This is a genomic window from Nocardia sp. 852002-51101_SCH5132738, from assembly GCF_001665695.1.
GTDB classification, from domain to species: Bacteria; Actinomycetota; Actinomycetes; order Mycobacteriales; family Mycobacteriaceae; genus Nocardia; species Nocardia nova.
Genome location: NZ_LZML01000013.1, coordinates 1 through 45,099, shown reverse-complemented (window position 1 = coordinate 45,099; position 45,099 = coordinate 1). Strand labels below are relative to the sequence as shown.

At 67.3% G+C, this 45,099-nt stretch carries 44 protein-coding genes, 1 tRNA gene and 1 pseudogene; 27 read left to right on the top strand and 19 right to left on the bottom strand.

Annotated features, from left to right (window positions below; all coding sequences use genetic code 11):
- The first annotated feature begins 128 nt into the window (after nt 1-128).
- The 4 genes from A5789_RS01670 (at nt 129) to pknB (ending at nt 6,562) form a co-directional block, all read left to right on the top strand.
- The gene (locus A5789_RS01670; protein ID WP_036525362.1) at nt 129-1,613 is read left to right on the top strand and encodes an FtsW/RodA/SpoVE family cell cycle protein; all 1,485 of its coding nucleotides are present in this window, start codon (nt 129-131) and stop codon (nt 1,611-1,613) included.
- Nucleotides 1,610-3,076 (top strand): penicillin-binding protein 2, encoded by a 1,467-nt coding sequence (locus A5789_RS01665; RefSeq protein ID WP_063015289.1) that lies wholly within the window; start codon nt 1,610-1,612, stop codon nt 3,074-3,076. Before A5789_RS01670 ends, A5789_RS01665 begins: the two co-directional genes overlap by 4 nt.
- A gap of 82 nt (nt 3,077-3,158) precedes the next feature.
- Entirely contained in the window at nt 3,159-4,664 is a 1,506-nt protein-coding gene (locus A5789_RS01660; RefSeq protein ID WP_064901818.1) for a protein kinase, read from the top strand.
- On the top strand, nt 4,661-6,562 hold the full coding sequence (gene pknB, locus A5789_RS01655) for a Stk1 family PASTA domain-containing Ser/Thr kinase (RefSeq protein WP_064901819.1): 1,902 nt from the start codon (nt 4,661-4,663) through the stop codon (nt 6,560-6,562). The genes A5789_RS01660 and pknB overlap by 4 nt, the downstream gene beginning before the upstream one ends.
- Before the next feature lie 13 nt (nt 6,563-6,575).
- Here the strand turns inward: pknB and A5789_RS01650 are convergent, their stop codons facing one another.
- The 3 genes from A5789_RS01650 to A5789_RS01640 all read right to left on the bottom strand — a co-directional run bounded on the left by A5789_RS01650 (nt 6,576) and on the right by A5789_RS01640 (nt 8,523).
- Complete coding sequence (locus A5789_RS01650; protein ID WP_227462911.1) at nt 6,576-7,082, bottom strand: deaminase; 507 nt, start codon at nt 7,080-7,082, stop codon at nt 6,576-6,578.
- Nucleotides 7,079-7,792 (bottom strand): dihydrofolate reductase family protein, encoded by a 714-nt coding sequence (locus A5789_RS01645; RefSeq protein ID WP_063015286.1) that lies wholly within the window; start codon nt 7,790-7,792, stop codon nt 7,079-7,081. Before A5789_RS01645 ends, A5789_RS01650 begins: the two co-directional genes overlap by 4 nt.
- Nucleotides 7,793-7,884: 92 nt before the next feature.
- Complete coding sequence (locus A5789_RS01640; protein ID WP_063015285.1) at nt 7,885-8,523, bottom strand: aminodeoxychorismate/anthranilate synthase component II; 639 nt, start codon at nt 8,521-8,523, stop codon at nt 7,885-7,887.
- A gap of 82 nt (nt 8,524-8,605) precedes the next feature.
- Here A5789_RS01640 and crgA point away from each other — a divergent pair, with 82 nt between their 5' ends.
- Both crgA and A5789_RS01630 read left to right on the top strand, forming a co-directional pair.
- Nucleotides 8,606-8,869 carry a cell division protein CrgA gene (gene crgA / locus A5789_RS01635; protein WP_030516702.1) on the top strand — a complete coding sequence of 88 codons (264 nt, stop codon included), beginning with the start codon at nt 8,606-8,608 and terminating at the stop codon, nt 8,867-8,869.
- A 149-nt stretch (nt 8,870-9,018) separates the two neighbouring features.
- Nucleotides 9,019-9,537 (top strand): PH domain-containing protein, encoded by a 519-nt coding sequence (locus A5789_RS01630; RefSeq protein ID WP_081879641.1) that lies wholly within the window; start codon nt 9,019-9,021, stop codon nt 9,535-9,537.
- A 39-nt stretch (nt 9,538-9,576) separates the two neighbouring features.
- Here A5789_RS01630 and A5789_RS01625 read toward each other — a convergent pair whose 3' ends face one another.
- The 7 genes from A5789_RS01625 to A5789_RS01595 all read right to left on the bottom strand — a co-directional run bounded on the left by A5789_RS01625 (nt 9,577) and on the right by A5789_RS01595 (nt 15,368).
- Nucleotides 9,577-10,446 (bottom strand): rhomboid family intramembrane serine protease, encoded by an 870-nt coding sequence (locus tag A5789_RS01625; protein WP_082940399.1) that lies wholly within the window; start codon nt 10,444-10,446, stop codon nt 9,577-9,579.
- Nucleotides 10,447-10,460: 14 nt separating this feature from the next.
- Nucleotides 10,461-10,988: a peptidylprolyl isomerase gene (locus tag A5789_RS01620; RefSeq protein WP_064901821.1), complete on the bottom strand. Its 528-nt coding sequence runs from the start codon at nt 10,986-10,988 to the stop codon at nt 10,461-10,463.
- Nucleotides 10,989-11,033: 45 nt separating this feature from the next.
- Complete coding sequence (locus tag A5789_RS01615) at nt 11,034-11,249, bottom strand: hypothetical protein (RefSeq protein WP_064901822.1); 216 nt, start codon at nt 11,247-11,249, stop codon at nt 11,034-11,036.
- 53 nt (nt 11,250-11,302) lie between these two features.
- Nucleotides 11,303-12,145 (bottom strand): ABC transporter permease, encoded by an 843-nt coding sequence (locus A5789_RS01610; protein ID WP_081879640.1) that lies wholly within the window; start codon nt 12,143-12,145, stop codon nt 11,303-11,305.
- Nucleotides 12,142-13,146: an ATP-binding cassette domain-containing protein gene (locus tag A5789_RS01605; protein WP_063015282.1), complete on the bottom strand. Its 1,005-nt coding sequence runs from the start codon at nt 13,144-13,146 to the stop codon at nt 12,142-12,144. The genes A5789_RS01610 and A5789_RS01605 overlap by 4 nt, the downstream gene beginning before the upstream one ends.
- Before the next feature lie 714 nt (nt 13,147-13,860).
- Nucleotides 13,861-14,868, bottom strand: a complete 1,008-nt coding sequence (locus tag A5789_RS01600) for an adenylate/guanylate cyclase domain-containing protein (protein ID WP_063015281.1) — start codon at nt 14,866-14,868, stop codon at nt 13,861-13,863.
- 86 nt (nt 14,869-14,954) lie between these two features.
- Nucleotides 14,955-15,368 carry a hypothetical protein gene (locus A5789_RS01595; RefSeq protein WP_030516695.1) on the bottom strand — a complete coding sequence of 138 codons (414 nt, stop codon included), beginning with the start codon at nt 15,366-15,368 and terminating at the stop codon, nt 14,955-14,957.
- A gap of 206 nt (nt 15,369-15,574) precedes the next feature.
- On the opposite strand from A5789_RS01595, the gene A5789_RS01590 reads away from it, so the two are divergent.
- Nucleotides 15,575-15,805, top strand: a complete 231-nt coding sequence (locus A5789_RS01590) for a hypothetical protein (RefSeq protein ID WP_030516694.1) — start codon at nt 15,575-15,577, stop codon at nt 15,803-15,805.
- A gap of 49 nt (nt 15,806-15,854) precedes the next feature.
- On the opposite strand, the gene A5789_RS01585 is transcribed toward A5789_RS01590, so the two are convergent.
- A complete protein-coding gene (locus A5789_RS01585; RefSeq protein ID WP_063015279.1) occupies nt 15,855-16,967 on the bottom strand; it encodes an AI-2E family transporter in 1,113 nt (370 codons plus the stop codon).
- A gap of 316 nt (nt 16,968-17,283) precedes the next feature.
- Here A5789_RS01585 and A5789_RS01580 point away from each other — a divergent pair, with 316 nt between their 5' ends.
- Complete coding sequence (locus A5789_RS01580) at nt 17,284-19,845, top strand: LuxR C-terminal-related transcriptional regulator (RefSeq protein WP_064901823.1); 2,562 nt, start codon at nt 17,284-17,286, stop codon at nt 19,843-19,845.
- On the opposite strand, the gene A5789_RS01575 is transcribed toward A5789_RS01580, so the two are convergent.
- The 5 genes from A5789_RS01575 to A5789_RS01555 all read right to left on the bottom strand — a co-directional run bounded on the left by A5789_RS01575 (nt 19,779) and on the right by A5789_RS01555 (nt 26,110).
- On the bottom strand, nt 19,779-20,204 hold the full coding sequence (locus A5789_RS01575) for a hypothetical protein (RefSeq protein WP_181065136.1): 426 nt from the start codon (nt 20,202-20,204) through the stop codon (nt 19,779-19,781). The genes A5789_RS01580 and A5789_RS01575 overlap by 67 nt on opposite strands.
- A 182-nt stretch (nt 20,205-20,386) precedes the next feature.
- Complete coding sequence (locus A5789_RS01570; protein ID WP_155525710.1) at nt 20,387-21,943, bottom strand: FAD-dependent monooxygenase; 1,557 nt, start codon at nt 21,941-21,943, stop codon at nt 20,387-20,389.
- A gap of 66 nt (nt 21,944-22,009) precedes the next feature.
- Nucleotides 22,010-23,074, bottom strand: coding sequence for a lipocalin-like domain-containing protein (locus tag A5789_RS01565; protein ID WP_064901824.1), 1,065 nt, complete (start codon nt 23,072-23,074; stop codon nt 22,010-22,012).
- Complete coding sequence (locus A5789_RS01560) at nt 23,071-24,327, bottom strand: oxygenase MpaB family protein (protein ID WP_063025967.1); 1,257 nt, start codon at nt 24,325-24,327, stop codon at nt 23,071-23,073. Before A5789_RS01560 ends, A5789_RS01565 begins: the two co-directional genes overlap by 4 nt.
- A gap of 1 nt (nt 24,328) precedes the next feature.
- Nucleotides 24,329-26,110 carry a multicopper oxidase family protein gene (locus tag A5789_RS01555; protein ID WP_064901825.1) on the bottom strand — a complete coding sequence of 594 codons (1,782 nt, stop codon included), beginning with the start codon at nt 26,108-26,110 and terminating at the stop codon, nt 24,329-24,331.
- A gap of 178 nt (nt 26,111-26,288) precedes the next feature.
- On the opposite strand from A5789_RS01555, the gene A5789_RS01550 reads away from it, so the two are divergent.
- Nucleotides 26,289-26,927, top strand: a complete 639-nt coding sequence (locus A5789_RS01550; RefSeq protein ID WP_064901826.1) for a TetR/AcrR family transcriptional regulator — start codon at nt 26,289-26,291, stop codon at nt 26,925-26,927.
- A 56-nt stretch (nt 26,928-26,983) separates the two neighbouring features.
- On the opposite strand, the gene A5789_RS01545 is transcribed toward A5789_RS01550, so the two are convergent.
- Nucleotides 26,984-27,056, bottom strand: a tRNA-Ala gene (locus tag A5789_RS01545).
- A gap of 15 nt (nt 27,057-27,071) precedes the next feature.
- Nucleotides 27,072-27,179, bottom strand: coding sequence for a DLW-39 family protein (locus A5789_RS37580; RefSeq protein ID WP_218018595.1), 108 nt, complete (start codon nt 27,177-27,179; stop codon nt 27,072-27,074).
- Between the two features lie 654 nt (nt 27,180-27,833).
- Between A5789_RS37580 and A5789_RS36220 the strand changes: the two genes are divergently transcribed.
- Complete coding sequence (locus tag A5789_RS36220) at nt 27,834-28,445, top strand: hypothetical protein (protein ID WP_155525711.1); 612 nt, start codon at nt 27,834-27,836, stop codon at nt 28,443-28,445.
- 106 nt (nt 28,446-28,551) lie between these two features.
- On the opposite strand, the gene A5789_RS36215 is transcribed toward A5789_RS36220, so the two are convergent.
- A complete protein-coding gene (locus A5789_RS36215) occupies nt 28,552-29,100 on the bottom strand; it encodes a hypothetical protein (RefSeq protein WP_155525712.1) in 549 nt (182 codons plus the stop codon).
- A 127-nt stretch (nt 29,101-29,227) separates the two neighbouring features.
- Here A5789_RS36215 and A5789_RS01540 point away from each other — a divergent pair, with 127 nt between their 5' ends.
- The 17 genes and pseudogenes from A5789_RS01540 to A5789_RS01460 all read left to right on the top strand — a co-directional run.
- Entirely contained in the window at nt 29,228-29,803 is a 576-nt protein-coding gene (locus A5789_RS01540; protein ID WP_064901828.1) for a hypothetical protein, read from the top strand.
- Between the two features lie 654 nt (nt 29,804-30,457).
- Nucleotides 30,458-31,126, top strand: a complete 669-nt coding sequence (locus A5789_RS01535) for a hypothetical protein (RefSeq protein WP_228794905.1) — start codon at nt 30,458-30,460, stop codon at nt 31,124-31,126.
- Nucleotides 31,114-31,869 (top strand): class II glutamine amidotransferase, encoded by a 756-nt coding sequence (locus tag A5789_RS01530; RefSeq protein ID WP_064923037.1) that lies wholly within the window; start codon nt 31,114-31,116, stop codon nt 31,867-31,869. The genes A5789_RS01535 and A5789_RS01530 overlap by 13 nt, the downstream gene beginning before the upstream one ends.
- 135 nt (nt 31,870-32,004) lie before the next feature.
- Nucleotides 32,005-33,222 (top strand): hypothetical protein, encoded by a 1,218-nt coding sequence (locus A5789_RS01525; protein WP_064901830.1) that lies wholly within the window; start codon nt 32,005-32,007, stop codon nt 33,220-33,222.
- Nucleotides 33,210-33,968 (top strand): class II glutamine amidotransferase, encoded by a 759-nt coding sequence (locus A5789_RS01520; RefSeq protein WP_064901831.1) that lies wholly within the window; start codon nt 33,210-33,212, stop codon nt 33,966-33,968. The genes A5789_RS01525 and A5789_RS01520 overlap by 13 nt, the downstream gene beginning before the upstream one ends.
- A gap of 51 nt (nt 33,969-34,019) precedes the next feature.
- Nucleotides 34,020-34,280: a hypothetical protein gene (locus A5789_RS01515; RefSeq protein ID WP_064901832.1), complete on the top strand. Its 261-nt coding sequence runs from the start codon at nt 34,020-34,022 to the stop codon at nt 34,278-34,280.
- A 171-nt stretch (nt 34,281-34,451) separates the two neighbouring features.
- Nucleotides 34,452-35,132 carry a hypothetical protein gene (locus A5789_RS01510; protein WP_064923039.1) on the top strand — a complete coding sequence of 227 codons (681 nt, stop codon included), beginning with the start codon at nt 34,452-34,454 and terminating at the stop codon, nt 35,130-35,132.
- Nucleotides 35,129-35,896 carry a DUF2786 domain-containing protein gene (locus tag A5789_RS01505; RefSeq protein WP_369817468.1) on the top strand — a complete coding sequence of 256 codons (768 nt, stop codon included), beginning with the start codon at nt 35,129-35,131 and terminating at the stop codon, nt 35,894-35,896. The genes A5789_RS01510 and A5789_RS01505 overlap by 4 nt, the downstream gene beginning before the upstream one ends.
- Nucleotides 35,893-36,390 carry a TIGR04338 family metallohydrolase gene (locus A5789_RS01500; protein ID WP_064901835.1) on the top strand — a complete coding sequence of 166 codons (498 nt, stop codon included), beginning with the start codon at nt 35,893-35,895 and terminating at the stop codon, nt 36,388-36,390. Before A5789_RS01505 ends, A5789_RS01500 begins: the two co-directional genes overlap by 4 nt.
- Before the next feature lie 466 nt (nt 36,391-36,856).
- Nucleotides 36,857-37,786, top strand: coding sequence for a DNA-processing protein DprA (gene dprA, locus A5789_RS01495; RefSeq protein WP_064927107.1), 930 nt, complete (start codon nt 36,857-36,859; stop codon nt 37,784-37,786).
- Complete coding sequence (locus A5789_RS01490; protein ID WP_064901837.1) at nt 37,783-38,622, top strand: DNA-processing protein DprA; 840 nt, start codon at nt 37,783-37,785, stop codon at nt 38,620-38,622. Before dprA ends, A5789_RS01490 begins: the two co-directional genes overlap by 4 nt.
- A gap of 89 nt (nt 38,623-38,711) precedes the next feature.
- Nucleotides 38,712-39,752, top strand: a complete 1,041-nt coding sequence (locus tag A5789_RS01485) for a DUF4192 domain-containing protein (RefSeq protein WP_082940397.1) — start codon at nt 38,712-38,714, stop codon at nt 39,750-39,752.
- Nucleotides 39,753-39,810: 58 nt separating this feature from the next.
- Nucleotides 39,811-40,050 (top strand): hypothetical protein, encoded by a 240-nt coding sequence (locus A5789_RS01480; RefSeq protein ID WP_064901839.1) that lies wholly within the window; start codon nt 39,811-39,813, stop codon nt 40,048-40,050.
- Between the two features lie 94 nt (nt 40,051-40,144).
- Complete coding sequence (locus tag A5789_RS01475) at nt 40,145-41,839, top strand: ParB/RepB/Spo0J family partition protein (RefSeq protein ID WP_064901840.1); 1,695 nt, start codon at nt 40,145-40,147, stop codon at nt 41,837-41,839.
- An 85-nt stretch (nt 41,840-41,924) separates the two neighbouring features.
- Complete coding sequence (locus A5789_RS01470; protein WP_064901841.1) at nt 41,925-42,485, top strand: single-stranded DNA-binding protein; 561 nt, start codon at nt 41,925-41,927, stop codon at nt 42,483-42,485.
- Between the two features lie 426 nt (nt 42,486-42,911).
- Nucleotides 42,912-44,354 (top strand): hypothetical protein, encoded by a 1,443-nt coding sequence (locus A5789_RS01465; protein WP_064923041.1) that lies wholly within the window; start codon nt 42,912-42,914, stop codon nt 44,352-44,354.
- A 375-nt stretch (nt 44,355-44,729) separates the two neighbouring features.
- A pseudogene (locus A5789_RS01460) lies at nt 44,730-45,099 on the top strand (IS3 family transposase); the annotation flags it as partial.

Here is a 45,099-nt window from a genome sequence, read left to right as displayed (position 1 = left end):
GCGCCCAACACCCCGGGTACGGCCGCGCCGAACCCGACCAATGCCCCCGCCCATTCCGAGCAGCCGGCACCCACCACCGCGGCGCCGGCCCCTCAGACTCCGGGGGAGAACTGCAGGAAGGCGGACTGATGTCCGCACCGGCACCGCCGTCCGCTGGAGCGTTCCCCAGTCCACCGGGCGGGTTCGCTCCCGCGCCGCCACCCTCGACCCGCCGCAACGTCGAACTGTTGCTGCTGGGTTTCGCGGTGGTCATCACCACGGTTGCGCTGGTGCTGGTGGAGGCCAGTCAGGATCAGGAAATCACCTGGGATCTGGCCAAATTGGGTTTCGCCTATCTGGCGCTGTTCGGTGTCGCCCATCTGGCGGTGCGGCGGTTCGCCCCGTTCGCCGATCCGCTGCTGTTGCCGATCGCGGCACTGCTCAACGGACTCGGGCTGGTGTTGATCCATCGCCTGGATCTCGCCGACGAGCAGACCGCGATCCACAATTCGTGGTCGATCCCCTCCCCCGACGCCAATCAACAGGTGCTGTGGACAGCGCTGGGGATCACCCTGTTCATCGCGGTGCTGGTGCTGCTGCGCGACTACCGCACCCTGGCCCGCTACGGCTATACGCTCGGTCTGCTCGGCCTGGTGGCGCTGATGATCCCGGCGCTGCTGCCCGGGAGGTTCTCCGAAACCAACGGCGCCAAGATCTGGATCCGGTTACCGGGTTTCAGTGTGCAGCCGGGTGAGTTCGCGAAGATCCTGCTGATCATCTTCTTCGCCTCGGTACTGGTCGCCAAGCGCGATCTGTTCACCGCGGCCGGACGCCACGTCCTGGGAATGGAGTTGCCGCGACCGCGCGACCTCGGCCCGATTCTGCTGGTGTGGGCGGCCTGCCTGGTCGTGTTGTTCTTCGAGAAGGACCTCGGCACCTCGCTGCTGATCTTCGCGACCGTGCTGGCCATGCTCTACATCGCGACCGAACGGGTGGGCTGGCTGATCGTCGGCGCCGGACTGCTCGCGCTCGGATTCTTCCTCGCCTACAACGCCTTCGGCCACGTGCGGGTGCGGGTGTCGACGTGGTTGCACCCGTTCGACGACTACAACAACACCGGTTACCAGATCTCGCAATCGCTGTTCGGGCTCGCGACCGGCGGCCTGGCCGGAACCGGACTCGGCAGCGGACGGCCCTCGCAGGTGCCGTTCGCCAAGACCGACTTCATCGTCGCCACCATCGGTGAGGAGCTGGGCCTGATCGGGCTCACCGCGATGCTGATGCTGTTCGCCGTCTTCGTGGTGCGCGGCCTGCGCACGGCACTGGCGGTCCGCGACAGTTTCGGCAAGCTGCTCGCCGCCGGATTGGCGTTCACGATCGCCATTCAGGTATTCGTGGTGGTGGGTGGCGTCACCAAACTGATTCCCCTGACCGGACTCACCACCCCCTTCGTGTCCTACGGCGGCTCCTCGCTGCTCGCGAACTACGCCCTGCTGGCGTTGCTGGTCAAGATCTCCGACGCCGCTCGTGCGCCGGCGCCGGCTCGCCGCCGGGAAGCCGCGCCGATCGCCGAAGCGCAGACCGAGATGATCCGCGCCGAGACGCCCCGACCCGAGAAGGGAGAGCCGGCATGAACACCCCGCTCCGCCGGGTCGCGATGGCCGTCATGGTGATGATCGTCGCGCTGCTGGTCAACGCGACCTACGTCCAGGTGATCAAGGCCGACAGCCTGCGCAACGACCCGCGCAACTCCCGGGTCCTGCTCGACGAGTACAGCCGCCAGCGCGGTCAGATCTCGGCGGGCGGCACGGTGCTGGCCAGTTCGGTGGCCACCGACGACCGCTACAAGTATCTGCGCACCTATCCCACCGACCCCTCCGCCTACGCCCCGGTGACCGGCTTCTATTCGATGCAGTACGGCAGCACCGGTCTGGAGCGTTCCGAGGATTCCGTGCTCAACGGGTCCGACAGCGCGCTGTTCGGCCGCCGCCTGATCGATATGATCTCCGGACGCGATCCGCGCGGCGGCAATGTGGTGACCACCATCAATCCGATGATGCAGAAGGTCGCCTACGACCAGCTCACCAGCAAGGGTTACACCGGTTCGGTGGTGGCCATCGAACCGAGTACCGGCCGCATCCTGACCATGGTGTCGACACCGAGCTACGACCCGAACCAGCTGTCCACGCACGACGGCGCGCGTGCCACCCAGGCCTGGGAATCGCTGAGCGCGGACCCCGGTCAGCCGATGTTGAATCGTGCGGTGTCGCAGACATATCCGCCCGGTTCGACGTTCAAGGTCGTCGTCGCCGCGGCCGCGCTGTCGATGGGGATCAAGCCGGAGGACGCGTTCACCGCGGCGCCGAACATCACCCTGCCCGGTACGAACACCACGCTGGAGAACTACAACGGCACCCCGTGTGGCGGCGGTGCGACCGCGACCATGCACGACGCGTTCCGGCTCTCGTGCAACACCGCCTTCGCCGAGATCGGCATGAAGGTGGGTGCGGCCAAACTCAAGGACGAGGCCGCGGCCTTCGGCATCGGCCCGCATTCGGGCATTCCGATTCCGGTGGCCGACAGCACGGTCGGGCCGATTCCGGACAACGCGGCGCTCGCGCAGACCAGCATCGGACAACGAGACGTGGCTCTCACCCCGCTCGACGATGCGGTGATCGCGGCTACCGTAGCCAATGGCGGTGTGCGGATGGAACCGCATCTGGTCGACCGGACCCAGGGTCCCGACCTGCGCGATCTGTCCACCACCAAACCGGTGTCGGTCGGGCAGGCGATCAGCGCCCCGGTGGCCAGCCAGCTGACCGGGCTGATGATCGATTCGGAGAAGTCCACGGCCGGGGGCACCCAGCCGCGGCCGTACCAGATCGCTTCCAAGACGGGCACCGCCGAACACGGCAGCGACCCGCGCAACACCCCGCCGCACGCCTGGTACATAGCGTTCGCGCCGGCCCAGAACCCGAAGATCGCGATCGCTGTCATCGTGGAGAACGGCGGCGACCGTGCCCTGGCGGCGACCGGTGGATCGGTGGCGGCGCCGGTGGCACGGGCGGTGCTGGATGCCGGATTGCAGGGGGGCTGAGAACAATGAGTAAGCGAGGACCAGGACCCCAGGTGGATATGCAACAACGTCGTGATCGGCGAACCTACCGACGGGGGCGGCCATGCTGAACAACGGTGCCCTGATCGCCGATCGGTATCGGCTGCAACGTCTGATCGCCACGGGCGGTATGGGCCAGGTGTGGGAGGCATTGGACACCCGCCTGGACCGCCGGGTCGCGGTGAAGGTCCTCAAGGCCGAATTCTCCGCGGATCCGACGTTCCGGCATCGGTTCAAGACCGAGGCCAAGACCACCGCCCAGCTCAACCACCCCGGCATCGCAGGCGTCTACGACTACGGCGAGACCTACGATCCACAGGGTGGTGAAACCGCCTACCTCGTGATGGAGCTGGTCCAGGGCGAACCGCTGAACGCGGTGCTGAACCGGCTCGGCCGGCTCTCGGTCGGCCAGGGTCTGGACATGCTGGAACAGACCAGCCGCGCCCTCGAGGTCGCCCATGCCGCGGGCGTCGTCCACCGCGACGTGAAGCCCGGCAATATCCTGGTCACCCCCACGGGTCAGGTGAAGATCACCGACTTCGGCATCGCGAAGGCGGTCGACGCCTCACCGGTGACCAAGACCGGCATGGTGATGGGCACCGCCCAGTACATCGCCCCCGAGCAGGCCACCGGCGAGGACGCCACCTCGGCCAGCGATGTGTACTCGCTCGGCGTCGTCGGCTACGAGGCGCTGTCGGGCCATCGGCCGTTCACCGGCGACGGTGCCCTGACGGTGGCGATGAAGCATGTGCGCGAGGCGCCCCCGCCGATGCCGGCCGATCTGCCGCCGAACGTGCGCGAGCTGATCGACATCACGATGACCAAGGATCCGACGCGGCGCTATCACAGCGGCGGCGAATTCGCCGATGCCGTGGCCGCGGTCCGGGCCGGTCGACGCCCACCGCCGCCGCGCGGAGGTGCGGTGCCGCAGACCGGTGCGACTCGCGTACTCCCGCCCGGTCCGACCGCGGTGATCCCGCGCAACGACTACGACGGCGCGACCGTCCGCTACCCGACCGCCGAACCGGCCCGGGTGGGCGCGGCGGCAGGTTCGACGGCCATGATGCCGGGTCCCGGCGGCCCGGACGAGGACGGCGAGAAGCCGGGATTCACCACCGGTCAGAAGGTGATGGCCGGGCTCGGCGCCGGCGCGGTGCTGCTCGGCGGCCTGGCCGCGTGGGTGCTGCTCAGCGGTAAGGCGCCGGATTCGACGGTGTCGCCGGTGAAGTCGACCACCTCCGTCGTCGCGCCCCCGCCGCCGACCACGGTGTGGACGACGACCGAGGAACCGACCACCACCACCCAACCGGCCCCGCCGCCGGTGGTGACGACGACTCCCGAGCCGACCACGACGACGACACCGCCGCCGACCACGACCACCACGGCACCGCCGACGACCACCACCACCCGGGAGCGGCCGACCCGCACCACACGCCCCACAACACGCCCGTCCTACCCCTCGCTCGACCTACCATTGCCGGGGGCCGGCGATTCACTGCCGGGGGTCGGCGGTACGCACGAAGCCGACAGCAGCAGATACCCCGAAACCTCCTCACAAGGAATGCCATGACGACCCCGAAGAATCTGTCTTCTCGCTACGAACTGGGCGAGATCATCGGATTCGGCGGTATGTCGGAGGTGCACAAGGCTCGTGACCTGCGGCTGGGTCGCGACGTGGCGATCAAGGTGCTGCGCGCCGACCTCGCTCGCGACCCCACGTTCTATCTGCGGTTCAAGCGCGAGGCACAGAATGCAGCGGCGTTGAACCATCCGGCGATCGTCGCGGTGTACGACACCGGCGAGGCCGAGGTGGACGGCGGCCCGCTGCCCTACATCGTGATGGAGTACGTCGACGGCGAGACGCTGCGCGATATCGTGCGCGGCAAGGGTCCGCTGCCGCCGCGGCGGGCGATGGAGATCATCGCCGATGTCTGTGCCGCACTGGATTTCAGCCACAAGAACGGCATCGTGCATCGCGACATGAAGCCGGCCAACATCATGATCAACCGCCAGGGTGCGGTGAAGGTGATGGACTTCGGCATCGCGCGCGCCATCGCGGACAGTTCGAATCCGATGACCCAGACCGCCGCGGTGATCGGCACCGCGCAGTATCTGTCCCCGGAACAAGCCCGCGGCGAGCAGGTCGACGCCCGGTCCGATGTGTACTCCGTCGGCTGTGTGCTGTACGAAATCCTCACGGGGCAGCCACCTTTCACCGGCGACTCGCCGGTCGCCGTCGCCTACCAGCATGTCCGCGAGGATCCGAAGCTGCCGTCGCTGGTTCATCCCGGCGTACCGCGCGAACTCGATTCGGTCATCCTCAAGGCGATGAGCAAGAATCCGGCCAACCGGTATCAGTCCGCGGCCGAGATGCGCGCCGATCTGATCCGGGTGCTGGGCGGCCAGAAGCCGCAGGCCCCGATGGTGATGACCGAGGAGGACCGCACCACCTTCCTCGGCAGTATGGATCCCGAACCGCGTAGTTACCGCACGGTCGAACGCAACGACGGCGACGACGAACCGGAACCCGAATCCGAGGGGCCCAGACGCAAGTTGTGGATCGGCATCGGCGCGGCCGCGGTGGTCGCGGTGCTGGTCGCGCTGTTCTGGGTGTTGATCGGGCCGGGCAGCCGGCCCGATCAGGTCGCGATCCCCGATCTGGCCAACAGACCCGCCCAGGAAGCCCAGAGCGATCTGGAGAAGCTGGGCTTCGACGTCGCCATCCAGCAGAAACCGGACGGCAAGGTCGCCAGCGGCAATGTGGTCGCGACGCAGCCGCTCGGCGGCGCTCGGGTGGACAAGGGGTCCACGGTGACCCTGCAGATTTCGACCGGACCGCAGCAGGTACCGGTGCCACAGCTGACGAAACTCACTCAGCAGCAGGCCGAGCAGAATTTGAACGCGGCCGGGCTACTGCTGGATCCGCAGATCCAGCGGGGCGCCTCCAGTCCGGAGGACAAGGACAAGGTGATCGCCGAATCCCCCGCCGCCGGCACCAGGATCGATGCCGGTTCCAAGGTGACGATCACCCTCGGCAAGGGTCCGGACCAGGTTCGCGTGCCCGATGTGGTGGGTCAGTCGATCGATGTGGCAGAACCGAACCTGGCCGACAGCGCGGGGTTCAAGGTCGTGATCCAGAAGGTCAGCTCGTCGCGGCCCGCCGGTGAGGTGCTGTCCACCGATCCGGCCGGCGGCTCCATGGCCGACAAGGGCTCGACCATCACGGTCCAAGTGTCCAGCGACCAGATCACCATGCCGTCGCTGACCGGCCTCACCCCGTCGCAAGCCGTGGACAAACTGCGCTCGGTGGGCTGGACCGGCGGTGTGGGCCAGATCAGCCAGAGCACGCAGGGCACATTCGACGCGAGCAATGTCGGCCGGGTGATCGATCAGCAGCCCCGACCGGGTTCGTCGGTGGCGCGCAACGCGACCATCACGATCGTCACGGGAGTGCTGGGACCGCCCTGATCCGGGCCGGTAATCACAACGCGAGGTGGCGATTCATCGACATGGCTTCTTCGGCCAGGTCGGGAAGTTCGACCACCTCGACGCCGTGTTCGCGCAGGTTCTCCACGCCGACGCAGTTCTCCACGAAGGTGCGCGGTTCCCGCCACGCGATGACGACGCGCGGAATTCCGGCAGCCAGGATGCGGTCGGCACACGGGACGCGGCCGACCGAGGCCCGGGTGGAACACGGCTCGAGCGTGCTGTAGATAGTGGCCTGGGCGAGCCGGGGGTCGGCGCCGAGTTTGTTCAGCGCCGATTCCTCGGCGTGCACCTTCGCGTCGGTCTCGCGGGAGTAGCCGTGCGCGAGTTCCACGCCGTCCGGGCCGACGATCACCGCGCCGACCGAGAAAGCGGTCGCACTCGGCGGGCACAGCCGGGCCAGGCCGATCGCGTGATGCATCCAGAATCGGTGCGCCCCCGGCCGGCCGGGGACACGGCTGGCCGACTCGACCGACTCCCACGCATCGGATTCGGTTGTCACTGTGAGTGTTCCATCGTCGGCGAACTCCCATCGGACGGTGTCTGCTTCGGCAGATAACGCAGCACTGCGATATCGCCGAGACGAGTGATATCCACCAAAGCCATTCTGCGCCGAGAACCGCCGGGAAAGTCGGCAGGATGCAGAAATTTCGGGGCCCCGCTGTCCCCGACCAGCACCGGGGCGACCGCCATCAGCAGTTCGTCGGCCAGATCCGCCGCGAGAAACGCGGTGTGGATGCGGCCGCCGCCCTCGACCATCAGGCGGCCGATCCCGCGCTCGCCCAGATCGTCGAGCAGCGCGCCGAAATCGACGGAGTTGCCGAGGGCGACGACCTCGGCGCGGCCTGCGAGCCGATCGCCCAGCCGCGCGCGCCCGGCCGTGGTCGTATAGACCAGTCGCTCCCCATCCTGTTTCCACAGCCGCTGTCCGGGATCGAGTTCACCGCTCGCGGTGACGATGACGCGCACCGGGAATTCGGATTTTCCCGCCGCGATGCGAGCCTCGCGCCGCCGCTCACTGCTCAGCGACAGCCGGGGATCGTCGCGCCGCAGGGTCTCGGCGCCGATCAGAATGGCGTCGGCCTCGGCACGCACCTGGTCGACGCGATCGAAATCCTCGGCATTGGACAGCAGCAGTCGTTGCGGGCCGGCGTCGTCGATATATCCGTCGACACTCGTGGCCACCGACAGCACGACATAGGGCCGAGCCATCAGCGCCGCCGGGTCACGACGACCGCACCGGGCTTATGCATGCGCAAACTCCTTGTCACGGTAAGGCTTTCGCGTGCGGCGCTACGAGCCCGTCAGACCAGCGCGGCGACCTCGGCTTCGAGCGTCTCGACCAGGCCCTCGGCCGGCCGCTCGCCGCACACCTCGAGCCAGTTCGCCAGCATCCGGTGCCCGCCCTGGGTCAGCACCGATTCGGGATGGAATTGCACACCGTGAATCGGCAGGTCGCGATGCCGCATGGCCATCACGATGCCGCTCTCGGTCCGCCCGATCACCTCGATATCACCGGGCAAGGTGTCCTCGAGCACGGTCAGCGAGTGATAGCGGGTGGCGGTGAACGGGTCGGGCAGCCCGGCCAGCACCCCGGAACCGATGTGGAAGACCGAACTCGTCTTGCCGTGCAGCAGCTCGGGGGCACGAGTCACGGTCGCGCCGAACGCCTCTCCGATCGCCTGATGTCCCAGGCACACCCCGAGCAGCGGAGTCCGGTTCCGGGCGCACGCGCGGACCAGTTCGATGCTCGCGCCGGCGCGGTCCGGTGTGCCCGGGCCCGGGCTGATCAACAGGCCGTCGAAATCGGCGGCCGCGGCATCGGTGTCCTGCAGCCGGGAGTCGTCGTTGCGCCAGACGGTCGCCTCGGCACCCAGCTGGCCCAGATATTGGACCAGGTTGAATACGAAGCTGTCGTAATTGTCGACGACCAGAACACGCATGGTTCGAGAGTACGTGGCGCCACCGCCGATACGCAGCTGAGATAGCCTTTAGGCAGACCTGCACGCCGAATACGAGGACGTCATGCCCAAGTCGAAGGTCCGCAAGAAGACCGACTACACGATCAACCCGACCAGCCGCACCCCGGTGAAGGTGAAGGGCGGTCCGTCGCCGGTCTGGTATGTAGCGATCATGCTCGGCTTCATGCTGGCCGGCCTGGCATGGTTGCTGGTCTATTACCTGGGCGCCGACCACATCCAGTGGATGAGCGATCTGAACGCCTGGAACTTCCTCATCGGCTTCGGACTGATGGTGATCGGCCTGATCATGACGATGCGGTGGCGTTGATCGCGCTGTCGCACGGCTGGCGTTGATCGCGCTGTCGCACGGGTGGGGTTGATCGCGCTGTCGCACGGGCGTTGACCCTTATTACACGCGTGTGATTCATGCACACCTGTGGATGACTCTGTGGACAACTCGAGGAGCAATTGGGGACCGTGAGCACACCACCCGAACACCCCGAGTCCGACCGCCCGGGATCCAGCCCGGAATTCGGCAGTTCCGAGTCGGCGCCCCGGCTCGAGTGGTCCACCCCCGCGCCCGCCTTGGCCGCGGTCACCCTCGGCGGAGTGGCGCTGGCCGTGGCCGCCGCGTTCGCCTCCGACGCACCGAGTCGGCTGTTGATCGGATTGGGTGCGGCACTGCTGCTGTGCATGGCCGGACTGGGCTTCCGTCAACGCCCGCGCCTGACCGTCGTTCCCGGGAAACCGGCGCACCTGGTGGTTCGTGGCCTGTTCGGCCCGGTCAGCTACGGACCCGAGCAGATTCTGCGGGCACGGGTCGTCGGTTTCCGGCGGCTGGGCCGGAGCATCCCCAATCTGGAACTCGATGTCGACCACAAGGGTGAGGAGCGGCTGGTGATCTTCGGCCGCTGGGACCTCGGTACCCATCCTCAGGACGTCCTGGACGTGCTGACCGTGCACGGTCTCGTTCCCGCCGATCCCCGCACCAGCTGACAACCGGGCGGGCCGCAGTCGAATCGGGCGGCCACCGAATCAGGCGAGAACCGCCGCACCCGCACCGATCAGTGCGAGCGCAAGGACGGCGAGTCCGGCTACCGCACCCCATCCGATCCATCGGATCGAATCGCGCGTGCGCGCCCGCAGCCATTCCGGCAGGAACAGGATTCCGGCGGCGGCGAGCGTGCCCGCCACCAATCCACCGAGGTGGCCCCACAGCGAGATGCCGGGCAGGGACACGCTGATGAGCAGGTTGATCGCGATCAACACCAGCATCTGCACCGGACTCTGCCGCAGCCGCAGCAGAATCACGGTCATCGCGCCGAACAGACCGTAGATGGCGCCGGAGGCACCGGCCGTGGCGGAATCGGTCGCCAGCCACATGACCGCCGCGGATCCACCGAGCAGCGACACCAGATAGATCGCGAGGAAGCGCGAACGTCCCAGCACGAGTTCGGTATCGCGGCCGAGAATGTAGAGCGCGAACATGTTGACCACGAGATGCAGCGGCCCGTAGTGCAGGAATCCGGAACCGAGGACCCGAATCCACTGCCCCTGGGCAACCCACTGCGGTGCGAGCACCCAGTCGAAGAACAGCCGCGACAGATGATTGTCGGTGACACTGTGCGCTTGACTCGCGGTGACGGCGAAGACCGCGACGTTGATCGCGATCAGCGCATAGGTGACATACGGCGTGCGGCGAGCGGTGGCGAACGGACCGCCGACAGTCGGCTGTACCGGCCGAATATCGGTGCGGCCCTGCGCGACACACTCCGCACAATGCTGTCCGACGGCGGCCGGTTGCAGACATTGGGGGCACGCCGGCCGCCCGCACCGCGTGCATGCCAGTCCGGTGGTGCGATCGGGATGGCGGTAGCAGGTCGGTACGGGCGGTTGCGGATTCACGAAACTCCGATGGGTCAGCTCAGGGTGATGCTCAAGATGACGACCGGCTCCTTCGGCCGGTCGTTGCGGTCGGTCGCGGTGGTCGCGATGGCGTCGACGACCTTGCGCGAATCGGCGTCCACCACTTCGCCGAAGATGGTGTGGCGACGGTTCAGGTGCGGCTGCGGACCGACGGTGATGAAGAACTGCGAACCGTTGGTGCCGGGTCCGGCGTTGGCCATGGCCAGCAGGTAGCCACGATCGAAGCGCAGTTCGGGGTGGAATTCGTCGGCGAATTCGTATCCCGGCCCACCACGGCCGGTACCCGTCGGGTCACCGCCCTGAATCATGAAACCATCGATCACCCGGTGGAATACGCTGCCGTCGTAGAACGGTCCGGAGGTGCCGCCGCCGGCGTTCTTCGTCGTGTAGGCCGCGCTGCCGTCGGCCAGGCCGACGAAGTTGCGCACCGTCTTCGGGGCGTGGTTACCGAAGAGCGAGATCTTGATGTCGCCGAGGTTGGTGTGCAGGACGGCCACGGCGGTCTGATTCGGTGAGGTCACGCCGAATATCGTGCCATGTCGGCTGTCCGTACTCGCGGGGCGCGCCTAGCCGGTGTGCGCCGCGTCGTCGGTGGAGGCCGCCGTCTCGGGCGCGGTCGCTCCGCCCGCATATCCCAGCCGCGGCGGTTCGGCGGCCGGCTCCGGAGGCTGCGGGCGACGCGAGGCGGCCACCCATGCGGCACCGCCCGCGGCGGCGGCAACGCCCGCCGCGATGAGCCGATTACGCAACCGACCGGATTTCCGGGAACTCCCCAACTGCATGGCACCATGCTGTCACAGGGACGGGCCGCCCGCAGTAGCGCCAGGTGAGAGGCTCACCGGCTGACGGACCGCTTGAACTGACGCAGCGCCAGCGGCACGAAGATCGCCAGGATCGCCACCACCCAGATCAATGTCGTCGCCACCGGATGCTGCAGCGACCACACATCCGGCGTCGGATTCGTCGGACTCGTGTTACCGAACAGATCGCGCGTCGCCTGCGTCACCGCCGATACCGGATTCCATTCCGCGACGACGCGCAGCGGCGTCGGCAGCACCTCGCTGGGCACGAAGGTGTTGGCGATGAAGGTCAGCGGGAAGATCACCATGAAACTGGCGTTGTTGAACACTTCCGGCGCCCGCACCAGCAAACCGACCACGGCCATGATCCAGGAAATCGCGTAGGCGAACAGCAACAGCAAGGCATAGGCGAGCACGGCCTCGAGGAAGGATCCGTGGATGCGCCAGCCGACGAGCAGACCGGTCACCGACATCACGACCAGGCTCACCACGTTGATGGCGACATCGGCCACGGTGCGCCCGACCAGCACCGCCGACGGTGCCATCGGCAGTGAGCGGAACCGGTCGATGATTCCGCGCTGCATATCCTCGGCCAGGCTGGTACCGGTGAACGTGGCGCCGAAGACCGAGGTCTGGGCGAAGATGCCGGCGATCAGGAATTCGCGGTACGACGTGCCCTGCACGCTGATCGCCGAGCCGAAGATGTAGGCGAACAACAGGACGAACATGATCGGCGACAGCGTCGAGAAGATCAGCACGTCGGGCACTCGTTTGATCTTGATGACATTGCGCTTGGCAATGGTCAGGCTGTCCCCGGCCACGGTGGCCGCGCGTTCGGCCAGGGTCGGTCTGCGGGTGTCGGCCGCGGCGGTGATCATCTGCTCTGTCCTTCCGTGGCTTGTTCGAGGGTCTGCGCGGCATCGGCCGGGTCGATGGAGTCGGCGGCCTCGTGCCCGGTCAGGGTGAGGAAGACGTCGTCGAGCGAGGGCCGTCGCAGGCCCACGTCCTGGATGCGCACCCGGTGCGCGGACAGCCGCTCGATGGTGTCGACCAGGGCCTGCGAGCCGTCGTCGACGGGAATGGTGAGCCGCCGCAACCCCGGTTCGACGTGGATATCGCCGACCGCCAGCCCGGCCAGTGCCTGCTGGGCGACGGCGAGCGCGTCGACATGCTCGACCGTCAACTCGATCCGATCGCCCCCGACCGTAGCTTTCAGCTCGTCGGCGGTGCCGCGCGCGATGACCGAGCCGTGATCGATCACCACGATGGTGTCGGCCAGCCGGTCCGCCTCCTCCATGTACTGCGTGGTCAGCAGGAGGCTGGTACCACCGGCGACGAGTTCCTCGATCACGTCCCACAGGTCCATCCGGGCCCGTGGATCGAGCCCGGTGGTCGGCTCGTCGAGGAACAGCACCGGCGGATTCGCCACCAGGGCTCCGGCCAGGTCCAGCCGGCGCCGCATGCCGCCGGAGTAGCCCTTCACCGGCCGATCGGCCGCCTCACTGAGCCGGAAGCGCTCGAGCAGTTCCCGGGCACGCTGTTTACTGCGCTGAATGCCCAGGTGGTACAGCCTCCCCACCATCTCCAAATTCTCGAAGCCGGTGAGATATTCATCCACGGCCGCGTACTGACCGGAGGCACCGATGTGGGCGCGTAACCGCTGCGGTTCGCGCAGCACATCGATACCGGCGACCGTGGCGCGGCCGGCATCGGGGGTGAGCAGTGTGGTGAGCACCCGGACCGTCGTGGTTTTCCCGGATCCGTTGGGGCCGAGCAGGGCGGTCACCGTCCCCTCGGGAACCGCTAGGTCGAGCCCGTCGAGTGCGACGAGCCGACCGTACTTCTTGACCAAACCCTCGGCGATGATGGCGTCGGGCATGCTTTTCCCCTGCCGTTCGATGTGGATGTGAGGTTCGCTACTTGCCGTGCAGTATTGCCCACACCACCGACAAGTTCATCCGAATAAACCCATATCGGACATCGACCGAGCGAGGAACCCCGACCGGGCAGAGGGCGGAGGTGGTCGCATCCCGGGGATCCGGCGGTGCTCGGGGGTGCCGGCGGGATGCGACCGACTCGATACTCCCGCGCCCGGCCCCGAAGGTCGCGAGTAGCGCGCTACTCGAGTGCGGCCCGCACGGCTACCTGCCGTGGCGCTCACGGGGCCCCGAGGGTGTGAAAACGCCCACCGTCGTGCGCCGCCACACCCGCACAGCTACCGAATTCGACGCTCGCGAAGGCGCCCCGCCACGCCCGATCGTTTCACGTGGAACAAGTTTATTCCTTTGTGTTACAACGTAATTCACGAATGCCTCCCCGCCGACTATCAACCCTCCGGCAAACCGGACGACGCGCCCCGCAACACGCCAGAGAAAAAAATTCCGAAACTAGCGCCCCTCATGCAGACACAAACGAGAATCGTCGCGTAGGATCAGTCACGTCGGCCCCTCCCCCCCGGGCCGACCCTACGCGGGCCTCGGCTAACTCCCCCCCTTCGCCGAGGCCCGCTTCCAATTCCGGGACTTTTCCGGTCGGCGTCTGCGCCGCCTCCACCCTTGTGCGACAGCGTTTTCGGATCCGACGACAGAGGCGGTCAGCTACCGTTCCGCCGCAGCACGTGCGAACCCAAACGGTTGATTCCGCGCACCCGCACAGTGCGCAGATGCCGCAGCGAGAACTCGGGCTCGTCCGCCAATTGTGTTGCCGCGCCGTCGTCCACCAGGACCGTGCCCGGCCGGGCGACTCCGGTCAGCCGCGCCGCGGTATTCACCACCGACCCGTAGAGATCACCGAAACGTTGCAACACTTGGCCGTAAGCCAGCCCGACCCGCAGTTCAGGGGTGGTTCCGGCACTCGTCGTGGCCTCCTGGATCGCCAATGCGATCCGGGCGGCCGCCACCGCCGATTCGGCCGCGAACATCACCTCGTCGCCGACATTCTTGATGGTCCAGCCGCCGTTCGCGGTGATCGCGTTCGTGGTGACGGATTCGAACGACTCCAGCAGATCGTCCAGTTCGTCGGCTTCCAGATGCCGGGTCAGCCGGGTGTAGCCGACCATGTCCGCGAATCCGACGGCCAACTCCCGCAACGTTTCTCCAGTGCCGTCACCGGCCAGCGACCGCGTCAGCGCCGCCGCGAGATGGCGCCGCCACGCGTAGGCCTGCAGTTGCTGCAGCGCCGACACCACCTCGGCGGTCGCCTCCCGGGCGACCTTGTCCTGGTCCACCGCGGGATCGCCCGCCGTGATCGAACGGATCCGGTCGGCGATCTCCTCCGCGACCAGATCGACCTGCCATTCCGCCAGCCGCGCCATCGACTGCCCGAGGGTGCGCGCGGCCGCCTGCTGCCGGCGCACATCGGCGCCGGCCAGCGCGTCGAGACTTCTGAAGTTCCGGACCGCGTTGACATCGCCGTCGGTGAATTCGACCGCGGCGTCGTCCTCATGAGCCGGGAATCCGAGCGAAACCCACAGCCGCCGCGACAGATCGGCCGGTACGCCCGACAGTTCCGCGACCTCGACCCGGTTGTAGCGGCGAGATCCCTCCAGTAGATAGGGCTCGACCACCGACTGAACCAGCTTCGACAGCTCCGGAGAGGCCATAATTCCGACGATACGGATCCCGCCGAGGCCGGGCCGCCGGCTGATTATTTGTCACAGCCGGTTGTCACAGCCCGGCGAAGCGGGGATCAGACGCGGTCCGGGCCGGGCTGCCAGGTGGCGACCGCCCAGATGACCACGACATTCAACGCGATCACCAGGATCGACCATGCCGGGTAGTAGGGCAGCCACAGGAAGTTCGCGAGGATGGACAACGCCGCCAACGTGATTGCCACGATCCGGCCCCACGTGGTACCGGCCATCAGACCGAGGGCGGCGATGACCAGCAGGATCCCCAGCACGATGTGGATCCATCCCCAGGTCGTAGTGTCGAATTGGTAGACGTAGTCGATGCCCACGACGAAGAGGTTGTCGTTGGCGACCGCCGAAATTCCTTCCAGGATCGAGAGCACACCGACGGTGATCAGCAGGATCGCCGCGCCGATCGATGTTCCGGCGGCGATGCCCTGACGTACGGGATGCTCCTGCGGGGTTGTGGTCATGGCAGAACTCCTTCCCAGCCGAGAGGTCTTCCCCTGAATGTGCCCAGCGCGGTGCGCAATGGCTTCACCCGTGACGGGTGAGTGTCGGACGCCGTCGCCCCGCGGGACCGGTTCGCGGCCGGATCTCGAGCTCATCCCGGGCGGATGAGGCGACTACCAGCGGTTGTGCCCGAGCCTGGAGACGCGCATGCACCCCGGCCGAGGAGGTGAGTTGGTCGTTGTCGATCCGCTATCAGTTCGTCATCGATGGTGAATTGTCCGAACGGGCGCTGGCCGCATTTCCGGAATTGAGCCGCAGTGATCATTCCTCGGCTGGGACGACCACACTGTTCGGCACCCTCTCCGACACCACGGCCATGCGTGGCGTGCTGGCACGCATCGATTCGCTCGGGCTGACACTGCTGGGGATGGCGCAACTGCCCGACTCCGCCGGCTGAACTCGTCGGCTTGGGTCGTCGGCTGGGCCCCAGGTGGGGTCGCCGCCGCCTACGGTTCCTCGTCCGGATCGGGCGCCCGGTCCTGGATCAGCACGTTGACCCACCGCGTGGTCGGATCGATATCGAGCAGCAGCGCCTTCATCAGCAGCGTCAGCGGAATCGCCAGCAGCGCACCGAGCGCGCCCAGGACCCACGACCAGAAAACCAACGACAGGAACGTCACGGTCACGCTGAGGCCGACGGCATCACCCACGAATTTGGGCTGGATGATCGACTGAATCACGAAATTGATCACCGAATAGACGACGATCACCCACAGCATCAGCATCGGGCCGCTGTCGAGCAGCGCCAGCAGCGCCGGCGGAATCAGGCCGATGACGAAGCCGATATTCGGAATGTAGTTGGTGATGAAGGAGAGCAGCGCCCACAGCACCGGAAGCGGCACGCCCATCAACCACAGGGCACCGCCGTCGAAGACGGCGACGATCAAGCCGAAGACCGTGGAAACCACCAGATATTTCCGGGTGCCGATGGCGAATACACCCAGCGCATAAGCGATTTCGGGCCGTGCCTTGGCCACCACCGCCAATTTTCGATCGATCATCATGCCGTCGATCGCCATGAACAGCAGCAGTGCCAGAACGAAAAACAGATTCGAGAAGATTCCGAGCGCGTTGCTCAGTGCGACCGACAGCAGATCGACGACCTTGCCCACATCCAGACCGTTGAGGGCGTTGTGGATCTGCTCGGTGTCTACCCCGAAATCGGCGAGGGTACTCCGCACACCGTTGAGCATGTCGTCGAGTTTGTCGGAGTATTTCGGTAGTTCGGACGCCAATTGCGCGACCGAGAGCACCAGCGCCCCGATCAGTACGAGCAGAATCAGAACGACCAGGAAAAGGGCCGCCACCATCCCGATCCACGGCCGCCAGCCGCGCCGTTGCACCCAGGTCTGCACCGGCTGAACGGCCATGGTCAGCATCAGCGCCAGGAAGGTGGGACCGAGCACGCCTGCGAACGCCTTCATACCCATGACGGCCACCACGGCCCCGGCGACCGAAAGCATCACGATCAGACCGCGCGGTAGCGACCATGTCGCTCCGGACGCGGGCGGCGGAGCTTTTCGCTCGGCCCGCGCGGGCCGATCTCGTCGCAATTGCATCGGAATTACCTCGCCGCCGCAGACCGGTGTGTCGATTCTCCGACCGACACTACGGCTCCGACCGGCCCGTTACGTCCTGCGCCACGGCCGAATTCGACGGCCCGAGACCGATTCGAAATCATGATGGGACGCACATTTTGACCGAATTCAGCAAATGATTAGTGTACGTTTCAGTTTGGAGAAAGCAGGCTTCACCGACACTGCCTTCGGCGAAGGCACAGCTCCGGGAGGCGCTTTGAACGCTTCGCCCAGAACAACGCGATCGCTAGCCGATAGCTCGAACGTTGCCGCCATTCGCAGTGGCCTCCAACTCGGCGTGCCGGAACTCTCCTTCGTACCGCTGTCGCTTCCCGCTGCCCACGCCCGCATCGACGAGGCGGCGGCGACCGGCGCCGGCCAGACCGTATTGATCTGCGCCCCCGCGGGAACCGGCAAGACCGTCCTGGCCGCCGACTGGGTGGCGCGACTGACACCCCGGCATTCCGCCTGCCGGGTGGGCTGGCTGACCTTCACCGGCCGCCGCGGTGAGTCGGCCGATCTGTGGCGTGCGATCGCCGGAGTGCTCGACCTACCCGTCGGATCACCCGACCGGGACCCCACCGGCCCCCTCGCCGAACCGGCGACGCTGGTGGACCGGTTGACCGACCGAGCCGAACCGACCGTTCTGGTCCTCGACGACGCCCACCTGCTGACCGACCCCTTGGCTCTCGCGGGATTGGAATACGTCGTCGAAAACGCACCGCCCACATTGACAACCATCGTCACCGGCCGGTTCGATCCGCCGCTGCGATGGCACGGCCTCGAGCTGAGTGGCCGGCTCACCCGGCTGACGGCGCGCGAACTCGCGCTCGACGACGAACACACCGCGGCCCTGCTCGATCAGCACGACCTCCACCTGAACGCGGCCGATATCGCCGGCATTCAGCGACTGACCTGCGGCTGGGCCGCGCTGGTACGAATAGCCGCGATCTATCTGGCCGCGAATCCGCAGGACCGGCCCACCGCCTTGGCGGCATTGGCCCGCGCACCGCATGCCATCAGCGACTTCCTCGTCGGCGAGCTGCTGGGGGCGTTGCCGGACGATGCGCTGCATTTCCTGCTCGCCACGGCGGTGCCCGAGGAGTTCAGTGTCGCGCTGGCCACGGAGCTGGTCGGCGAATCCGCCCCGGCCACGCTGGAATATCTGCTGCGCAACAATCTGCCGATCACCTGCGTCGCCCGCCACGGCGAACTGTGGCACAGCTACCACCCCATGCTGCGCGCCTATCTGCTCGCCGAAGCCGCACGCTCACTTCCGGACCGGCTGCAGCGCATTCACCGCAGCTGTTCGAAGTGGTTCATCGATGCCCGGATGCCGTCCGCCGCACTGCATCACGTCCTCGCCGTGCCGGGACATCCACAGCTGTCGCGGTTCATCCGCGAACACGGCCCGAGGTTGGTGTTCGGCGGGGACGGGCCGTCCTTCTTCGCCCGATTGGACGACGTCGGCGAACTCGCCGACGATCAATTCGTCCAACTGCTGCGCATCGCCGAGGCCGTGGGCCGCGGAGACGTGGCGGCCTGCACGGCCTACCTGGATCGCCTCGAAGCAGAGCCCTGTTCTGCGTCCGCACTGGTGCCCGCGTCCTGGCTGACCGCGCTGCGCTGCGCCGTGGCCGCCGATGTCGCGGTGCTGACGGGCACCGAACCCGCCGCTCCCGATCCGGCGACGCCCACTCCGACCGGGCATGCCGAACTGGACTGCTACATCATCCTGCAGCTGGCCAACGCGCACCTGCACCGCGGCGATGTCGCGCGCGCGGAATCCGGGCTGTGGCAGACGCTCGCGCTGGCCGAACATGCCGGACTGGGTCGCTTCGTCGTGCCGGCGGCAACGCGACTGGCGTTGTGCGGTGGCATCGGCGGCCATCTCACGGTGATGTGCAAGCGGGCCGAACATGCCGTGGAGCTCGCCGAGAAATACGGAATGCGAACACATTCCGCGATGACGCACGCACAGGCGATGATCGCGTACGCCCGCTATCTGCAGGGCGATCCGATCGATGTGCACGGCCAGCTACCGCCCGCCACGACGAGCGGCCTGTCTCCCGCGCCGGCCGCCGACCGTCAGGCGCAGGCGATTCTGCGGCTGATCGAATTCGATTCCGCCACAGATCGTTTCCTGGCTGCCGATACGCTGCGGATTCAGCTGCTCGACATGCTCGCCGAACCGACACCGGCGCGCTCCTCGGGCAATCTGGTCCTGCATACGGTCCTCGCCCTGCTGCGGATCCAATCCCGCGTCGGCGCACAGACTCTGGTCGAGCGAGCGGTCGCGGTACTGGGCCATACGCCCGAGGTCGTGCTGGCGCAGGCATGCCTGTCGGAGTATGCGCAGACCTCGTCGACGACACTCGAGCTGCTCCAGCCACTGCTGCGCCGGACCGACGGACTGCCCCCGCTCACCTCCGTCACGGCATGGCTCCTGTATGCCTCCGCGGCCGCCCATCTGGACCGCCCGGTCAAGGCCTACGAGGCGGTGGCGCAGGCGCTGACTCACGCCGCCGACGACCGGATCGTGCGTCCGTTCCTGGAGGTGCCGGGAACCGTTGCGTTACTGGACGGTTCGGTCGGCCGCTTCGGTCACCACGACCGGCTGGTCGATCTGATCCGGTCGCACCCGTCGGCTCGCGGCGCGGCGCACAATCCAGGATTGACCGAAACCGAGATGTCGGTGTTGCGCCAGTTGCCGTCCGGGATGACGACGCTCAATATCGCCGAGGGCATGGGCGTTTCGATCAACACCGTCAAAACACACTTGCGCGGGATTTATCACAAGCTGGGCAGCGGTTCCCGGGCCGAGGCCATCGCGCGGGCGCGCGAGCTCGGTTTGATCTGATCGGAATCTCCGGATTCGCCGAGGAATTCGCCGATCGCGGGCCAGGTCGAGCCGGCCGCGTCGGGACCCACCATCAGGCCCAGATGTCCGCCGGTCACCTCCGCGAATCGCACGTCGGCGGCACCGGTGAGCAGTTCGACTCCGCGGCGGGTGGACCGGGCGGGCACGAGCATATCGGTGCGGCTGCCGATCAGCAGGACCCGGCAGGTCAGTTTCGACAGATCCACGACGAGATCCGAGCGCAGTCGAATCACGCCGTCCGCCAGCTCGTTTCGCAACACCAGACTGCGATAGATCTGCCACAGCGAACGGCCGGGATAACCGGGCATCGGCGCCATGAAGCGGTCGACCGCTTCCATCCGGGCCAGCGCTTCGGTATCGGCGGCATGCCGCGCGATGAACAGCGGACGTCCCGCAGCACGCGCCGGACCACACCGGCACCTCGACGAACGATAGCTCTGCGATCGTAGGCAAGCAGCACATCTGCCCGCTACGCGCAGTTACATCTAAGACGTCCGAACGAGCCGACGAGAAATCCCGCTCACCGGCCGAACCAGCGAGTCAGCGCGGTCGTCAAACCTTCGGTGCCGTCGGTGGCGGCCCAGGCGATGTAGCCGTCCGGACGGACGAGCACGCCGGCCGCATCGCGGGAGCCGGGCACGTCCGAGGCGTCCAACGGCTTCGCCGTGACGATCCGGATCCGGTCCTGCCACGGCGCCGCCGCGGCGCGCAGCTGCGCGGAGTCGGCGAAATCGAACAGCACACCCTGACCGGTGGCGAAGTGCTCCGCCACGCGGGTCCCGTCGGACAGATCGCGATCGGGAGCGATGGTGCCGATCAGCTCGTGGTCGCCGCCCAGATGATAGCGGTGCAGCACACCGGAAATCCGCTTGAACACGGCGGTCGCGCCGTCGCCGGTGGACAGTAGCTCCGACATCACCGCCCGCAGCGCCTTGCTGCGGCGGTCCAGTCGCATGAGCGCGACCTGCGCCCGGGTCCATTCCAGCACCCAGGCGCCGATCGGATACCGCTCGGCGGTGTAGGTGTCCAGGAGCCGCTCGTCCATCCGCCCGTCGACAACCGCGGCGAGCTTCCAGCCCAGGCAGACCGCATCGCCGATTCCGAGATTCAGGCCCTGTCCGCCGAACGGCGAATGCACATGCGCCGCATCACCGGCGAGCAGCACACGGCCCTTGCGGTAGTCCGGCACCTGACGGGTGTTGTCGGTGAACCGGGTGGCGGAATGCACCGCCGAGACCCGCACGGGCGCCCCGGAAACGCGACGCAGGCTCGCCTCCAGCTCGGCGGCCGTGATCGGCGCGTCGCGATCGATCGGCGGTCCGTCGAGTTCCACGGTCAGGAAGCGGCCGGGAGTCGGCCCGTAGACGTAGATGCCGTGCTCGGTATCGTGCCAACCGGGTTGCAGCCCTTCGGTTTCCGACATCTCGACCACCGCCTGCCGTCCGGTGATCTCCGGCCCGATGCCCGGGAAGTCGAAGCCGGCGAGTGTGCGGACGGTACTGCGTCCACCGTCGCAACCCACCAGCCACGAGGCACGTATCACCTCGCCGCCACAGCTCCCGGCACCACCACCCTGGGCGGCCCGGCAGCGCACGGTCACGCCGTCGCCGTGGTCGGTCAGATCGGTCACTTCCACGCCCCGGCGCACCACGACGCCGAGTTCCGCGGCGCGCGCACCGAGAATCTCCTCGATGCCCTGCTGGCTCACCAGGACGGCCCGGCCCGCTGGCCCCACCCCCGCGAACGCCGGGTCTTCGGCGTCGATCAGGTCGAACGACAACATGATTCCGGCGAAATGTCCCGCGATCGGCGGCCGGTTCGCGGCCACCCTCCGGACGTCGAACGCGTTCATCCGCTCGATCACCGCCTGCTGATGCGCCAGCAACTCGGGCAACAGTCCGCGCCGATCGAAGGCCTGAGCCGTCGGCACATTGATCGCTCCGGCCTTGATGGTCCGATCGATCTCCGTCAGCCGCTCCACGACCAGCACCTCGACCCCGGCCAGCCGCAGTTCACAGGCCAGCATCAGTCCGACCGGGCCCGCCCCGGCGACCACCACATCGAATGTCTCGCTCATGACATCGACCCTGCCGCCAACCGCTTGCAGCGTCCTTGCACCGCGGATGCGCGAACCGCGCAAGTCTCAGGTGAGCGCCACCAATTCGTGCAAGGTGGTGCCGGTGCGGCGGACCGGTTCCGCACCGCCGAGCACGGTCAGTTCGAAGGTGGATTCGAATCGGAAATAGCCCGGATGTCCGATCAACTTGTGCGCCAGCGGTTTCAGCAGCCGGGTGCCCACCAGCGGAATATCGTCGAGGAGATCGTGGGCGTGAATCACCCGATCCACTGTCAGCCGCAATTCGACCCGATCGGGTACGCGCAGTTCGATCCACTCCGGATAGCCGCGCCCGGCGGTCGCGTCGAAACGCGCCGGTCCCTCGCGCAGCGTCGTTTCGCCGGTCGAGAGAACGACGCGGTCGTGGTGGGCCAGCATGAGCGGCGCGATCTCGTGCGCGCCGCGTCGCTGCTGGGTCAGCACGTCGGCGAACAGCAGCGAATAGTCCTCCACATACAGCCGCCCCCAGTGCCAGCGCTCGATGATCTTGCGCATATCGCCGACGCCCCAGTTGTGATCGGCGTACCCGCGACCGGTGACGGACCGCTCGACGCCGTCGATGGTCACGGTGCCACTCACCCGTGCGCGCGGCGCGCCGACGACCCAGCCGAAGGAATCACCGCCGCCGAAATGCGTCTCCCCCTTACCGGGCATCCAGCTCGGCAGTTCGTTGTCGAAGCGCAGGTCGAAAACCAAACCGTCCTCGGCCAGTCTCAGGTGATGCGTCGGCAATCCGTCGGGCCGGAATTCGGTGTAGGCCCGGTTGTCTCCGATCCGCACATCACACGACTGCGCGTCGAACGACGCCTGATTGCGGGGATATTTGCGCGAGACCTGCCGACGGGTGCCGTCCGGTTCGTAGACCATCAGCTCGACCCAGGGACGCGCGTGCGGGAAATCCTCCGGGCGGCGTTTGGTGAGGAATCCGACGACGGTATGCCCGCTGTCGAGATGTGCGTCGAAATACCAGTGCTCGAAGGCGAGCGAACTCGCCGCGGGATGCAGTGCGTTGTGGCGCGGTTCGACCGTGGTGAGTTCACCGTCCCGGCGGCCGGGACCGTTCCACGCCTCCACAATGGCTGTGTCGTTCATCGCCGCAACGCTCCGCTCGCATCGAATTCCGCTTCTCTGCCCTGCATTTGGGCCCGGTACCAGTTCTCCCGGTGCCGCACCATCACCTTCTCGTGCACCCGCCCGACCGGCGGTATCCGGCGCACGAATTCCATCGCGGTGATGAGCGGAAACCGCAGCACCGGAATCAGCAACCAGGGAAAGGCCGGGGGCATACGGTATTTGCGCCGCGTGCCCGGCGCCATGTACATCGCCGAATACACGGAGTTGATGCGGTAGTTGTAGGCGGCGCGCAGCCGGCTCACGCCGCGGTGTTCGGGGCGGGGAGCGAACGCGGCGGGATAGGACTCGATCAATTCCGCGCCGTGCGCACCGGCGTCGTAGGAACGCGAGGCGATGGTCATCGCCAGCACCCGCAGCGAGTCGACCACGGTTTCCGGATGCCACTGCAACCGCACGCCCAGCAGATATCCCATGTACTTCTGAAAGTGCAGCAGCGCGCGGATTTCCGACGGCGTCGTCTGATATCCCAGCGCCCACAGCCCGAGGCCGGGTGTCACACTGCCCGCGATCAGGGTCAGCAACTGATAGGTCTGGCTGATCGGCAGCCCCCACTTGTCGATATCCCATTCGGGATGGCCGGCCACCCGTGCCCGCACCGACACGTGCATCACCCGGACCTTGAGCGCGGTGGCGCGCCCGGTCGACCCCGGGGTGAGCAGCGCATTCGGCTGCGAGACGTCCATCCAGAATCGGCAGGTCTCCAAATACCTGCGCAGCGCACTGTTTCCGGCATATCCGCCCGCCAGCGACAGCGGAGTCGCGACCGCCGATTCGGTGTACATCTCCAGTGTTTCCGCACCCGCGAAGCTGAACAGCATGGTGCCCCAGCGCCGCCAGATGGCCGCGCCCTGTTCGACCAATTCGGGACGCACCCACTCGGGCACGGTGTCGAATTCGGCGAACAGTTCGCGCATCGAATCCGGCGCCTCGGGAACGGCATCGATCCCCTCGGCCAAGGCCCGGTCCAGCAGTGCGCGGCCCTGTGCCGAACCACCGGGACCGTGCATCACCTCGGCGACGAATCGTTCGGCGACCGGATCACCGGCGAACAGATCCTCGGTGAGAGCCCGGGCCTGCTCGTCGGTGGGAAAGAGTTCGGCCCCGGTCACTTTCCGCACGATCGCTTCCAAGCGCTGCACGGCGGGCTGCTGCTTCGCCTCCCAATACCGGAAAGCGCTGGGGCATTTCAGGGTTCGTATCTGTGTCGTCATTTCACCGCACCGTTCGGAATCGCAGCATCATGTCGTGGTCCTCGTGATCGAGCAGATGGCAGTGCCAGACGAAGCCGCGCAGATCCGAATCCCGATGCGCGGCATGCTCCGCCGAATGCGCCGCACCCGGCATGGGCGCGGTGAGTCCGGTAAAGGGCGCGTCGGGATCGAATCCGAGTTCGTCGGCGGTCGGAAATCGCACCACGATCCGGGTGACGGTGCCGCCGTCGACTCGCACCACATCCTTACGGCCGCTCTCCCACGGCGCCGGCGGCTGCGGCGGCCCGGCCAGGAAGCCCTCCGGATCGGGAGTCCACCGGGTGCCGATCGCCGGTTGGGGATGAGCGAGTTGGTAATCCACAGTGCGCAGCGGCGTACGGCTCAGGATGCGGAAATCCACCAGGTGGATGTGGATGGGATGGGGATCGGGCGTGATGTTGACGATGTTCCACACCTCGGTCGTGCCCTGCCGCGGCATTTCGATATCCGGATCCGAATAGCGCAGGTTGTTCAACGACATGATCGCGGGCGGCATCCGCAGTTCGTACGGCTGGCTGACCGTGAGGGTCCGCGACAGAGTCGGCACCGGCACCGGCGGCAGCGGCGCGGGCTGTCGCGGTCCACCGCGCAGCGTCTGCGGGACCGGCCCGCGCAACCCCGCGCGATCCTCGGCGCGGAAGCGGCAGAACACCGGCATCGCGACCTCGCCCAGGATCGACGCCTGGAACACCGGTGCTTCGTCGTTGCATAGTTCGACCGTCTCCCCCGGCGCGAGCTCGGCGAAATCCACCAGGAGATCCACCCGTTCGGCCGGAGCGAGTCGTAGATTGCGTACCGGCACCGGCGCATCCAGCAGTCCGTGGTCGTTTCCGATCACCCAGAACCGCATCCGATTGCCGAAGAACAGATTCCACGTACTGAACGAGGCGGCATTGATCGCACGGAACCGATACAGCCCGCGCGCGACCGGCAGCTGTGGCCACACCACCCCGTCGTCGCCGACCGCACCGCCTTCCCACGAACCCGGTGGCACCACCGCGGTCGAGCGCAGACTCTGGCGGCCGTCGGGGGCGAACAACTTCTCCTGCAGCACCAGGGGTATCTCGAACTCCCCCGCCGGCAGTCCGAGCGGATTGTCCGGAGCTCCCGTGTCGAATTCGTCGCGCAGCAGCATCATGCCGGTCAATCCGGCGTAGACATTCGCCCGCGTGATCCCCATCGCGTGGTCGTGGTACCAGAGGTGACCGGCCGACTGCCGCAGCGGGAAGTCGTGATCGAGGTGTTGTCCCGGCATGACCAGTTGTTCCGGGTGCCCATCACTGGCGGGCGGAGTCACTCCGCCGTGCAAATGCAGCGAGGCGGGAACCGTGGTCCGGTAGCTCTCCGGCACCCCGTGCAGGGTGGTGTCGATATCGGCCGCGAACGGATGAGCGCCGAGCCGGTTGTGGAACCGGACGGTCAGCGGCCGGCCGGCTTCGTGTTCGACGGTCGGGCCCAGATAGGTCTGATCGTTGTATCCGAAGGCGGGCACCGCGGGCATATCGCGGTGAAAACGATGGCTGGTGGTGGTCGCGACAAGGTCCAGGTGACTGCCGGTGACGACGGGCGGCCGCGGGAGTTCGTCCACGAAAGGCTGCATCGGGGGCGAGTGGAACAACAGCGGGCTCTCGAATCCGCCCGGCACGGGATCGGCCGTGACTGTCGCCGCGCGCCCGGCCACCGCGGCCGTCAGACCCGCGCCGATACCGCGCAGCATCGCACGGCGGCCGATCGGTCGATTCATCCCTCGCACCTTCCGAGGTGACATCGATCGTCACCCGTCGCAGCGACCATACCATTGAGTACAGTAGACGGTACTCGTTTGAACGGTGCGAGGAGGTGGGCCGTGCGCATGTCGAATCCACAGCGGGCCGGCTCCCCTACGATCGGGTTATGGACCTGGGCGACTCGGCGGTGAATGGATGACGGCACCGAAGAAGGCCCCGGTCACGTCCAAGAAGGCGGTGTCCGGAAAGGCGGCCTCCAGAAAAGCGGAGGCACAACATCGCAACCGCCGTCAGACGACGCGGCTGTCGTACGACGACTGGGTGAACGGCGCGTTGGATCTCCTCGCGCGCGAGGGTGTGACCGCGATCCGGATTCCCCGGCTGTGCGAGGAACTGGGCGTCACCAAGGGTAGTTTCTACTGGCATTTCGACGATCTCGAACAACTGATGGCCGCGATGGCCGACCGGTGGGGCGAAATGCAGAGTGAGGCGGTCCGGGCCCTCGCCGCCTTGGATTCGATTCCGGTCGAGTCCCGCATCGAACAGATGGCGGCCATGCTGGTGGATCCGCAGCACTGGATGGTGGAGGCCTCGGTGCGGGAGTGGTCACGCACCGACGACACGGTGGCGGCGGCGGTCCGGGCACTGGATCAGCGCATCTTCCGGACCGTGCAGACGGCGATGCTCGATCTGGGTTTCAAGCCGGGACAGGCGCGGCTGCGCGCGGGCGCGATGGTGTATCTGGGGATCGGGCTGATCCACGGCCGCGACAATCTGCCGACCCCGACACCGGAGGAAGTGCAGGCGGTCATCGACCTGCTGGCCCGGCCGTGAATTTGTGGAGCTGCGGGGTTTGTGGAGCTGCGGGGTTTGTGGAGCTGCGGGGTTTGTGGAGCCTAGGGGAATCGAACCCCTAACCCCTGCCTTGCAAAGGCAGTGCTCTGCCAATTGAGCTAAGGCCCCGGTGAGCGTGGCGGCTCAGCGCGCGGTCACCTCGTGCCACAGATCCGCCTCGCTCCGCTTGCGAACCTTGGTGACGGCGAAGACAACTGCGGCAATGGCACCGATCGTCAGAAGAAGTTTCATGCCGTCCACCCTACTGTGCCGCGACCGCCCCAGCAGCCACGGCTTCCGGCATCGACGACGCGGTACCGGCAGCGCTGCGTGAGGTGTATCGGCGCGACAGGAACCGGCGAGAGAGACGGATCGGATCCCCCCGGATCGTGAGAAGAAGAAGTGGAGCCTAGGGGAATCGAACCCCTAACCCCTGCCTCACAAAAGTCGAGCTAAGGCGGCCGGTACAACGTCTCCGCCGGTAGCAACAGGAATTTCACGAAACTTCGCGCAATTTTGCGGCACAGACGATACCTGTTTCCTGCTGACGCCGTCAACACCCCATCCCTGCTGCTGACGGCGTCAGTAGGCCACTCGACCACACTCACAGGTCACGGTAGGGGCATCGCATTCGAGCAGGCCGACGCTCGACGCGCGTACTTAACAAACTCATGCAGATGACGAGTACGCACCCCCATGAGGGTCATGTGATGTGCGCCATATTTCTGTCGCAGACGAGGAGGTACATGCCCGATGGGTGACACAAGTGTGCGTTTTACCTATCGACAGGCTCGGGGTGGCGGTGTTCGATGGATGCAACCATCTCGACACCGGCTACGAGCAGAGACGTTGTTGCGCACCTGCGATCTTCCCGGCGCAGCGGCGGTCGGAGGGAATCGGAACCTCATGAGCGTCGATATATCTTGTCCCTCTTGCGGTTACGACGATTGCGTGCAGAGCGTTCCTGCGATCCGCGCTTCGGGGACCTCGACGGTCTACGGCACCGGCTACTACTCCGGTGTCGGTGTGAGTTCGTCGGGTCTGATGCCGGTCATGGGCTCCTCGCTCGTCGAGCGAACGCAATCCAGTTATCTCGCACAATCACTCGCGCCCGAGCCCGATTTCCGGGGTGCTGGTCGCCTCACAACCCTCGCACTGGCGCTGAGCTTGCCTGCCGTCGGGTATTTCGCCGCTGGGGGCGTGCTGATTAGCCGTCCACACCCCGGCGTCTCGGCTGCTTCGATTTTGATCGGGGCTTTTGGTTTTGCGCTTTTTCTCGCGCTTCCGTCGTTGCTGATTCTGTGGTTCGCGTTCCGGCGGTTGCGACGCTCGGCCCGGATTCGGCGCGGAGCTCCTGCGGCTTATGCGGTGTGGCGGGCTGGGGTTTACTGCCATCGATGTGGCATGTGCTTTTGGCCCTTCGCGCCCGCCGCCGGGATCCCGGTGCGGCATCCGGTGCCTCCAGGCGGTTTCCAGGGGATCGTCTGGAACGTCGGGGGTTACCTCAACGACGCGTGATCTCTCCCGATACAGGGTCGTGAACCCTTCCACCGTAGGGGCGGTCGGAGTTCGCTTGCGGATCCTGCGTTCGGTGATCCCTCGACGGTCTATCTCTGACCGCCGGTCACGGCGATTGTTCTGCCGATCCCGCGGACCGCTGCGGCTCGTTGAACGGTGGCTCGCTCTCACGATGTGCCGTCTGCACGCCTGGTTCAGGCTTTTCCTGCCCGGCGGCAAGTAGTTGACGCGCGGCCCTGAGGCTGATTTCGAGTAGTTCGGCGATGTCGTCGGTGCTACATCCGTGCTCGTTCATGCGCGCCACGGCCGCCGCCTGCCTGGTGTGGTGTACCGCGATGTCGGTTGCCGCGGCTTCTTCGAGGTGGCGGATCTTGTCGTGCAACGCTCGGACGCGGCGGTCGCGGCGTTGTTCGATCGTTGAAATCGCCTGCCATGCTGACCAATACTGCCGCACGGCGTCGCTGACATTCTGTTCGCGGCGACGTTCAAGCGCGCGGCGGCGATCCATTACTTCCCGCGAATGACGTAGTTGGCCAGCGAGTTTCCCGGCATCTCGTCCGCGTGTGCTCCTGCTCGCCTGGGGGTCGTTCATGTCGTGATCTCCCAAACTCTCGGTGAGATCAACCCGCGCCTCGCAGTTCAACAATACGCCCAACCCACGGTCACCCAGCGGCGCCGCATCCGCAACAACGCGGTCAGAGGCAGCGACATCAGCCCGTCAACTCGCGGTCGTGTCTCGCTTCCCTTTTCGCTACTGCCCCTTGCTGTCGAAAGGAGTCCCCGTGACCGAAAGTCAGCTCGACGATGTCGCTGATGCCGCATCGGTGGTGTCTCGGTGTCTGTCCGATCTCGAGCCGGTGTTCGAGCAGATCGACTGGGCCGAAGACGAAATCGCCCGCGCGCAACGACGCCATCCGCGCCACCGCAACACCCTCTACCACTCGTTCGCGCTGTTGATGCCGACCCATGAGCGGATGCGCCAGGAATTCGTGTACCGGTCGCACTGCCGCGAACTGCTCGACCGCGTCACCGCCGGCTTGTCCCCGGCGTCAGGGACCGCGGCCGAGGTCGCGCTCGCGGTCATGCAGGCCAGCCAGAAAGCACCGCTCAACACCGCCGCGTTCGGCCTCTACGTGCGTATGTGGATCCAGGCCGGATTTCCTCACGTGGAATCGGTGACCGGTTCGCACGAGCACTATGAGGCGATCGCGAAGTCCCGCATCGATGATCTCGAGGCCGAGACCCGCACCCGGCTGTCCGTGGCCGATCGCGTCCTGCGGACTATCGACTGCCCGGGCCGCCACCACGGCCAACCGGCCGACGACTGCGAATACGCCCGTCCAAGCCTGGCCGCCTGAAGCAAGCTCGCAGGGCCCATCGGGTGCTCCCCGTTGCTCCTTGCTTGCCCTGTCTCTATCTCTGTCCCGCGCCGGTCGACTCCCCCTGTCGGCCGGCGCATTTTTCTGTTGTGGAGGGTGTGTGCGTTCATGACCGATCCGATCCTGGGCCCACCGTGCGCGGTCTGCGACGGCGCGGCGTCCGATACGGAGTTGTGCATCGCGAATGCCGCTGTGTGCGCGTCGTGTTGGCAGCAACTGCCCCGCTGCGACTACTGCCGCACCCCGTCAGTGCGGCTGACGCGCACTGCTGATGAGGCGCAGTTGTGTGCGCACTGCCTGACCGGGTGGGCAGGGTGTGTGTCGTGCCGGCGGTTGACCGGCCCGGACTTGCGCACCGACACCGATCAACTCGTGTGTGCGCGGTGCGCGGGCGCGTTGTTCGCTGCGTGTTTCAGCTGTGGGCGGTTCAGTGCCGACAGCCGCTACATCTCCGGCGGGCACCGCGCCTGCCCCCGCTGCGCCAGCCGATTCCAAGCGTGCCCGGAATGCGGCACTCTTGTTCGACCCGGACACCGGTGCGAGGCCTGCGCCCACCGCGGGAAGGTTTGGAACTACACCTACCGCCCCGACCCCCGCTTCCACGGCACCGGCCCCCTCTACCTCGGGCTCGAGTTGGAAATCATCGTCCCTGAACGCCGCTTCGACGTTTGCGCCGGGCTCGCCACCGACCACCTCGGCGACCTCGGGTATTTGAAGCGTGATAGCTCCATCCGGCCGTCCGGGTTCGAACTCGTGTCCCACCCGATGTCCTACCCGTACGCGATCGCCGCGTTCCCTTGGCCACTGCTCAAGCAGCTGCAACGGCTCGGGTGTGAGGCCGACGCGTCAGTGGGGCTGCACGTGCATGCCAGCCGGGCCGGGTTCGACAACCCTGCGCATGTGTATCGGTGGCTGAAACTGTTGTACCGCAACGAAGAAGCGGTCACCCGCCTGGCGCGCCGGCGCACGCACTACGCCCAGTTCGACAGCGCCGCCCGCGCGCGGGCCCGCCATACCGCCAAGGGGCCGCAGCACGCGCTGGGGCTCGAGCGGTACCAGGCGATCAATCCGTTGCCGCGTAACACCTTGGAGGTGCGGGTGTTCGCCAGCTCGCTGGATGTGCAGCAGGTGCAGGCCGCGCTCGCGTTCACCGCCGCCTCCATCGACTACACCCGCGGCCTGCGGGTCGCCGACATCCGCGCCGGCGCCTGGGACTGGGCCCGCTTCGCCACCTGGGTCACCACCCGCCCCGACTACCAGCCCCTGGCCGCGGAGATGGAGAACCTGCAATGTGCCTGCTGACCTACTACCCCGCCGGCGCCGCGATCGACACCCGCGCGCTGCAGTTCGGCGCCGAGGCGAACCCCGACGGTCACGGCTTCGCCATCGTCACCGGTGGCCGCATCATCACCGGGCACGGCATGAACGCCGACACCGTCATCGCCACCTTCGCCCGCACCCGAACCGAACACTCCGACGGTCCGGCGTTGTTCCACTCCCGCTACGCCACCCGCGGCGCAATCGACCTATCCAACTGCCATCCCTTCCGGCTCGGCGGCGATGCGCGAACAGTGCTGGCGCACAACGGGACTCTGCCCAAGCGGGTGCATCCGCGCGCCTATGACCGGCGTTCGGATACCCGGATCGCGGCCGAGGACTACCTGCCGGGCCAGCCGTTCGGGCCGATCGACACAGTCGCGGGGGCGCGCGGACTGGCCGGCTGGTTGGGGACGAGCAAGCTGGTGATCTTGACCGTCGACCCGGCTTACGCCCACACCGCCTACCTGTTCGGTGAGCGCGCGGGGCAGTGGGTGGGCGGGGTCTGGTATTCCAACCGCTCCTACCTGCCGCCCGAGCAACGCTGGCTGGTCCGCCGCCGCACGGTGTGCGGGTACTGCCTGGACCGCGATCTCGAACGCACCAGCCGCTACTGCCGCGCCTGCGGCTGGTGCTTCGGCTGCCATTCCGCCCTCCCCCACTGCACCTGCCTGTCGACGCCGCCCCGGCCGGCTCCCACCGCGGCCCCCGCACCCGGCTTGACCTGACCCGACCGCCAGGCCCGCTCGACCCGGGCTGCCCGGCACCGCTTTCCTCTTGCGCCCCGCTTCGCGCCGCTACCCCGGCGCGCAGCGGGGCGCCGTCGTCTGTCCCCCGACTTTTTGGAAGGACGTGAATCCTGTATGCCCGCATCCACTCTCACCGATCGGCGGTGTGAGGACTGTTCACACCCGATCGACGACAACACGACAGTCACCACCGTCGAAGGTGATCATCTGTGCCGTGCGTGCGCCGACCGGCTCGACACCTGCGACGACTGCGCCACCCCCACACGAAAACGCCGCTCCACCGTGCGCGGCACCGACGTGTGCACGGAATGCTCGATCGGCTGGCGTCGGTGCCGCGATTGCGACCGCTTCGACAGCGACCTGGTCCGTGTCATCGGCCATGGCGAGGTCTGTGACGACTGCGCCGACAGCTACCTGGTGTGTGACGACTGCGGCTCACGCGCAGACGGGCTCAACGAGACCGAAGCCGGGGCGGATGTGTGCGGTCGCTGCGAGGACGCCGACTACCACCGTTGCGGTGGCTGCGACATCCTCATCCGCTGCTGGGAGGACTACTGCGACACCTGCGCCAACGAACGCCCCGACCACCACGGCGTCCACTCCTACAGCTACAAGCCCGAACCCGACTTCCACGGCACCGGACCGCTCTACCTCGGACTCGAACTCGAAATCAAAACCCCCCGAGACGTTTTCGAGGAAGCCGTCGAGCTCGCGATCGACCGGCTGGGTGACATCGGATACCTGAAGGAGGACGGCAGCATCCAGCCGTGTGGGTTCGAGCTCGTGACGCACCCGGTGTCGTATGAGTTTGCGCGCCAACAATTTCCGTGGTCGCTGCTGAATCGGTTGCGACTGCTGGGAGCCTACACCGATACCAGCGTCGGCATCCACGTGCACGTGTCCCGCGCCGGGTTCTCCTCCCCCGCGCACACCTACCGGTGGTTGAAGTTCGTCTACCGCAACGAATCCCACATCAAGGTGCTGGCCCGCCGGGACTCCGAGCAGTGGGCTGTGTTCGACCCGAGCGCCCGCGCCAACGCCGCCGCCCACGCCAAAGGCGACACCGGAGGCGCGTTCCGGTACCGGGCGATCAACGTCTGCCCCGAGGACACGTTCGAGCTGCGGGTGTTCGCCAGCTCCCTGCACACGCGGGAGGTGCAGGCCGCGCTCGCTTTCGCTAACGCCTCCGTCGAATACACGCGCACCCTGTCGGCCGCCGATATCGCGCGCCGTCGTGGCTGGGAATGGGCGGCGTTCACCGCGTGGCTGGCCGCCCGGCCCGAATACCGCTGCCTGACCGACGAATTGGAGGCCCTCGCGTGTGCATCCTGACCTTCTACAAACCCGGCCAGGACCCCGACCTCGACGCCCTGCACAGCGGCGCGCTGGCCAACCCACACGGTCACGGCTACGCCATACACACCGGCCACACCATCCTCGTCGGCCACGGAATGAACGCCGAGCAGGTGATCGCTGAATTCGCCGAACAGCGCGCCAAACATCCCGGCGGGCCGGCGTTGTTCCATTCCCGCTACGCCACCCACGGCGACCGTGACACCAGTAACTGCCATCCCTTCATCGTTGGCGGCGACCAGCGAACCGTGCTCGCCCACAACGGGGTCCTACCCGACAATGTCCATCCCGCCGCCGGGGACTCGCGCTCGGATACCCGGATCGCAGCCGAGGATTTCCTGCCGGCCAACCCGTTCGGGTCGCTGGACAGCTGGGCCGGGCGGGCGCGGTTCGAGCACTGGCTCGCCTCCAACAAAGTCGTCATCTTGACCACCGATCCCGCCTACAAACACCCCGCCTACATCTTCAACGAACACCACGGGCACTGGGTCGGCGGCACCTGGTACTCCAACGACAGCTACCTCATACGCGAGTGGGCCAGCGCAGACACCGACTACATCGGACTCTGCGAATACTGCGGCGCATTCGAAGACGAACCCTTCGGCCCGCACTGCGGATACTGCGGATACTGCGCCGACTGCGGGCATCCATTTCCCCGCTGCGCTTGCCCGCAATTCGACGGCGCGGACCGCTACGCCGACCTGCTCGGCCTGCAATCCCACTGACCGGCCCCGCCACCGATCGATGCGCTTTCGGACTCGAAAGGATTCGCACCCGTGTGCAATTCCACCGCACAACCATTGAGCCGCGACCAGACCGTCGAGGTTCTGCTCGACGCTCTCGACCCCTACATCGCCTCGACGCGGCATGCACTCGGGGTCGCGCACACGCTGGCCACCGTCATCGGCGGTGAGCCACTGGACCTGCTCAACAACGCCATCGCCGACTACCAGACACGGGAACGGCTCGTACGCACCGCCTCTCGCGCACTGCGCGCACATCCGCCTCCAGGCCCTGGGACGGCTGAGGAGCAGTGATCGTTACGGCCCCGCCGGCGCATGGACCGTGGCCACCGCCATCGCGACTCACGACGGTCCATGCGCGCCCGGGACCGATCGACGATGCACGCAGAGGCTAGCCCGGCTCACCGCAGCGCCGCTCCAGCTCCCTGCTCTGTTTCCCCTTTTCGATCCGAATGGAGGTACCCGATGCCCGACACTTCTGGCGCAGCCACCCCCGCCCCGGTTCCGGTTCCGCAGCGTCTGGCCGAGGCGCCTGTCTCGGCGGGCATGGTCGTGCCGTACATCACGATGACCCATCGCGACCCCACCAAGCCCGTGTGGGGCGCAGTGAATCCGGCACGGCTGCAACAAATCTGGCAGCACAGCCTGTGCCAGGTATGCGGTCAGCGCCTCGACGGCCCCTGGGTCGTGGTCTACATCCGGCCGTGGGACTACCTGCGCGGCATAGGTCCGGAACCTGCGCTGCATCCGGAGTGTGGTCTCTATTCGACACGGGCATGCCCGATGCTGGCCGGGCAGGCCGATCACTACAACCGGCATCCCAGTCGGCGCCCGTGCGGCGACCCGGAATGCTCCTGCCGCCTGTGGGCGCCACCGGATCCGGGGCCCGGTGAGGGCCGGCGTGAAGGCCAGCCTGCCGAGGCGTGGTACGAGGCGTGGGTCGCGATCGAGGACTACACCCTGATCCGAGCCCCCCGCGGCGAACACAGCATGGCGATGTTCGGTGTCGAACTGCGCCCTGCCTCGCGGCTGCGCAAGCTCCGCAAGGTTCGCGACGCCGCCGCCAGCGACAGCGGTGGTCAGCCGCTGGACTTGCTGGCCGCGATCATCGCCACCCGCGCCTTGTTCACCGGGGACGGTGAATGATGGCGGATACCGACAGGTTGCTCACCCGTATCGGTGCGTTGATGCGCCAGGCCGAGGGCACCGACAATCCGCACGAGGCCGAGGCATTCCTATCACGTGCCCAGCAGTTGGCGACTCAGCATTCCATCGACCTGGCTGTGGCCCGTGCCGCTGCCGCCGACCGCGGCCGTGCCCGCCCGATGCCGGGGATGCGGCGTATCGAGATCGGCGCCAAAGGAACCAAGGGGCTGGCCACCTATGTGCAGTTGTTCGTGGCCATCGCCCACGCCAACGACGTGCGCGTGGACGCGGCCCACAACTCGACCTGGGTGATCGCCTTCGGGCTCGGCTCCGACATCGACACCACCCAGCTGCTCTACACCCATCTGCTCGCCCAGATGGTGCGCGGCTCACGCGCCTACCTGCACTCCGCGGCCCACCAACGCCACCCGGTCGCCGGTGTCACCGCACGCCTTGCCTACCAGCGCGCCTTCGCCGCCCGCGTCGGACAACGCCTACGCGCCGACCGCAACCAGGCACGCGCCGACGCCCTCGCCACCGACTCACCGGCAGCACCGAGCACAGCGTTGGCGTTGCGAGACAAAGACGTCGAGCTGCGCGACTACTACACCGCACACTCAACCGCGAAAGGCACCTGGGCTGGCCACCGACGAGCTATGGGACACGCACCGGCCGCCGCCGACGCCGGCGACCGCGACGGGCAACGCGCCCGCCTGCACGACCTCGGCCAGATCGACGGCCCCCGCAAAGGTTTGCCGTCGTGACCGCACGGCCACGCGACAGGCAACGCCGCAAGGTCTACGACGCCGAGCACCGGCTGCGTGCCCTGTTCGATCTCGCCGACCACACTCCCGGCCGCACCGTCGAACTGTTCGGCTCCCAGATCAGCGTGCCGATCGAAAGACGCATGGGCACAGTCGAATCCGTGAGCGCATACCTTGACGCCGTGCTGGCGTTGCCCTCTATCCAGGCCCGGTACCCGCACTCCGCAGTACCAGTGCGGGTGCGTGCGCGGCGCGGCAGCCGCTACGCACACTACGAGCCTGCCACCGCCACGATCGCAGTCCCGCTACGCGAGCGTGCCGTGCGGGAACTGCTGGTGCTGCACGAGTTGGCCCACCACCTGCAACCCCGCCCAGCGGGGCACGGCCCCGAGTTCTGCCGCGTCTTCTGCGATCTGCTCGACACCGTCGTCGGCGCGGAAGCCGGATGGCTGATGCGCACCATGCTCCACGACACTGGAGCCCACCTCACCTAGCGCCGCGACCGCGACACGAATATTTCCAGTCGCGGTCCGCTCACTCACCGCCGCGACGGGCGGCCGGTGTCTAGGATTCGCGATGGGATCGGGGGAACCGAGGGGATACACGGGTGGCTCGCACTATCCCCTTCCCCGATGCAACCCTTCGTCGTCACGGTGCACTCACACACCGTTGCTGGGACGAAGGGGCGAGAACGGGCGTAGTTCCACCCCTCCGGACGCGCCCGTTCTTCTCATCTCGCCTGTGTCGACAGCGCCTTCTTCGACATTGCTGACTCCAGCCTCTATGCGGCGCTTACCCATACGTCTCTTCCCTCGCGAACACCGATGCACTGACCAGTGTCGAGCACAGCATCGAGCCGGTCCTGCTCCCGCTCACGCTCGCTGGTCACAGAGCTAGGTAGAGCGCTCTAGAACGGCGCTGCTCGACTCCACCATCGACTCTTCCCTCAGGAGGATCACTGTGTCGGCTTCCGACGATGCCTTTGACGAACGCTTGACGCCGTTGACCTCGCGGCGCCGTCTCGCGTGGGCCGTCACCGCTCGTGCCGCGTTAACCAATTCCCTTGCGGTGTCGATCCTTCTGGCCGACACCGACGTCGAGGACGTCGCTGATCGGTTGTGCTGCGAACACGAGCTGTTCCAGATCCAATCAGATGTGGGCGAGCAGGCGGCAGCGGATCTTGATCGCGCCGCTGCGGCCGAGGCGATGCTTCTGACTCCCGACGATCCCGATTGGCCGACGGCCGCGGTCGCCGACCTCGAACGCGCGAACGTTCGTGCCCCGGTGGGGTTATGGGTGCGCGGGCCGCTGGCACTCACGGTGTCGGTTGATCGCACCGTGGCGGTGACGGGGTCGCGGGCTGCCTCCGACTACGGAATACGTGTGGCCCACGAGATGGCGACCTACTTCGCCGACCGAGGCTGGCGTGTCCTCAGCGGCGCCGGGTACGGCATCGATACCACCGCTCACGAGGCGGCACTGTCGGCGTCGGCGCCCACGATCGCGGTGGTGGCCGCCGGGATCGACCGCGCCCACCCGGCGGGCAACCTGGCGATGTTCGATCAACTCGCCGACCAGGGACTGATCGTGTCGGAATATCCGCCCGGCTCAGCACCGACGCCCTCCCGCTTCTCCGAACGCAATCGGCTCATCGCCGCCCTCTCGACCGGTCTGCTGATCTGCGAGGCCGGTGCGCGGTCGGGAAGCCTCGACACCGCGTCGTGGGCCCAGCGACTGCATCGGCGCATCGCGGCAGTCCCAGGACCGATCTACTCAGTGACCTCCGCCGGATGCCACCAACTACTGCGTGAACACACCGCGCACCTGGCGACCAGCGGACGCGACGTACTCGACATCGTCACCGACCTCGGAGCAGGGCCAGCGTCGTGACCCGCACCATCACCTCCGACCTGTTGGACCGAGCCCTCGTCGCCCGCGCGCTCACCCACAGCGCGCGCGGACCCCACCTGCTGTGCCAGTCCGGACCCACCAGCGAGATAGCGGATCGGATCCGCCGCGGACACGCCGGTTTCGCGATCCCTTCCGGTCTCGAGGAGCACGCGCGCCGCGATCTCGACCGTCTCGACGAGCTCGGAGCGCGGCTGATCACTCGCGATGACGCCGAATGGCCGTGGCAGCTGGCGCGGCTCGACCGCGCCACACAATCCGGCCCGTTCGCGCTCTACCTACGCGGCCCCGCCCGCCTCGACACCCTCACCACGCGGGCGATCACCGTCACCGGCTCCCGCGCGGCGACCAGATACGGCCGCACCGTCACCGACCGGATCGCCGCCGAACTCGCCACCCTGGGCTGGAATGTCGTGGCGGGCAGCGCATACGGCGTCGCCGCGGCCGCACACAAAGCCGCACTAGCCGAGCACGGCAGTCCGGTCGCGGTTCTCGCGGCCGGGATCGACGTCGCTCACCCTCCCCGACATTCCGGACTACTCGCCACCATCGCCACCAACGGACTTTTGCTATCCGAATACCCGCCCGGCGCGTCGCCGACCCGGGCCCGTCGCCGCGCCCAGACTCGCCTGCTGGCCGCGCTGTCGCGAGCAGTGCTGATCATCGAGTCCACACCAGGCGGTGAACCCGCCGCGATCGCGGCGCACGCGGTGCGCCATCGGGTTCCGATGTTCGCGGTGCCAGGGCCCGTGACCAGTGCGACCACCGCGCTGCCGCACGAGTTGATCGCCACCGGCCGCGAATCCACCACTTCCTGAGGTGACTGCGAACACGCCGACCTGGCTGCCAGCGCCCCAGTCAGCCGTGTCGGCCGTCTCCGATTCGTTGTCCAGAGAAGGGGTTGTTCATGACTCAGCCGACGACGCTACGCATGTCTGCCCCGGGTGAATTCATCTCCGCCGTGCCGGCCCTGCTCGGCTTTTACCCGGTCGATTCAGTGGTCGTGGCGCTTCTCGAACGCCGCCCTCCCGCCGACGAGGTCTGCATCAAACTCATCGCCCGCCACGACCTCCACATCAGCGACAAGCAGCTCACCGGCGTCGTCACGCAACTGGCCGACGTCGCCGCGAACGAAAACGTATCGGCAGTATTGGTTCTCATCGTCGACAGCACCGCGCAACCAGCGTCCGCGCCGCCGAGCAGGCACACCCCCACCGTCAACATCCTCGACCGCGCCCTCACCTCACGTGGTGTTGTTCTGGCATCGGCGTGGGCGACCCGCGTGATCGAAGCAGGCGCGCGGTGGTGGAGCCTGCTCGATGGCACCGAGTCCGGCGTCGTGCCCGACCCCGACGCGTCGGCGCTCGCCGCCACGTTCGTCGTCGCGGGACATCCGATCCGTCGTTCACGCGAGGAACTGACCCGCCTGATCGAGCCCGATCAGGCGCTGGCCGACGAGGTCCGCGCACTGCTCGCCGCCGACACCGGCACCCGCACGCAGCACGCGCCCAGCGAGATCACCGACACCGTCGCGAGGGTGGTCGCGCACATTGACGCGCTCGCGGCGGGTTCGGGGCTGACTCCGGCGGATATGGCCGGCCTCGCCGTTGCCTTACGCACAGCGGCCGTGCGCCATTGCATGCTCGGGCTGGCCGGCACTGCCCGTGTCGACGCGGCTGAACGGTTGTGGGCGTTGCTCACCCGCAGCCTGCCCGATCCCGAACGCGCCCATGCCGCGGCTCTGCTGGCGTTCTCGGCCTATCACCGAGGCGATGGAGTGCTGGCCTCGATCGCGCTGGACGCAGCCCTCGACTCCGACCCACAGCACCGGTTCGCCCGCTCCCTCGACACCACATTGCGAGACGGCACGTCCCCACCCCGGCTCGACGCTGTCGTCAACTACGCGCACGACATCGCCGACGCGCTCGGCGTCGATCTGCACCGCTAACCAGCATCGCCTCCTTTTTCGTTTCCTCGTTTGTCTCCGATCAGAAAGGTCACTGTTCATGCCGTCCGCGAACTCTGTTCCTACCCTGTCCCGCGCGGAATTCGATCGACTCGAACACCGTGGCGCCGCGGGCACGACCGCCACCCTCGCCGAGCTGGATTCCGCCGTCGCCGACCGCTGGCGCGGCGAGCACGCCGGGTGGCGGGGCCGTCACTGGGCCTACCTCGACGACGAGCACGGCGTGCTGCGCCTGCACCCGATCAACGTCACCCGCGCGTCGAGCCAGGCAGCCGCCTGAACCAGCCGATTCCGTTTCACCGTCCAGATCGGCGCGGCCCCACCACCATCCATATCGGTGGGGCCGCGCCGTACGTCATTCGTAGGAGGTTTCCTTGAGTTCGACCGCCCTCACCGTCGTCCCCGACATCGAACCCGACACCGACTCGACTACATCCACAGCGGCCGCTGATCACGCCGACGATGAGCGCACTTGTTCACAGCCTGCGCCCACCACCACCGGCGACGACGAGCCCTCCGATGGCCGGACGCAGGTTCCGCCAGATGCGACTGCGGCGTATATGGATCCGCAGGAGTTGGTGATCGCGGAGAACGTGCGCAAAGACTTCGATGTCGCCGAGCACCCGAAGCAGGCCGACTCGATCCGCGAGTTCGGCGTCGGTGCACCGGTGCTCGCAGAGCGCGAACCCGACGGCACAGTGCACGTGATCGATGGCCAGGTGCGGGTGTTGATCGCCCAAGCCGTCGGCGTCTCACGGGTTCCGGTGTGGATCACCGACGCGCCCACCGACGTCGATACCAAACAGCGTCGCATCGACCGCACCATGGCGCAGATCAACCTCAACGAACGCCGGATCCCGCTGACCCAGGCCGACTACGCCGCCGGTGTCGCGCTCATGCTGGACCTGGGTGCCTCACCCACACGGGTGGCGAAAGGGTTGCAACAGACCAAACGCGCCGAGGTCCGCAAACTCGCCGCAGTCGGCCGGTCCGCGACCGGGCGCGAACTGGCCGACAACGGACAGTACAGCCTCGACCAGCTCGCCGTCATCGCCGACTACGACAACCTCGGCGACAGCGACGCCGTGGAGAAGCTGACCTCCGCCTCGCGCTACAACTTCGACTATACGGCCAAGACGATCGCCGCCGACCGCGACGAAGCACGCCGCCGCCTGCACGCCTCACTTCCCTATGGCACCTACGGATTCGGGATCCTCACCGACGAACCCGGCCCCGAGGACGGCTATCTGCCCGCCACCGACCTCACCCGCGACAACGGCGAACCCATCACCGACGACGACGTGTATGCCGATCCGACACGGTGGATGGTGTGGGTCGATGTCGAGGAAAACGGTGAGCTCGTCGACACGGCCACCGGCGCGCTCGTCGATCCCGACACCGTCGACTGGGACACCCAGCACGACCCCGACCCCGAGCCCGGCGACGGGTTGCGTCGCGCCGACGGGCTCGCCTGGCGCGACCGCTGGATCCCGGCCTACTACCTGCCCGCCGGCCACCTCGACACCACCGGACTGCGGCTGCCTGTTCCGCAGGCCGCTGACCCGCAGGAGGCGCTGGCCGCCGCCGAACGCGCCGCGGCGGCGCGGGAGGAATCACGGTTGGCCCGGCGCCGGGTACGGGAGCTGAACAAACGGGGCGTGGCCGCGGCCGAGCGGCGCGAGGAATTCCTCACCACCTACTTCCAGCGGACCAAACCGCCCACCCAGGCCGCGCATTTCGTCGCCGAGTACCTGGCGCGGAACCTGGCGCCGGGGGCGTTGCAGTTGGTGACCAAGCTGCTCGGCGTCGGCTGGTCGACCGAGGAACTGGTGAAAGTGATCGGGTCCGCCTCCGTGAACCGGGCGTGGGTGCTCGCGCTGGGCATGGTACTGGCCAACCGGGAAGTCACCCTAGATAAGAGCCTGTGGCGAACACGGTCCGAGTCCACTACCCGGTATTTGCACCTGCTCGCCGACATCGCCGGTCCCGACGACGATTTCGCGTTGGTCGACGTCGAACAGGCCGCCGCCGGCGACATCGACTACCGGGACATCCCCATCGACAAATAACCACACTCCGGCCCTGCCCACGCTGCGCGGCAGGGCCGATCCCGTTTCCATCCGATCCTGTTGCTGATGATTGAGGAGGATCTTCATGGCCGGTGACACTGTCTTGACTGTCATAGGAAATCTGACTGACTCGCCAGAGCTCAAGTTCACCCCCGCCGGCGCGGCGGTCGTCAATTTCACCGTCGCCTCGACACCGCGGTATTTCGACCGCAACGCCGGGGAGTGGAAAGACGGCGATCCATTGTTCCTGCGTTGCAACCTGTGGCGCCAGGCAGCAGAGAACCTCGCCGAGTCGTTGCTCTCGCGGGGGGCGCGTCTCATCGTGACCGGGCGACTCAAGCAGCGCTCGTTCACCACCCGCGAGGGCGACAAACGCACCGTCGTCGAACTCGACGTCGACGAGGTCGGTGCCTCGCTGCGCTTCGCCACCGCGACCGTCACCCGCACCTCCACGGGCGAATCCGGTGGGCCACGCACCCGCCGCGCCGTGACGACGCACCGCGCCGGGTTCGGCACCCCCGACACGGACACCAGCACAGGGCTCGACCGGCCGACGGCTTCCGCGTCTGGTGGCGAGGATCCGTGGCGGGAACCGGCGATGGCCGGCGCCGCCGCGGGGTTCGGCGACGACGCACCCCCGTTCTAAGCCACCGCCTTGCAACTCTCAGTCACTGCCTTTCAACTCCACTTTTTGGTCCTCACCCCGCCCCGATCCCTCTCCCGGTTCCAGGCGGGGTGAGTTGCGTTGTGGGGCGTGCGGCTGGCCGGCCGTTGGTGACCAGCCATCCGAGGGCTACCAGGGCGGGCCGCGCCGCGCGTGACGGCCCGCGCCCGGCGCCCACGAATTCCCCGGCGCACCGGCCCACACGCATCTTCATTCCGGTTGGTGTGCGCGGGAATTCGCCCGCGCACGCCCCGGCGCGTTCCGCCATTCCACCCGCGTCGTGTCCCGCCCTGGTTCTTGCGCCCTCGGCTGGTCACCACGACCGGCCCGACACCCGCATGTTCGATCGGGCCGTGACGGTCCCAGCGGGTGCTCGCCCATCCTCGATTGACGACAGGACGAACTCTCGTGACCGAAACCAGCACCTTCCTCGATGCCATCGCCGAACTCGACTACACGCTCACCAGCGACCGCCGCGCCGCGCGGCGCACCTTCACCACCGCACTCGCTCACGCCACCGCAGCTGAGCGGGACGTGCTCGACGCCATGGTCGAAACCTTCACCCTCTACCCGTATCGCACCGCGCTGCTGCGCCTGGACGCCGCCTTCCGCAACGACGAACCCAAACGCGGACTGCTGGCGCGGCTGCTGCCCGGCACCGACCCCCGCCTGTATGTGCGCGAGCGTGCCGAGCGGATCGCGCTCCTGGAACAGCGCGCCCGCGCCAACGGCAGCAGCATCGATGACGAAGCCTTCCGCGACTACGCCCCCCTCACCGCCGCCGAAACCGACCGCACCTCGATCCGGTTGTGGCGCAACCCGCCCGCCCGCGTCTACCTCGCCCCGTCACGGGCCACCGACAAATCACGCATGACACCCGAACAGATCACCGCCCGCGTCCGTGCCCGCGGCAAACGCCGACCCGCGCTCGTCGAACCCGATGTCGTCGCCGCCTACGTCGCCGACAATCTGCACCGCGACACCATGGCCCGTGAGCTCGCCCGTACCCGCGCCAGCGAACAGCGGTTCCGCGACCTCGGCCTGCTCGCCGAACCCAACCCGTCATCGGCAGTGCGAGTGCAGGGCGCGCAGCCGCGCAGCGACGAGGACGTGCGGGCGCGGTGGGATCTCGAATTCGTGCACCACGTCGCCGAACAGCACACCCACGACGCCGCGACCGCCGAGCACAGTCGCCGAATCTCGCACGACAACGCGCTCGCCTACGCCGACGCCCGCACCGGTGTGCGCGGAGACCTGCGGCCCGAGATGCCGTTCCAAGGCAACAGCATCGACTACACCCGCGAAGCCATGACCCCGATCTCCGGATGGCGCTGCGTCGCCTGCTTCATCGAACGCTCCACCCACGACCAGCACCTGATCCACTCCGACAACGGGCGGCGGCGCAGCGACGACGGGTTGTGCGACTACTGCCGCGGCGACGAGCGCACCCCGCGCCTGCCCGAACTCCCCACCGGATTCACCGCCACCGACCTCGCCCGCACCTACTGCCGATTCCTCACCACCAGCTACCCGGGCGCCGCGCCCGCCCTGCTCGCGGAGACACGCCGCCGCGCGCCGCGCTGGCTGACCACCATCATCGACGAACACCTTCCCCAGCCCGAACACCCCGAGCAGGCCGCCGATCGCGGCGCCGACGTCGAAACCGGTGCGGCACAGGCGAAGCCTGCGACCCGTCGCCGTCAAGGCCCGGTGACCGGTGCCGGGCAGCGCCAGGCCCGCTGCGAGGGATGCACCCGCATCCGCGCCATCCACGACGACGGGTTCTGCACCGAATGCCGCGTCTGGCTCGGCCTCGTCACCCCACCCACACGCCAGACCGTCGCCGCCTGACACAGGCGACCCTCGCGCTCCGGTCCGTCGCGGTGACGCCTCCCCCGCGACGGACCGGCCACCACCCCTCTGTGAGGAGTTTCGCGTGCACGACCTGCTCATCTTCATCGTCGGACTGCTCATCGTCCTCGCCCTGTCCGGCCACCCACTCGTGACCGTCCCCGACACCCACTCACCGCGAGACGACAAGCGCCCGCGCGACTGACCGGCTGCGCCACACGACCGCGCGGCGCAGCCGCGCTCGCTTGCGCCAGCTGGGGCCTGCGACGGCCAAGCCGCAGGCCCCAGCACCACCCTCCACATTCACTCTCACCCACTCACCCCTGAACCGCCCCGGAGTGTCGGGAGACTTCAACCTCTGTGAAGGATGGAGTCGTGTCGAGTTCGAAGAAGTACCCGCAGGAGCTGCGTGAGCGGGCCGTGCGGATGTTCGCCGAGATCAAGGGCGAGCACGAGTCGGAGTGGGCGGCGATGAAAGCGGTCGCTGACCTGCTCGGAGTCGGGACGCCGGAAACTGTCCGCAAATGGGTGCGCCAAGGCCAGATCGACACCGGAAACCGGGCAGGAACCAGTTCCGATGAGATGGCGGAGCTGAAGCGGCTGCGACGCGAGAACGCAGAACTCAAGCGCGCCAATGCAATTCTCAAGGCTGCGTCGGCTTTCTTCGCCGCCGAGATCGACCGGCCCCAGCGCTGATCGTTCGGTTCATCACCGAACACCAAGGCCACCGTGAAAGCGGTGGCCT

Excerpts from the sequence above, each read along its gene's own strand:
- A5789_RS01525 (WP_064901830.1), top strand. The coding sequence starts at position 32,005 with ATGCCCGCATCCACTCTCACCGATCGGCGGTGTGAGGACTGTTCACAC.
- A5789_RS01605 (WP_063015282.1), bottom strand. The coding sequence starts at position 13,146 with ATGCCCGACGCCATCATCGCCGAGGGTTTGGTCAAGAAGTACGGTCGG.
- A5789_RS01505 (WP_369817468.1), top strand. The coding sequence starts at position 35,129 with ATGATGGCGGATACCGACAGGTTGCTCACCCGTATCGGTGCGTTGATG.
- A5789_RS01660 (WP_064901818.1), top strand. The coding sequence starts at position 3,159 with ATGCTGAACAACGGTGCCCTGATCGCCGATCGGTATCGGCTGCAACGT.
- A5789_RS01575 (WP_181065136.1), bottom strand. The coding sequence starts at position 20,204 with ATGGAAGCGGTCGACCGCTTCATGGCGCCGATGCCCGGTTATCCCGGC.
- A5789_RS01470 (WP_064901841.1), top strand. The coding sequence starts at position 41,925 with ATGGCCGGTGACACTGTCTTGACTGTCATAGGAAATCTGACTGACTCG.
- A5789_RS01555 (WP_064901825.1), bottom strand. The coding sequence starts at position 26,110 with ATGAATCGACCGATCGGCCGCCGTGCGATGCTGCGCGGTATCGGCGCG.
- A5789_RS01560 (WP_063025967.1), bottom strand. The coding sequence starts at position 24,327 with ATGACGACACAGATACGAACCCTGAAATGCCCCAGCGCTTTCCGGTAT.
- A5789_RS01615 (WP_064901822.1), bottom strand. The coding sequence starts at position 11,249 with ATGCAGTTGGGGAGTTCCCGGAAATCCGGTCGGTTGCGTAATCGGCTC.
- A5789_RS01595 (WP_030516695.1), bottom strand. The coding sequence starts at position 15,368 with ATGACCACAACCCCGCAGGAGCATCCCGTACGTCAGGGCATCGCCGCC.
- A5789_RS36220 (WP_155525711.1), top strand. The coding sequence starts at position 27,834 with ATGAGCGTCGATATATCTTGTCCCTCTTGCGGTTACGACGATTGCGTG.
- A5789_RS37580 (WP_218018595.1), bottom strand. The coding sequence starts at position 27,179 with ATGAAACTTCTTCTGACGATCGGTGCCATTGCCGCAGTTGTCTTCGCC.
- A5789_RS01585 (WP_063015279.1), bottom strand. The coding sequence starts at position 16,967 with ATGCAATTGCGACGAGATCGGCCCGCGCGGGCCGAGCGAAAAGCTCCG.
- pknB (WP_064901819.1), top strand. The coding sequence starts at position 4,661 with ATGACGACCCCGAAGAATCTGTCTTCTCGCTACGAACTGGGCGAGATC.
- A5789_RS01600 (WP_063015281.1), bottom strand. The coding sequence starts at position 14,868 with ATGGCCTCTCCGGAGCTGTCGAAGCTGGTTCAGTCGGTGGTCGAGCCC.
- A5789_RS01530 (WP_064923037.1), top strand. The coding sequence starts at position 31,114 with ATGTGCCTGCTGACCTACTACCCCGCCGGCGCCGCGATCGACACCCGC.
- A5789_RS01510 (WP_064923039.1), top strand. The coding sequence starts at position 34,452 with ATGCCCGACACTTCTGGCGCAGCCACCCCCGCCCCGGTTCCGGTTCCG.
- A5789_RS01640 (WP_063015285.1), bottom strand. The coding sequence starts at position 8,523 with ATGCGTGTTCTGGTCGTCGACAATTACGACAGCTTCGTATTCAACCTG.
- A5789_RS01665 (WP_063015289.1), top strand. The coding sequence starts at position 1,610 with ATGAACACCCCGCTCCGCCGGGTCGCGATGGCCGTCATGGTGATGATC.
- A5789_RS01670 (WP_036525362.1), top strand. The coding sequence starts at position 129 with ATGTCCGCACCGGCACCGCCGTCCGCTGGAGCGTTCCCCAGTCCACCG.
- A5789_RS01645 (WP_063015286.1), bottom strand. The coding sequence starts at position 7,792 with ATGGCTCGGCCCTATGTCGTGCTGTCGGTGGCCACGAGTGTCGACGGA.
- A5789_RS01480 (WP_064901839.1), top strand. The coding sequence starts at position 39,811 with ATGCCGTCCGCGAACTCTGTTCCTACCCTGTCCCGCGCGGAATTCGAT.
- A5789_RS01610 (WP_081879640.1), bottom strand. The coding sequence starts at position 12,145 with ATGATCACCGCCGCGGCCGACACCCGCAGACCGACCCTGGCCGAACGC.
- A5789_RS01565 (WP_064901824.1), bottom strand. The coding sequence starts at position 23,074 with ATGAACGACACAGCCATTGTGGAGGCGTGGAACGGTCCCGGCCGCCGG.
- crgA (WP_030516702.1), top strand. The coding sequence starts at position 8,606 with ATGCCCAAGTCGAAGGTCCGCAAGAAGACCGACTACACGATCAACCCG.
- A5789_RS01550 (WP_064901826.1), top strand. The coding sequence starts at position 26,289 with ATGACGGCACCGAAGAAGGCCCCGGTCACGTCCAAGAAGGCGGTGTCC.
- A5789_RS01485 (WP_082940397.1), top strand. The coding sequence starts at position 38,712 with ATGACTCAGCCGACGACGCTACGCATGTCTGCCCCGGGTGAATTCATC.
- A5789_RS01570 (WP_155525710.1), bottom strand. The coding sequence starts at position 21,943 with ATGAGCGAGACATTCGATGTGGTGGTCGCCGGGGCGGGCCCGGTCGGA.